51 protein-coding genes, 4 pseudogenes and 1 riboswitch (2 of these 56 cut by a window edge) are annotated in these 56,182 nt (G+C 71.5%); of the genes and pseudogenes, 31 read left to right on the forward strand and 24 right to left on the reverse strand.

The features are described 5' to 3' along the window. Both OHA17_RS03975 and ccrA read left to right on the forward strand, forming a co-directional pair. On the forward strand, nt 1-1,240 hold the 3' portion of the coding sequence (locus tag OHA17_RS03975; protein WP_406504075.1) for an ABC transporter ATP-binding protein. It extends 584 nt beyond the left edge of the window; 1,240 of the gene's 1,824 nt are visible here — the last part of the coding sequence; its start codon lies off the left edge, out of view; the stop codon is at nt 1,238-1,240. A gap of 53 nt (nt 1,241-1,293) precedes the next feature. Next, a complete protein-coding gene (gene ccrA / locus OHA17_RS03980) occupies nt 1,294-2,643 on the forward strand; it encodes a crotonyl-CoA carboxylase/reductase (RefSeq protein WP_406504077.1) in 1,350 nt (449 codons plus the stop codon). Between the two features lie 203 nt (nt 2,644-2,846). On the opposite strand, the gene OHA17_RS03985 is transcribed toward ccrA, so the two are convergent. Then, entirely contained in the window at nt 2,847-3,620 is a 774-nt protein-coding gene (locus OHA17_RS03985) for a thioesterase II family protein (protein WP_053730239.1), read from the reverse strand. A 600-nt stretch (nt 3,621-4,220) separates the two neighbouring features. Here OHA17_RS03985 and OHA17_RS03990 point away from each other — a divergent pair. Then, a complete protein-coding gene (locus OHA17_RS03990; RefSeq protein WP_406504080.1) occupies nt 4,221-5,069 on the forward strand; it encodes a metallophosphoesterase in 849 nt (282 codons plus the stop codon). Continuing rightward, nucleotides 5,066-5,782: a 4'-phosphopantetheinyl transferase gene (locus tag OHA17_RS03995; RefSeq protein ID WP_406504082.1), complete on the forward strand. Its 717-nt coding sequence runs from the start codon at nt 5,066-5,068 to the stop codon at nt 5,780-5,782. The genes OHA17_RS03990 and OHA17_RS03995 overlap by 4 nt, the downstream gene beginning before the upstream one ends. Before the next feature lie 84 nt (nt 5,783-5,866). Here the strand turns inward: OHA17_RS03995 and OHA17_RS04000 are convergent. After that, nucleotides 5,867-5,989 (reverse strand): annotated as a pseudogene (locus OHA17_RS04000) (VOC family protein); the annotation flags it as partial. On the opposite strand from OHA17_RS04000, the pseudogene OHA17_RS04005 reads away from it, so the two are divergent. Next, a pseudogene (locus tag OHA17_RS04005) lies at nt 5,988-6,131 on the forward strand (cytochrome P450); the annotation flags it as partial. The pseudogenes OHA17_RS04000 and OHA17_RS04005 overlap by 2 nt on opposite strands. Nucleotides 6,132-6,778: 647 nt before the next feature. Here OHA17_RS04005 and OHA17_RS04010 read toward each other — a convergent pair. The 6 genes and pseudogenes from OHA17_RS04010 to OHA17_RS04035 all read right to left on the reverse strand — a co-directional run bounded on the left by OHA17_RS04010 (nt 6,779) and on the right by OHA17_RS04035 (nt 11,724). Further along, nucleotides 6,779-7,207, reverse strand: coding sequence for a TlpA family protein disulfide reductase (locus tag OHA17_RS04010; protein ID WP_406504084.1), 429 nt, complete (start codon nt 7,205-7,207; stop codon nt 6,779-6,781). Nucleotides 7,208-7,214: 7 nt separating this feature from the next. Continuing rightward, nucleotides 7,215-7,664, reverse strand: coding sequence for a DUF4395 domain-containing protein (locus OHA17_RS04015; protein ID WP_406504086.1), 450 nt, complete (start codon nt 7,662-7,664; stop codon nt 7,215-7,217). Between the two features lie 449 nt (nt 7,665-8,113). Continuing rightward, nucleotides 8,114-8,404, reverse strand: a pseudogene (locus OHA17_RS04020) (LLM class flavin-dependent oxidoreductase); the annotation flags it as partial. Between the two features lie 261 nt (nt 8,405-8,665). Next, nucleotides 8,666-10,039: an NtaA/DmoA family FMN-dependent monooxygenase gene (locus OHA17_RS04025; protein WP_406504088.1), complete on the reverse strand. Its 1,374-nt coding sequence runs from the start codon at nt 10,037-10,039 to the stop codon at nt 8,666-8,668. Nucleotides 10,040-10,060: 21 nt separating this feature from the next. Next, on the reverse strand, nt 10,061-11,272 hold the full coding sequence (locus OHA17_RS04030) for an LLM class flavin-dependent oxidoreductase (protein WP_406504090.1): 1,212 nt from the start codon (nt 11,270-11,272) through the stop codon (nt 10,061-10,063). A gap of 71 nt (nt 11,273-11,343) precedes the next feature. After that, entirely contained in the window at nt 11,344-11,724 is a 381-nt protein-coding gene (locus tag OHA17_RS04035) for a putative leader peptide (protein WP_406504092.1), read from the reverse strand. A gap of 306 nt (nt 11,725-12,030) precedes the next feature. Further along, nucleotides 12,031-12,174, forward strand: a riboswitch (SAM riboswitch). Nucleotides 12,175-12,424: 250 nt separating this feature from the next. Here OHA17_RS04035 and OHA17_RS04040 point away from each other — a divergent pair. Next, the gene (locus OHA17_RS04040) at nt 12,425-13,207 is read left to right on the forward strand and encodes a glutathione S-transferase family protein (RefSeq protein ID WP_406504094.1); all 783 of its coding nucleotides are present in this window, start codon (nt 12,425-12,427) and stop codon (nt 13,205-13,207) included. Between the two features lie 75 nt (nt 13,208-13,282). Beyond that, a complete protein-coding gene (locus OHA17_RS04045; protein ID WP_406504096.1) occupies nt 13,283-13,636 on the forward strand; it encodes a hypothetical protein in 354 nt (117 codons plus the stop codon). 812 nt (nt 13,637-14,448) lie between these two features. Here OHA17_RS04045 and OHA17_RS04050 read toward each other — a convergent pair. Next, nucleotides 14,449-15,414 carry a pirin family protein gene (locus OHA17_RS04050; RefSeq protein ID WP_406504098.1) on the reverse strand — a complete coding sequence of 322 codons (966 nt, stop codon included), beginning with the start codon at nt 15,412-15,414 and terminating at the stop codon, nt 14,449-14,451. Nucleotides 15,415-15,776: 362 nt separating this feature from the next. Here OHA17_RS04050 and OHA17_RS04055 point away from each other — a divergent pair, with 362 nt between their 5' ends. Genes OHA17_RS04055 through OHA17_RS04070 form a run of 4 tightly spaced genes read left to right on the forward strand, consistent with a single transcriptional unit; the run spans nt 15,777 to nt 19,238 of the window. Then, the gene (locus OHA17_RS04055; RefSeq protein WP_406504100.1) at nt 15,777-17,102 is read left to right on the forward strand and encodes an MGDG synthase family glycosyltransferase; all 1,326 of its coding nucleotides are present in this window, start codon (nt 15,777-15,779) and stop codon (nt 17,100-17,102) included. Next, on the forward strand, nt 17,099-17,848 hold the full coding sequence (locus OHA17_RS04060; RefSeq protein WP_406504102.1) for a polysaccharide deacetylase family protein: 750 nt from the start codon (nt 17,099-17,101) through the stop codon (nt 17,846-17,848). The genes OHA17_RS04055 and OHA17_RS04060 overlap by 4 nt, the downstream gene beginning before the upstream one ends. Before the next feature lie 58 nt (nt 17,849-17,906). After that, nucleotides 17,907-18,290, forward strand: a complete 384-nt coding sequence (locus OHA17_RS04065; protein ID WP_406504104.1) for a BlaI/MecI/CopY family transcriptional regulator — start codon at nt 17,907-17,909, stop codon at nt 18,288-18,290. Nucleotides 18,291-18,293: 3 nt separating this feature from the next. Beyond that, the gene (locus OHA17_RS04070; RefSeq protein WP_406504106.1) at nt 18,294-19,238 is read left to right on the forward strand and encodes a M56 family metallopeptidase; all 945 of its coding nucleotides are present in this window, start codon (nt 18,294-18,296) and stop codon (nt 19,236-19,238) included. Nucleotides 19,239-19,241: 3 nt separating this feature from the next. On the opposite strand, the gene efeB is transcribed toward OHA17_RS04070, so the two are convergent. Further along, entirely contained in the window at nt 19,242-20,513 is a 1,272-nt protein-coding gene (gene efeB / locus OHA17_RS04075; RefSeq protein ID WP_406504108.1) for an iron uptake transporter deferrochelatase/peroxidase subunit, read from the reverse strand. Between the two features lie 44 nt (nt 20,514-20,557). After that, nucleotides 20,558-22,636 carry an iron uptake transporter permease EfeU gene (gene efeU, locus OHA17_RS04080; protein ID WP_406504110.1) on the reverse strand — a complete coding sequence of 693 codons (2,079 nt, stop codon included), beginning with the start codon at nt 22,634-22,636 and terminating at the stop codon, nt 20,558-20,560. A 344-nt stretch (nt 22,637-22,980) separates the two neighbouring features. Here efeU and OHA17_RS04085 point away from each other — a divergent pair, with 344 nt between their 5' ends. Next, complete coding sequence (locus tag OHA17_RS04085; RefSeq protein ID WP_406504112.1) at nt 22,981-23,808, forward strand: hypothetical protein; 828 nt, start codon at nt 22,981-22,983, stop codon at nt 23,806-23,808. 158 nt (nt 23,809-23,966) lie between these two features. After that, the gene (locus OHA17_RS04090; protein ID WP_406504114.1) at nt 23,967-25,013 is read left to right on the forward strand and encodes a M4 family metallopeptidase; all 1,047 of its coding nucleotides are present in this window, start codon (nt 23,967-23,969) and stop codon (nt 25,011-25,013) included. 22 nt (nt 25,014-25,035) lie between these two features. On the opposite strand, the pseudogene OHA17_RS04095 reads toward OHA17_RS04090, so the two are convergent. The 4 genes and pseudogenes from OHA17_RS04095 to OHA17_RS04110 all read right to left on the reverse strand — a co-directional run. Further along, nucleotides 25,036-25,533: pseudogene (locus OHA17_RS04095) on the reverse strand (MgtC/SapB family protein); the annotation flags it as partial. Between the two features lie 226 nt (nt 25,534-25,759). Next, nucleotides 25,760-27,016 (reverse strand): phosphodiester glycosidase family protein, encoded by a 1,257-nt coding sequence (locus tag OHA17_RS04100; protein ID WP_406504116.1) that lies wholly within the window; start codon nt 27,014-27,016, stop codon nt 25,760-25,762. A gap of 295 nt (nt 27,017-27,311) precedes the next feature. Continuing rightward, nucleotides 27,312-27,794, reverse strand: coding sequence for a GNAT family N-acetyltransferase (locus OHA17_RS04105; RefSeq protein ID WP_406504118.1), 483 nt, complete (start codon nt 27,792-27,794; stop codon nt 27,312-27,314). 31 nt (nt 27,795-27,825) lie between these two features. Continuing rightward, entirely contained in the window at nt 27,826-28,800 is a 975-nt protein-coding gene (locus OHA17_RS04110; protein ID WP_406504120.1) for a transcriptional regulator, read from the reverse strand. Nucleotides 28,801-28,860: 60 nt separating this feature from the next. Between OHA17_RS04110 and OHA17_RS04115 the strand changes: the two genes are divergently transcribed. From OHA17_RS04115 to OHA17_RS04125, 3 genes are all read left to right on the forward strand, one after another. Next, nucleotides 28,861-30,081: an MFS transporter gene (locus OHA17_RS04115; RefSeq protein WP_406504122.1), complete on the forward strand. Its 1,221-nt coding sequence runs from the start codon at nt 28,861-28,863 to the stop codon at nt 30,079-30,081. 64 nt (nt 30,082-30,145) lie between these two features. Continuing rightward, nucleotides 30,146-30,871 (forward strand): hypothetical protein, encoded by a 726-nt coding sequence (locus OHA17_RS04120; protein ID WP_406504124.1) that lies wholly within the window; start codon nt 30,146-30,148, stop codon nt 30,869-30,871. 65 nt (nt 30,872-30,936) lie between these two features. After that, nucleotides 30,937-31,947 (forward strand): SDR family NAD(P)-dependent oxidoreductase, encoded by a 1,011-nt coding sequence (locus tag OHA17_RS04125; RefSeq protein ID WP_406504125.1) that lies wholly within the window; start codon nt 30,937-30,939, stop codon nt 31,945-31,947. A gap of 7 nt (nt 31,948-31,954) precedes the next feature. Here the strand turns inward: OHA17_RS04125 and OHA17_RS04130 are convergent, their stop codons facing one another. Continuing rightward, complete coding sequence (locus tag OHA17_RS04130) at nt 31,955-33,394, reverse strand: dihydrolipoyl dehydrogenase family protein (RefSeq protein WP_406504127.1); 1,440 nt, start codon at nt 33,392-33,394, stop codon at nt 31,955-31,957. 125 nt (nt 33,395-33,519) lie between these two features. Here OHA17_RS04130 and trxA point away from each other — a divergent pair, with 125 nt between their 5' ends. From trxA to OHA17_RS04180, 10 genes are all read left to right on the forward strand, one after another. Further along, nucleotides 33,520-33,885 carry a thioredoxin gene (gene trxA / locus OHA17_RS04135; protein WP_053725340.1) on the forward strand — a complete coding sequence of 122 codons (366 nt, stop codon included), beginning with the start codon at nt 33,520-33,522 and terminating at the stop codon, nt 33,883-33,885. Between the two features lie 292 nt (nt 33,886-34,177). Continuing rightward, a complete protein-coding gene (locus tag OHA17_RS04140) occupies nt 34,178-34,711 on the forward strand; it encodes a hypothetical protein (RefSeq protein WP_406504129.1) in 534 nt (177 codons plus the stop codon). A gap of 565 nt (nt 34,712-35,276) precedes the next feature. Next, entirely contained in the window at nt 35,277-37,388 is a 2,112-nt protein-coding gene (locus OHA17_RS04145) for a hypothetical protein (protein ID WP_406510629.1), read from the forward strand. Between the two features lie 100 nt (nt 37,389-37,488). Then, nucleotides 37,489-39,024 carry a GT4 family glycosyltransferase PelF gene (pelF, locus tag OHA17_RS04150; RefSeq protein WP_406504131.1) on the forward strand — a complete coding sequence of 512 codons (1,536 nt, stop codon included), beginning with the start codon at nt 37,489-37,491 and terminating at the stop codon, nt 39,022-39,024. Then, a complete protein-coding gene (locus tag OHA17_RS04155) occupies nt 39,021-40,409 on the forward strand; it encodes a hypothetical protein (RefSeq protein WP_406504132.1) in 1,389 nt (462 codons plus the stop codon). Before pelF ends, OHA17_RS04155 begins: the two co-directional genes overlap by 4 nt. A gap of 100 nt (nt 40,410-40,509) precedes the next feature. Further along, nucleotides 40,510-41,511, forward strand: a complete 1,002-nt coding sequence (locus OHA17_RS04160) for an SDR family NAD(P)-dependent oxidoreductase (protein ID WP_406504133.1) — start codon at nt 40,510-40,512, stop codon at nt 41,509-41,511. 31 nt (nt 41,512-41,542) lie between these two features. Continuing rightward, nucleotides 41,543-42,256, forward strand: a complete 714-nt coding sequence (locus tag OHA17_RS04165) for an NDP-sugar synthase (RefSeq protein ID WP_406504135.1) — start codon at nt 41,543-41,545, stop codon at nt 42,254-42,256. A 7-nt stretch (nt 42,257-42,263) separates the two neighbouring features. Further along, a complete protein-coding gene (locus OHA17_RS04170) occupies nt 42,264-43,172 on the forward strand; it encodes an NAD-dependent epimerase/dehydratase family protein (RefSeq protein ID WP_406504137.1) in 909 nt (302 codons plus the stop codon). Continuing rightward, nucleotides 43,169-43,831, forward strand: a complete 663-nt coding sequence (locus tag OHA17_RS04175) for a spherulation-specific family 4 protein (protein ID WP_406510630.1) — start codon at nt 43,169-43,171, stop codon at nt 43,829-43,831. Before OHA17_RS04170 ends, OHA17_RS04175 begins: the two co-directional genes overlap by 4 nt. After that, a complete protein-coding gene (locus OHA17_RS04180) occupies nt 43,828-44,751 on the forward strand; it encodes an endo alpha-1,4 polygalactosaminidase (protein WP_406504139.1) in 924 nt (307 codons plus the stop codon). The genes OHA17_RS04175 and OHA17_RS04180 overlap by 4 nt, the downstream gene beginning before the upstream one ends. Before the next feature lie 4 nt (nt 44,752-44,755). Here the strand turns inward: OHA17_RS04180 and OHA17_RS04185 are convergent, their stop codons facing one another. Together OHA17_RS04185 and OHA17_RS04190 are read right to left on the reverse strand one after the other, a co-directional pair. Continuing rightward, nucleotides 44,756-45,679 (reverse strand): AEC family transporter, encoded by a 924-nt coding sequence (locus tag OHA17_RS04185; RefSeq protein ID WP_406504141.1) that lies wholly within the window; start codon nt 45,677-45,679, stop codon nt 44,756-44,758. 78 nt (nt 45,680-45,757) lie between these two features. Then, a complete protein-coding gene (locus tag OHA17_RS04190) occupies nt 45,758-46,675 on the reverse strand; it encodes a LysR family transcriptional regulator (RefSeq protein WP_406504142.1) in 918 nt (305 codons plus the stop codon). A gap of 200 nt (nt 46,676-46,875) precedes the next feature. On the opposite strand from OHA17_RS04190, the gene OHA17_RS04195 reads away from it, so the two are divergent. Further along, nucleotides 46,876-47,226 (forward strand): DoxX family protein, encoded by a 351-nt coding sequence (locus OHA17_RS04195; RefSeq protein WP_406504144.1) that lies wholly within the window; start codon nt 46,876-46,878, stop codon nt 47,224-47,226. Between the two features lie 51 nt (nt 47,227-47,277). On the opposite strand, the gene OHA17_RS04200 is transcribed toward OHA17_RS04195, so the two are convergent. The 3 genes from OHA17_RS04200 to OHA17_RS04210 all read right to left on the reverse strand — a co-directional run bounded on the left by OHA17_RS04200 (nt 47,278) and on the right by OHA17_RS04210 (nt 50,571). Beyond that, nucleotides 47,278-48,714: a benzaldehyde dehydrogenase gene (locus tag OHA17_RS04200; protein WP_406504146.1), complete on the reverse strand. Its 1,437-nt coding sequence runs from the start codon at nt 48,712-48,714 to the stop codon at nt 47,278-47,280. 231 nt (nt 48,715-48,945) lie between these two features. Continuing rightward, nucleotides 48,946-50,130: a thiolase family protein gene (locus OHA17_RS04205; RefSeq protein WP_406504147.1), complete on the reverse strand. Its 1,185-nt coding sequence runs from the start codon at nt 50,128-50,130 to the stop codon at nt 48,946-48,948. 147 nt (nt 50,131-50,277) lie between these two features. Continuing rightward, nucleotides 50,278-50,571 (reverse strand): hypothetical protein, encoded by a 294-nt coding sequence (locus tag OHA17_RS04210; protein WP_406504149.1) that lies wholly within the window; start codon nt 50,569-50,571, stop codon nt 50,278-50,280. Between the two features lie 162 nt (nt 50,572-50,733). Here OHA17_RS04210 and OHA17_RS04215 point away from each other — a divergent pair, with 162 nt between their 5' ends. Both OHA17_RS04215 and OHA17_RS04220 read left to right on the forward strand, forming a co-directional pair. Further along, complete coding sequence (locus OHA17_RS04215; RefSeq protein WP_406504151.1) at nt 50,734-50,985, forward strand: type II toxin-antitoxin system Phd/YefM family antitoxin; 252 nt, start codon at nt 50,734-50,736, stop codon at nt 50,983-50,985. Further along, complete coding sequence (locus tag OHA17_RS04220) at nt 50,982-51,233, forward strand: type II toxin-antitoxin system RelE/ParE family toxin (RefSeq protein ID WP_406504153.1); 252 nt, start codon at nt 50,982-50,984, stop codon at nt 51,231-51,233. The genes OHA17_RS04215 and OHA17_RS04220 overlap by 4 nt, the downstream gene beginning before the upstream one ends. Before the next feature lie 43 nt (nt 51,234-51,276). On the opposite strand, the gene OHA17_RS04225 is transcribed toward OHA17_RS04220, so the two are convergent. Beyond that, the gene (locus OHA17_RS04225; protein ID WP_406504155.1) at nt 51,277-52,299 is read right to left on the reverse strand and encodes a LacI family DNA-binding transcriptional regulator; all 1,023 of its coding nucleotides are present in this window, start codon (nt 52,297-52,299) and stop codon (nt 51,277-51,279) included. A gap of 247 nt (nt 52,300-52,546) precedes the next feature. On the opposite strand from OHA17_RS04225, the gene OHA17_RS04230 reads away from it, so the two are divergent. Further along, the gene (locus tag OHA17_RS04230) at nt 52,547-53,788 is read left to right on the forward strand and encodes an MFS transporter (protein WP_406504157.1); all 1,242 of its coding nucleotides are present in this window, start codon (nt 52,547-52,549) and stop codon (nt 53,786-53,788) included. A 157-nt stretch (nt 53,789-53,945) separates the two neighbouring features. Next, nucleotides 53,946-54,641, forward strand: a complete 696-nt coding sequence (locus tag OHA17_RS04235; RefSeq protein ID WP_406504159.1) for an alpha/beta fold hydrolase — start codon at nt 53,946-53,948, stop codon at nt 54,639-54,641. A 63-nt stretch (nt 54,642-54,704) separates the two neighbouring features. Here OHA17_RS04235 and OHA17_RS04240 read toward each other — a convergent pair whose 3' ends face one another. Together OHA17_RS04240 and OHA17_RS04245 are read right to left on the reverse strand one after the other, a co-directional pair. Continuing rightward, nucleotides 54,705-55,343 (reverse strand): isochorismatase family protein, encoded by a 639-nt coding sequence (locus OHA17_RS04240; RefSeq protein WP_406504161.1) that lies wholly within the window; start codon nt 55,341-55,343, stop codon nt 54,705-54,707. Between the two features lie 84 nt (nt 55,344-55,427). Beyond that, nucleotides 55,428-56,182 carry the 3' portion of a GlxA family transcriptional regulator gene (locus tag OHA17_RS04245; protein ID WP_406504163.1) on the reverse strand. The gene runs 238 nt beyond the window's last position, so only the last 755 of its 993 coding nucleotides appear in the window; the start codon falls outside the window, past its right edge; the stop codon is at nt 55,428-55,430.

The following is a 56,182-nucleotide window of genomic DNA, read 5'->3' on the forward strand; positions in this document are numbered from 1 at the left end:
GATCAGCAATCGGGCGCAACCGCGGTTCGCCCGTCAGTGGTCCGCCACCGGAGCGCTGAACGCCCACGTCGAGGAGGTCTACACCGGTCACGCGCTGGTCAAGGGCTTCGGACGGCGCGAGCAGGCCGAGCGCGCCTTCGACGAGCACAACGCAGCCCTCTACCGCGCCGGCGCACGGGCCGAGTTCGTCTCCGGTGCCATCGAGCCGTCGATGATGTTCGTCGCCAATCTCGGCTATGTCGTCGTGGCGGTCGTCGGCGCGCTGCGCGTGGTCGCCGGGGCTCTGTCCGTCGGCGACGTCCAGGCGTTCGTCCTCTACTCCCGGCAGTTCAGCCAGCCGACCGTCGAGGTCGCCGGCATCGCCGCCCGCCTGCAGTCCGCCCTCGCCTCCGCGGAGCGGATTCACGACCTCCTGGACGCGGACGAGCAAGGACCCGACCCAGACCGCCCCGCGCGACTCCAAAAGGCCGGACTCCAAAAGACTGTCGGAAAAGTCCAGTTCGAGAAGGTCTGCTTCCGCTACTCCCCCGGCACCCCCCTCATCGAGGACCTCTCCCTCACCGTCGAGCCCGGCCGGACCGTGGCGATCGTCGGTCCTACCGGCGCAGGCAAGACAACCCTTGGCAACCTCCTCATGCGCTTCTACGAGACCGACGCGGGACGCATCCTCCTCGACGGCACCGACATCACCACCCTGACCCGCGAGGACCTGCGCTCCCACATCGGCCTGGTGCTCCAGGACACCTGGCTCTTCTCCGGCACCATCGCCGAGAACATCGCCTACGGACGTCCCGACGCCACTCGCGAGGAGATCGTGACCGCCGCCCGCGCCATGTGCGCCGACCGCTTCATCCGCACCCTGCCGGACGGCTACGACACCGTCCTGGACGAGGAGTCGACCAACGTCAGCGCGGGCGAGAAGCAGCTCATCACCATCGCACGGGCCTTCCTCGCGCGGCCCTCGATCCTGCTCCTGGACGAGGCGACCAGCTCCGTCGACACCCGCACGGAGGCCCTCATCCAACGCGCGATGCACTCGCTGCGCGCGGGCCGCACCAGCTTCGTCATCGCCCACCGCCTCTCCACCATCCGCGACGCGGACCTGATCGTCGTCATGGAAGGCGGCCGCATCGTCGAGCAAGGCACCCACGACCAGCTCCTGGCCGCCGCGGGGGCCTACGCCCGTCTCCACTCGGCCGCGGAGCCCGGTGCCGGGCTGGAGGGTGCCTCACCACGCTGAACCGGCACTGCACCGTACGACCTGACGAATCGCTCGAAAGGAGCCGATCCACCATGCCCGACAGCCATGCCCTGAACGAGCTGCGCGCCGCGATCAGCGCGCCCGACCACACCCCCGAGGACATCGCCGCGCTTCCCCTACCAGAGTCCTTCAGGGCCGTGACCGTCCACAAGAAGGACACCGAGATGTTCCGCGGAATGGCCAGCGCGGACAAGGATCCGCGCAAGTCGCTGCGCGTCGACGAGGTGCCGATGCCCGAACTGGGACCCGGCGAGGCGCTGGTCGCGGTGATGGCCAGCTCGGTCAACTACAACACGGTCTGGTCGTCCCTCTTCGAGCCGCTGCCGACCTTCGGCTTCCTGGAGCGCTACGGGCGCACCTCGCCGCTCGCCAAGCGGCACGACCTGCCCTACCACATCCTCGGCTCCGACCTGGCCGGCGTGGTGCTGCGCACCGGCCCTGGGGTCAACGTCTGGAAACCCGGCGACGAGGTCGTGGCGCACTGCTTGTCGGTGGAGCTGGAGAGCCCGGACGGACACGACGACACCATGCTCGACCCGGCGCAGCGGATCTGGGGCTTCGAGACCAACTTCGGCGGCCTGGCCGAGATAGCCCTGGTCAAGGCCAACCAGCTCATGCCCAAGGCCGCCCACCTCACCTGGGAGGAGGCCGCCGCGCCGGGCCTGGTCAACTCCACCGCCTACCGTCAGCTGGTCTCCCGCAACGGCGCCGGTATGAAGCAGGGCGACAACGTGCTGATCTGGGGCGCCAGCGGCGGCCTGGGCTCGTACGCCACCCAGCTCGCCCTCGCCGGCGGCGCCAACCCCGTCTGCATGGTGTCCAGTCAGCGCAAGGCCGAGGTGTGCCGGGCCATGGGAGCGGAGGCGATCATCGACCGCTCGGCCGAGGACTACCGCTTCTGGACCGACGAGCACACCCAGAACCCGCGGGAGTGGAAGCGGCTGGGCGCCCGCATCCGGGAGTTGACCGGCGGCGAGGACGTGGACATCGTCTTCGAGCACCCCGGCCGGGAGACCTTCGGGGCGTCCGTCTACGTCACCCGCAGGGGAGGTGTCATCGTCACCTGTGCCTCCACCTCCGGCTACCACCACGAGTTCGACAACCGCTACCTGTGGATGCACCTCAAGCGCATCGTCGGCACCCACTTCGCCAACTATCGCGAGGCCTGGGAGGCGAACCGCCTCGTCGTCAAGGGCAAAATCCACCCCACCCTCTCCTGCACCTACCCGCTGGCCGACACCGCGCTCGCCGTCCACGACGTGCACCGGAACGTCCACCAGGGCAAGGTCGGCGTGCTGTGCCTGGCCCCGGCCGAGGGACTGGGCGTGCGCGACGAGGAAATGCGCGCGAAGCATCTCGACGCGATCAACCGGTTCCGCTGACCGCTGCGTCGGCCCCGCCCACCGGGCCGCGCGCTGTGCGCTACCCGGCTGCCGCCGGCACCGCCCGCTGTTCCGGCCCCGCGTACGAGGCGCGGGGCCGGAACAGCGTGTTGTGGGCGAGTTGTTCGCGGCACATAGCGGTCAACACCTCACTGAACGAGCAGGCGCGCCGCCCGCGCGGCGCCGGCCGGGCCGTCCTTGGTTTACCGGGCGCAGCCAGGCTGGCTCAGAGTGACGAGATGCTGCCTCAGGAGGGCGATGACAGCTGCGGCCTCGGCGGTGAGGTAGAAGTGTCCGCCGGGATAGACGCGCAGGTCGAAGGGGCCGGTGGTGTGGCCGCGCCAGGCTTCTGCCTCGTCGAGCGAGGTCTTTGGATCGCTGTCGCCGGTGAGCACCGTCAGCGGTGCCCGGACGGTGACATCGGGCGCGCAGCGGTAGGTCTCGATGGCTTGGTAGTCGCTCCGGATCGCCGGCAGGATCATCCGCAGGATCTCCTCGTCGCCGAGGAGCGCGGTGTCGGTTCCGGCGAGGAGTTTCAGTTCCCCTACGATGCCTTCGTCGGTCTTCCGGTGGACGTTCTCGTCGCGGATCCGGGAGGGTGCGCGACGGCCGGAGGCGAAGAGGTGGGCGAGTTCACCACCGTCTGCTTCGAGACGACGGGCCACCTCGAAGGCCAGTGTGGCGCCCATGCTGTGGCCGAAGAAGGTGGTGGGCCGGGCCGTCAAGGTGGGACGCAACGCGCCGTAGACCTGGTCGGCGAAATCAGCGATATCGCTGGGGCTGACTTCCTTGCGCCGGTCTTGCCGACCCGGGTACTGGACCGCGAACACCTCCGCCACGGAAGCCAGTTGGGCGGACACGGGGAAGTAGAAAGACGCCGAGCCACCCGCGTGAGGGAAGCAGAAGAGCTGGCTGGGGCTGGATGGCGCGGGGTGGAAGCGCCGCGCCCACAGGCCCCCTTCGGTGGACGTCGTCATGTGAGTGATCTCCTAGTAGGTGGAGCCGAGCGGGACGTATTGACAGGCGGGCGCGTGGGGGGCACTGCGACGGGGGGGACAGGCCCGTGGCACATGGCGAACGCCCATCAAGGGGCCGAGCGACCTCACTCCCTGAGCCACCAGGGCCCGCAAAGCCCTTTGTGAGCCCTGGTGCTCATTGGACATGCCCGCGCAGTGGGTGAATCCCTAGACTTCCACCCCGTCTCCCCATCAGTTCCGCGGCCCCATACTCGGCGTCAGCGCGGACACTAGGGATATCCGGGCGCTCCGTGCGCTCCAATAGACCGGGTCGGCGTGCTGGCCGGCTCCGTCCACCTGGCGGCCCGCGTGCCGCCGGCCAACAGGGGTGTCCTTTCGTGCTGTTGAGGCTGCCGCGTCCCCACGGCGGGGCGACCGGCGCACTCACACTCCACCAACTGCAGCTGATTCCGGGCACGTTGGCGTTGCCGACGCCCGGCGCGGCACCGACGGCGAACTCCTGCGCGTACCAGGCTTCTACGCCCGGCTCCACGCCTCCCACTCCCCCGCCACCGCCGCCGTCGAAGCGGCGGCAGGCTGATCAACGAGAGAGAGGGCACCGTGCCTGATGGAAACCTCCTGGCCGTCAGCGATCTGCATGTCGTCCACGCCGAGAACCGCACGCTGGTCGACTCGCTGCGGCCCGCTTCGGACGGCGACTGGCTGATCGTCGCGGGCGACATCGGCGAGAAGTTCGACGACGTCGCCTGGGCGCTGCGCCTGCTGGCGGGCCGGTTCGCCAAGGTGATCTGGACACCGGGCAACCACGAGCTGTGGACCCATCCCCAGGACCCTTGCACGCTGCGCGGCGAGGCCCGCTACGGGCACCTCGTCGCGCTCTGCCGCGACCTGGGCATCGCCACGCCGGAACTCCGGATGGCGCAGCACCTGCGTCGGCCTACGGACCAGGGGCCAGTGGTTGACCAGGACGGTCCGCAGCGTGGGGTCGAGCATCGTCAGACGCCGCTCGCTCTCCGCGACGCGCTGCCGGCACCATGCCGCGCGGCTGGGGTATGGGTCGGGGTGGAGGAAGTACTCGTCGGAGCAGACGATGCCCGCGTCGTGCGCGATGCGAAGCGACTCGGCCGTCGTGGTGGCACCGGGCGCGCGGAACGAGTAGTCGTAGAGGGTGAAGAGCGGGGCCACCGCCACCGGTCCGTCGGCGCTCTGCCAGATCGGGTAGGGATCCTCGCCCAGTGGTGCGGGACCGAACTGACCGCGGACTGGCACCTGCGCTTCCGCGCCGCGGCCGTCATCTACGGCCATCTGCACATCCCGCGCGTGACCCACTACGACGGGGTGTGCTTCAAAGAGGTCTCGGTCGGCTACCCGCGCGAGTGGCGGGTGCGGCCGCCGCGGATTCCCCTGCGCCGGGTGCTGCCGGCGCCGGTTGCCGGAGGCGTGCGGTGATCGAGGCGATCCTTCCCCGCACGGTCGTCACCGAGGCGGCGTACGACGACGAGGCGCGCCCCGGCGACCACTTTTTCAACGAGGAGCGGGAAAAGGTTGCGCAGGCGGTGGAGTCGCGGCAGCGGGAGTTCGCCACTGTGCGGTATCTGGCCCGCCGTGCGCTGGGACGGCTCGGCCGTCCCGCGGCGCCGATCCTGCCGAACCGACGCGGCGCTCCTCAGTGGCCGGACGGCATCGTCGGCAGCATGACGCATTGCGCGGGCTACCGGGCCGCCGCGGTCTCCCCCGCCGAGCTCACGGCTTCCGTAAGCATCGACGCCGAGCCGAACGGGCCACTCCCGGACGGTGTCCTGGAGGTGGTGACACTGCCGTCGGAGCGGGCGGCGATTGCGTCCCTGACGGAGCGTCGGCCGGACGTGCACTGGGACCGGTTGTTCTTCAGCGCGAAGGAGAGCGTCTTCAAGGCGTGGTACCCGCTGACGGCCCACGGACTCGACTTCTCCGAGGCGGAGATCGACGTGGACCCGCGCGACGGAACCTTCTCGGCCCGGCTGCTCGTGCCGGGGCCGCTCATCGACGGCCATCGCGTGCCGGTCTTCCCGGGCCGCTGGCACCAGGCTCGCGGTCTGCTCGCGACGGCCGTCCATCTGGCGAGGGAAAGCGAGCTCGACGACGTCCCCCGAGCACGCCGTGGCCTGGTCGCACCGTATTGACGTCACACTCAGGGGTCGTGGCGGCGATGCCCCCAGGCCGCAGGCCCAGGATCTGCCGGACCGGACGTCCCGATTTAAGGTCTGCTGCTCGCTGATGTCGACCATCCAGGTGATGCCGAACTTGTCCGTGCACATGCCGAAGGCGTCGGCCCACATCTGCTTCTCCAGCGGGACGGACACGCTGCCGCCGTCGGAAAGCTTGTCCCAGGTCGCCACCGGCGCGCTCACCCAACGCGCGCTCGCCACCATGGGCCGCACGCTCATGACGGCTGGGCACGAGACAACCGCGAACATGATCGCGCTCGGCACGCTCGCCCTACTCGAACACCCCGAGCAGCTTCGGGCTGTCGTCGTGCCCTTGGGGGATCCTCATGCCGCATCACCGTCTTGTGGCCACGACCGCTCTCGCCGTGGCAGCCCTGACCACCGCGTGCTCCGGCGGGACGCCGTCCCCGGACGCCAGCCGCCCGGCCTGAGAGGACGTTCCGCTTAAAGAAGCGATAATTCATGGTTTGTGCCAGGATATGGGTGTTTGCCTCAGGCACCCCACTGCCATGGTCACTATCCGTGACACGGCAGGATCGAGCTGACGCTACCCGGCCTCAAGCGGCAAGGATCCCGGACCAGTCACAGACCAGATTCAGTCGCGCGGTCACCCAAGATCCACGCAAAGACCAGATCCTGCGGTCGACACAGAGGTCTCCACCCGCTCGGCGGGCAAGAGCAGACGTCGCTCCAGGAAGCTCATGGTGCAACTCTGATCGCAGAGCAGCGCAAGCCGGTCAGCAGCCTCGTCATCGCGAGGTAGGCGGGGGCGGCTTCGAGTATCAGATCGCCCACGGCGTACGCGGCCGCCGCAGGTCGTCGACCACCCGCCGGACTTCGGCAACCAGCGGATCCGCCTCCGGAGCGGCCGACCCGGCGGCCGGCTCGCCCGTTCGTTGCAGACGAGAGGCCACACGACAGCCGCGGAATCCCGGGAAACGACATGGTCTCTCAATCCGCTATGGCCAGCTCCACCGCCGAAACCACGTCTGCTCTGGTCGGTGCCCCGGAGGCGCGGCACACAACGCGACCGGAGCGGTCGAGGACGAGCACGGTGGGCGTACGCATCACATCGACACGGCGGACCAGATCCAGCCGCGCCTCGGCGTCGATCTCCACATGGAGCACGCCGGGCGTCTGGGCGGCCACGCCGACCAGCAGGCGCCGGGTGCCGGGGCAGATTGCGCACAGGGTCGTCGAGAACTGCACCAGCGTCGCCCGCTCGCCGAGCGCCGCGCCCAGCTCACCGGAGGACAACCGCAGCGCGTCGCCCCGGCCTCCCGCGCGCAGCCTGCCGCCGCGGCGGCCACGAACCAGCCCGAAGACGGTCGCCGCCACCAGCACGACGGCGGCCACGATCAGCCCGGTGGCATCGCTCACGGCCGCCTCACCCGTGGCTCAGCCGGGCTCGGCCGCGGACGGCGAGCAGATAGAGCTCGCAGCCCAGGCAGTAGCCGAAGACGGCGTTCAGAAAGGCCGCCGCGAGCGCCGCCGCGCTCGCGGCGATACCGAGCCAGGTGGCGCCGGACAGGTATCCCGCCGCCCCGACAGCCGCGAAGCCCAGGCCGACCGCCTGCGCGAACCGCGGCGGCCGCTCGTCCTCAAGCCCCTGCGGCGGCCCGAGACGGGGACGCACGAGCCGACGGTAGAGCCAGCCGTACGGGGACCAGCGCAGTCCCAGAACCGCACCGAGGGCGAAGACGACAGCCTGGGCCGCGAGCAACACGCCGTTGCCGGTGGCCAGGACGACAAGCAGAACAAGGGTCGTGAGCAGCGCGGCGAAGCGCGGCCCACGTGGGTCGAGTCGGACGGGTACACGGGGGGTGCGGTCATGCATGGTGAACTCCGGGACGATACGAACGGATTCTGGCGAATCGAGCGCGCGGTCAGCGACACGCGGCCGACCACACCCGACCGAAGTCGATGTGAGCCCTGATGACCAGGAACGTCGCGGAGAACATGCCGTCATTGCAGCAGCCACCCCCACCGCGGTCAATCACCGCTCACCTGCCGGACACGCGCCCCGGCCACCCGGCAACGGCCGGCCCCGATCGCTCCCGCACCGCCGGCAGCCACCGCGATCCAGACCAACAGGCCCCGCACACACGGTGGTTGCCAGCCATCCCTCACGAACCACTCCGCCCGGCCCGGCCTCTGCGTGCCATGCCGCCCTCACCCCGGGGGGGCAACCAGCCCCCTGCCGGGGTTAGGGAACGCAGGTTTCCTCCCGCGTCAACGAGAAGCACGCCCGGGCGGAACCCCTCGCTGTTGAGGCAGGCGGTGACCTGCCCGCCGTGCGGCTCGCGTTCGAAACCTGGGGGCGGCTCGCGCAGGCCCGTTCCAACGCCGTGCTGCTAGTCCGTAACCGGTGGCGAGTTCGCGGGCGGCCGCCTCGTCCTCGGCGACGACGACATCGGCCGACACGCTGACGTAGGGCGCCTCCAGTACGTCGGACGGCTGGAACGCGGCGCGATACCCCTCGGCCGCCTCCAGCACCGTTCCCGGGCTGACGTGGCAGTTCGCCGCGAAACGAAGGCCGTTGCGGCCCGCGACGTCGGCGCTCTCCGCGCCGCTGCTGCATGGAGTTGCGCAGCGCCGCGGTGGCCGTGGAGCCGGACGATATCGGGACCAGGTCGAGGATCCCGAGGGGGATGTCGGACATGTGCGGAGGCTCCTCAGCGGTCGGCGGGTACGGCTACGGGATGCGGCGCGGGCGCCACGGAAACCGGGCCGCGGAGGAACAGCGCATCGTGAAGGGACGACGCCCGCGCCATGTGGACTCGTCTGCGTCCGTCACCGGGTCCGGGGCGCCGGCGATGGGGGCGATGGGCGGGAGTTTCATGACGCCCACCGTGTGTCGTGCCGGTCGCCGGGGTGGGCCAGGCCGAGATGGTCGCGCAGTGTGGTGCCCTCGTACTCCGTGCGGTACACGCCCTGCTCCTGGAGCAGCGGAACGACCTGGTCGGCGAAGGAGTCCAGACCGCCCGGGGTGATGTGCGGGACGAGGATGAAGCCGTCACTGGCATCCGCCTGCACGAAGTCGTTGATCGTCCGCGCCACGGTGGCGGGTGAGCCGACGAAGGTCTGCCGGTTGCCTGTCTCGATGACCAGGTCACGGATCGACCACTTGTTGGCCGCGGCGAGCTCGCGCCATTCGCGGGCCGTCGCCAACGGATCACGGTACATGCGGACTTGGGCGCGGCCCCGGGCGACGGTGTGCTCACCGAGGTCGGGATCGATGTCCGGGATCGGGCCCTCCGGGTCGTACGCGGACAGGTCCCGGTTCCACACGAATTCCAGGTGCTTGATCGCGGTGGCCCCGCTCACCTGCTGGCGGCGTACCTCGCGGGCGAGCTCCTCGGCCTGGGCGTCTGTGTCACCGAGTACGAAACTCGCGGCGGGAAGGATCAGCAGCTGGTCACGGTTGCGGCCGTGCCGGGCCAGGCGCCCCTTGACGTCGGCGTAGAAGGCCTGACCCTCGTTCAGCGTCGCGTACCGGCTGAAAATGGCGTCGGCGCTCGATGCGGCGAACTCGCGGCCCTCCTCGGAGTCCCCCGCCTGGAAGATCACCGGGCGGCCCTGCGGGGAGCGCGGCACGTTGAACTGGCCCTGAATGTCGAAGTGTTGACCCGTATGGACGAAGGAACCCGCCTTGGCGTCGCTCAGGAACGTGCCGGTGGACCGGTCGGCGAGTATCTCGTCGCCTCGCCAGGAGTCGAAGAGCTCGTGCGCGGTCTCCAGAAATTCCTTGGCCCGCGAGTAGCGCTCCTCCTGTGGCAGGAAGCCGCCGCGCCGGAAGTTCTCTCCGGTGAAGGCGTCCCAGGACGTGACCACGTTCCAGGCCGAGCGGCCGCCGGAGAGGTGGTCGAGGCTGGCGAACTGGCGGGCCACCTCGTAGGGCTCGTTGAAGGTGGAGTTGATCGTGCCGGTCAGACCGAGGCGGTCGGTGACGGCGGCCAGCGCGGCGAGAATGGTGAACGTGTCGGGGCGGCCCACTACGTCCAAGTCGTAGATCTCGCCGCCCTGTTCGCGCAGGCGCAGCCCTTCGGCGAGGAACAGGAAGTCGAACTTGGCGCGTTCCGCGGTGCGCGCGAAATGCGCGAACGAAGAGAACTCGATGTGGCTGCCGGCCGCCGGATCGCTCCACACGGTCGTGTTGTTGACACCGGGGAAGTGGGCGGCCAGATGGATCTGCTTCAGGGGCTTGCTCATGTCGTACGGTCTCCGTCCGGCTCAGGCGGTGATGGCGGCGTAGCGGTTGGCGGGACGGGCGAGCCCCAGCAGCCCGCGCAGGGTCTCGGCCTCGTAGGCGCTGCGGAAGACACCGCGGCGCTGGAGCTCGGGGACCAGGCCGCGGGTGATCGCGGGGAGGTCGTGGCCGACGACGGCCGGGCGCAGCCGGAAACCGGACAGTCCTGCCTCCTGCAACTCCTGGAGCAAATCGGCGAGTTGGGACGGTGTGCCGGTGAAGATGTGCGCGTCGCTTGTGTATGGCTGCCCCGCGAGGGCGTCCAGTCGCTCCCGGCGGGCGGCGGCCTCTGTGGGGGCCTCGTCGAGGAAGACCACCAGGTCGCCGAAGATGTGCACGGTGTCGTCCGTGCGTCCCGCCGCCGCCTGCTCGGCGCGGATCTCCGCCACGATCGCGCGCGCCTGGTCGGTGTCGTGCGGGGTGACGTACCCGATGTCGGCGGCCCTGGCCACCAGCCGGTACGGGACGGTCGCGTGGGCGAGCGCGCTGACGACCGGCTGCCCCTGCGGCGGGCGCGGGGTGATCGAGGGGCCCTTCACTTTGAAGTGCTCGCCCTCGAAGTCGATGTAGTGCAGTTTCTCGCGGTCGATGAAACGCCCGGTCGCCACGTCCCGGATCTCGGCGTCGTCCTCCCAGCTGTCCCAGAGCCTGCGCACTACCTCGACGTAGTCGGCCGCCTCGTCGAAGTGCGGGCGCACCGCGACCTGCCCGGCAGGGGTGTTGTAGCCTCCGGCAGGCAGCGGCGGGACGGTCCGGCGCCCGAAGTGCGCGGCCTCGTTGGGGCGCGCGTCGATCTGCACGCGTACGCCCGCGCGGCCCGCACTGACGTAGTCGAGCGTGGCGATCGCCTTCGAGATGTGGAACGGCTCGGTGTGCGTGGTCACCACGGTCGGCACCACTCCGATGTGCCGGGTCCGTGGCGCGATGCGGGCGGCGATGAGGACGGCGTCCAGGCGGCCGCGCACCTGGTCGGTACGGTCGTCGGGCTCGGTGAGCAGCGACGACTGCAATCCGAGACCGTCCTCGATGGTCACGAGGTCGAGCAGTCCGTGTTCGGCTTCCACGACGAGGTCGGCCCAGTACCCGGCGGTGAGCAGATCGCGGGGGCGGGCCACCGGCTCCCGCCAGGACGCCGGATGCCAGCCGGTGCCGTCGAGAGCGACAGCGAGGTGCAAAGGAGAGGGTGATGAGGTCACGGCAGTGACGCCTTCCTGAAGATCCGTACGAGAAAGCCCGCCCCGTGCGAGGGCGTGGCCGCGAGGGAACGTCAGGGGCGACAGAGCGCGCCGGCGACGCGCAGCAGGTCGATGTGATGCCGGGAGTACAAGTACAGACGGCGGGGCGGCACCGGCTTCGCGACACGGCGAGGGGACAACGCGAGCACCCAGCTCACCGCCCCTCCCGCCCGGTGTGCCCGGGATCCTTGCCGACGCGGCGCGGACGGCTCCCCGGCGGGGGGCCGCGCGCTCTTCAGCAAGTCCAACACCACAACTACTCCTTTCCTTCCCGGAGTTCGACCCCTTGTTTCGTCATGGCCGACGAGGTCTCTGCACGGGCTCGGCGCAAGCCTGCGGTGACGCGCGTGGGGGCCGTGAGCCGGGGGACTGTCGAGCGCAGGGGGTCGCAGCGACAGCGGTGGGCGCACCACAGGCCCAGGGAACTGTCAGCCTCGGCAGAGGGCGCTACTCATGGCCGTACACAGCGCGCTGCTGACACGCAGCAGGTCGACGGCCCGGTCCGTACACAGGAGGATGCGGCCGTGGTGCCGCCGAGCGGCCGTCCCGTCAGCTGCGCGCATCACTGTCACCGTCACTTCTCCGGGCCCGGGGGCCGCACGTCGTTCGCGGAACGTAGCCAGGCGCCGAGGGGAATGTCAACGCACCGGACCACCAGATGAGACCGCTCGCCCAGGCTTCTTGACGGCGCAACGAAGCCCGCTCAGACTGGCGTCGACGGTCACGATTGTCAGCGCCCACACCGCGGTTTGCCCGCTTCAGTGGTCATCGGCCCCGGCCCGCTGACAGGCAACCCTTCCGCCGCGACGGGGTGCCCCGGGTGACGACCGGGTTCCGTCGGCACGGCGGGGCAAGCGTGGTCTCGCGTCTCGCGAGCCCCGGGAGTGAGGCGGGTGGACATGCCCAGGAGCGGCTTGACCAGGCGCCTGCACATCGATCTCCAGCGCATCTCCAGCGCTTACTGATCCGCGTTTGATCTGCGTTTGATCTGCGATCGACCGGGTCTGATTCCGCACGATCCGGACGGTCGCCTGTCAGCGCAGCCGCCCCCGCATCCCATCCGGCCGCTCATGCCCGCAAAGCCGTAGTGGCATCTCATTCCCAGGGAGAGTCATGCCCGAGACAGTTTCCCGCAGTTCCCGCACAGCCGCCTCCACCGGCTGCCAGCCGCCGGCGCCCGCTCCGGGTCCGCGATCCAGGACGATCACGGCACCCCCTCAGCCCCGTCGTTTCCGCAGCCGGATCGGCGTCGGCGCGGCCAGCGGCTTCTATCCCGCGCCCCGGCGCTACGACCTGTTTCTGTGCGCGAGTTGTCCCCGCTCGCTGCGCATCTCGATCACCCTCGACCTGCTCGGCCTGCGCCAGTCGGTCGCCACGACGCTCCTGACCTCCCTTGCCGCGACCCCCGACGGCTACGCCGAACTGCACCGCGCGTACGAGACCACGGTCCACCACTTCGACGGACCCCTGGCGGCGCCCGCGCTGCGCGACCGCTGGAGCGGACGGATCGTCAGCAACCACACCCCCGACATCCTCCGCGACCTGGCGGGCTCCCTCGCCGGTGAGGAAGGCGCCCAGCACGCGCCTCTCCGGCCGCCGCGCCTCGTCGCGGACATCGAAGCCCTCAGCACCCTGCTGGACCGGGACGTCACTCCGGCCGCGCGACCCTCGGCGCGACAGGCGGCACTGGCCCTGCTGGACCGCGGCCTCGCCCGCCACCCCTACGCACTGGGAACGGAGTTGACTGCCGCGGACGTGGACGTGTGGGTGGCGCTCGTCCGCCTCGACCGGGACGAGCTGAGGTGTGCATCCCCTCGGCTCGGGGACTACGTGCGACGGCTCGGCGACCGTCCCGCTTTCCGGAGCGCGATCAAGACGATGTACGACGCGGCATAGAGCCCACGCGGACCGCCCGGGTCACCGCGTCGAGAGCGCACCTCGGCCTCGCCGCTCCACGACCAGTACTCGGCGGTGCCCTTGTACGGGCAGATGCACCTCGCCCAGATCTTCTCGACCCGGCACGACCTCGACATCTACCGGCTCTGCCTCGACGTCCACACTCGGCTTCGCGACTTCCTCACCCAGTACGCCGAAGACCGCCCACTGCTCGGGGAAACCCTAGAAAACTGGCTCTACCCGCTGGCGTCCATGTCGGCCTACACCCTGACCCGGCTACGCCAGCCGTCCCCTCGCGATCTGCTCAACATCGACCTGGGCCACCTCAACGAGCCGCTCATGACCCGCATGACCGGAACCTTGGAGCAGAACTTCAAGACCGCCCTGCGCCACAGCAAAGCCGACGGCGTCGACCGCATCGAAAGGTGATCCGCACCGGCCGGCGTGTAGGAGCGAGGGGAAAGCCCCTGCTCGCGGACACCACAGCAAGATCCGGACCATATACGGACCAACTCTGCTCCGCAGCGCGAGCTCCCACTCGTTTCCGCAGGCCAGAAGCAGGTCAGGCCGTATACCACCAGCAGACGAACAACCTGTTGAGCGCCTCACATGCGGCTGGGCACGCCTCTCTGACACCACAAGTTCTCACAGGACCCTGCCAAACCTTCACGGCCAGACCGCCTGACAAACGAGGACACAACGCGCCTGAACCCCATGCCAGTTCTACCCGTAGATGCCTAGACGAACTGACGCTCCGACAACAGCGCGCGCCACAGGAAGGACTTACAAGTTCTGGCGCCGCGCGGCGGCATCGGCAGTGCCGCAGCGTACCGACCGGTGCGACCAAGCCACGGAGTCACGCTCCGCTCGGGTTGTCGAGTACCTACAACGACCACTCGGCGACATGCCCGGCTACGACTCCCGGGGCCCGCTGCAACCCCTTGGCAGCCTCAGCCAACCCAGGGGTCAGTAATAGGGCAAGCGTGTTCTCATCGCGAGCGATCCCTAGACACGCTGGACGTGCAGCGACAGGCCTCGGTGTCGACATGACACACCGTCAGAAAGGTCAGCATTGGGTCAACATTAGGTTTACTGAACCCTCCCGCACAAGGTCACACACTGGACGGCAGATCCCCTCCCGCGCACCGGAAGACCGTGGTTCCGCACAACGTCGATCGGTCACCTCCAGGGCCGAGTTCTACGCTTCCCCGCAGGTCAGGCCGATCGCGCAAAAACGCAGATCAGCGCACCCGACCCCGCGCTTTCAGGGGCACTGCCGGCAGCTCCGGCGCCGGGATCGGCCCCCCGTCGTACCCCTTCACCTCACCGAAGCGCGACCCCGTCATCCAGTCCGAACGGGCCTGCTGGATGTCCTCGTTGGAGCGGCCGATGAAGTTCCACCACATCACGATCTCCTCCTCGAACGGCTCGCCGCCCAGCAGCATCACGGCCGCGTCGGAGGCGGCTCGGAGGGGGAGTTCGGTGCGGCCGCAGCCCAGGTAGAGCATGGAGCCGGGGAGGACCGGTACGTCGTCCACGTGGCCCTCGCCCGACATGGCGAGGACGGCGTACTCGAAGTCGGGGTTCAGGGGAAGTCGCGTTTCGGCGCCGGCCGCGAGGGCCAGATCCGCGCCGACAATCGGGGTGTACGTGCTGCCCGGTGACGCAGCGCCGTCGAGTTCGCCCAGGATGACCGTCGCGTCGATGCCCGGTGCGGTGGCGTGCGGCAGGTCGGCGTGGTGCTGGAAGTGCGGCTCGACGTGGCGGTGGGCATCGGGCAGGGCGACCCACAGCTGGGCTCCGTGCAGGAAGCGGCTGTGCGACTTGGGAGTTTCCTCCGAGTGGCTGATGGCCCGGCCCGAGGTCATCAGGCCGAGCTCCCGGGGGCGTACGGTCTGCAGGCTGCCGAGGCTGTCGCGGTGCAGCACCTCGCCCTGGTGCAGCCAGCTCACGGTCTGCAGGCCCATGTGGGGGTGGGGCGCCACCTGCATGCCGGGTTCGTCGGCGATGTCGTCGGGGCCGTAGTGGTCGACGAACGCCCAGGCGCCGACCATCCGGCGGCCGAGGTTCGGCAGCAGCCTGCGCACCTCGGTGGACTCGCCGAGTTGCACGGTGCGGGGCGAGAGAAGCTCGCGCACCGGCTCGGCCACGACGAAGCCGCGTCCGCCGCAGACGGAAAGCGCGGGCTGGCGATCGAGATTGCTCATGCGGTCAACCTATTCCCTCGCGGGGCACGGAGCCCCAGGATCCTGGCACAACCCTGCCAGGTCCCGCCGATGGCCCGCAGCTCTTCGTGTTTCGGCAGGTCAGCCGGGCGTCGAGAAGGAGCCGTTGGCGCCTCGTGGCCGACAAGCCCGCCCTGTCCCCGACAAGCCCGGCCAACCCCGCCCCGCCCCACTCGCGAGACGTCCGCCGTACGCCGTTCACCCCGCGCTCTCCTCATGCCTCACCACCCGCTCCCCAATGTTCTACATCGTGTAGTAGGTTCTTATGGCAGCCCCCGCCCGGCCCGCTGTCGCGGCGCCGCGGGAGGCGGAGTTCCGCATGCTCTTCAGGAGGCTGACCGGCCGTGCCCCGTCGCGACATCCCGGATGACGTCCGGTCCAAGTCCACCCACTCGCCTCACGGCAGCCCCGCCGGTGGCCGGATCACCATCGTCTCCGCGAGTGTGGGCGCGGGGCACGACGGTGCCGCCGACGCGCTCGCCCTGCGTTTGGAGGCGGCCGGGTTCGAGGTGGACCGGCACGACTTCCTGGATCTGCTGCCGTTCCGGCTCGGCCGGGGCCTGTCCGAGGCATACCACCGGCTGCTGACCAGTGCACCGTCCGGCTACCAGCGGATCTACGCGGCCACCGAACGCTCGGGCTCCCCCGGCCCCGCGATCCGCGCCCTGCTGCGCAGCGCCGAGAGACGTACGCTCCGGACGATCCGGCCACAGACGCGGGCGGTCGTGTCGACCTATCCGCTCGCCGGCCAGGTACTCGGCGCGCTGCGGCGCGGCGGGCGCCTCGCCGTCCCCGCTTTCACCTACCTCACCGACTTCTCCGTGCACCCCCTGTGGGTCGCCCCGGGCATCGACGCGCACCTCGCCGCGCATCCGGTACCAGCGGCGCAGGCGGCCGCGCTCGGCGCGGCCGGTGTGAGGGTGACCGGGCCGGTGACCGGGCCCCGTTTCACCGCGGCCGACGAGGCCGAACGCCGGGTTGCCCGGGACCGGTTCGGGCTCCCCCACGATGCCGCGCTCGCCCTCCTGGTGGCGGGGTCCTGGGGCGTCGGGCCGGTGCGGCAGTCCGCCGCGGAGATACGGGACAGTGCGGCTGCCGAGCCGGTCGTCGTGTGCGGGCGCAACGCGGCGCTGGCCGAGCAGTTGCGTGCGGACGGCTTCCGGTACGTCCACGAGTGGGTCGGGGACATGCCGCTGCTGATGCGTGCCTGCGACGTCCTCGTCCAGAACGCGGGTGGCCTCACCTCGCTCGAAGCGTTCGCCAGCGGGCTGCCCGTGGCCAGTTACCGGTGCATACCGGGACATGGGCAGACCAATGCGGCCGCCCTCGACGAGGCGGGTCTTGCCGCCTGGATACAGCAGCCGGAAGCCCTCACCTCCGTACTCTCCGATCTCGTCAAAGGGCCGCTCGGGGAGCGCCAGCGTGCGGCCGGGCTCGCTCTTTTCGCGACGGCGCCCGGTCCCGCTGACGTCATCGCCGACGCGGCTCTCCCCCGCGCGAACCCGACGGTGAAACCCCAACTCGCTTGGCACAGAGGGAAGTTGGCTGCTTCTGCCCTGACCGTCACCCTCTCGCTCGGAATCGGCGCGCCGCTCGCCCATGCCTATGAGAACGATCGCGGGCGGCTGCCTCACCTCGCCCACAGCTTCTTCGAAAGGTGCGAGATGTGAGCTCACGTACCACCAGGGCCGCGCTGATCGTGGCCGCCGGGGCGCTGCCCGCGCTCGCCGTCGCACACGCCGCGCCGGCCGTGTCCACCCTCGGCCCGCTGCGCAACCGCACCATGCCCCGGCTCGCCGGCCTCGGCCACCCCGACCACATCGCGCTGACCTTCGACGACGGACCCGATCACCTGTCGACCCCGCACTTCCTCCGCCTCCTCGAACGGGAGGGCGTGCGGGCGACGTTCTTCCTGCTCGGCTCGATGCTCGCCCGCTCGCCGGGTCTCGCCAAGGAGATGGCCGCGGCCGGGCACGAGATCGGCGTACACGGCTGGGCGCACCGCCCGCTGATCCTTCGCGGCCCGCGCGCCACCCATGACGACCTGGCGCGCGCCCGCGACCTGGTCGGCGAGGTCACCGGCGAGCGTCCCCGCCTCTTCCGGCCGCCGTACGGGGTGATGAGCACGGGTGCCCATCTCGCCTGCCGGGACCTCGGTCTCACGCCCGTGCTGTGGACGGCCTGGGGCGAGGACTGGCGCCGCCGGGCCACACCGGGCTCGGTGCACGACACGGTGATGGGCTCGCTGCGCGGCGGCGGCACGGTGCTGCTCCACGACTCCGACTGCACCTCCGCCACGGGCTCGTGGCGCACCACCCTGGCCGCGCTGCCCGCGCTCCTCGACACCTGGCGGGCCCGGGGCTGGCGGACCGGCCCGCTGCGCGACCACGGCTGCGACCGGCTCTACGCCACGTAGTAGCTTGGGCTCCACCCGGTGGCCACCGGGATCAGCGCGGCAACAAAGGGGTACGAACGTGGCGAACGACGGCGCCGGGACGGCCGGGCGGCGGGCGCCCGGTGAGCTGGAGAACGAGGTGCTCGCCGCGCTCTGGGCGGCCGGCGAACCAGCGGCGGCCGGCACGGTCCGCGAGCACGTCGCCGGTGATCCGGCGTACACGACCGTCCTGACCATTCTGTCCCGGCTGTACGAGAAGGGCCTGGTCACCCGGGAGCGGGCCGGCCGCGGCTACTTGTACTCCCCGGTACGGGACGAGGCCGGGCATGCCGCGGCCGGCATGCGGGCGCTCCTGGAGAAAGGCGGCGACCGGGCCGCGGTGCTCGCCCGGTTCGTGTCCGAACTCGGCACCGAGGACGAAGAGATCCTGGAGCAGTTGCTGCGCGGGCACAAGGAGGGCTGAGCGGTGCGCGTCGCCCTCTTCACTCCCCTCGCGGTCAGCGCGGTGCTCGCGCTCGCGGCGCCCTGGGCCGGCGGCCGGCTGCCGCCGCGCATGGCCGCCTGGCTTTTGACGCTGGCCTCGCTGGTCGCGGCGGTCGGCGCGGCGACCGCGCTCGGCATGATGGCCTTCACGCTCATCGCGCAGATCCCGGCCGTGGCCGCGGAGGGCGAATGGTCGCCCGGTCTGGTGGCCGCGCACACCCCGGTCAACTGGCTGGTGGCCGCGGTCTGCACCTTGGCCGTCGTCGGCTGTGCGGGTGCCCTCGCGGTCAGCGCCTGGCGGCAGGGCGCGGTCTGGCTGGCTGCCCGACGGGAGTGCGACGCGCTCCCAACCGGCAGTGATTTGGCGGTGGTTGACGATCCGGTACCGCATGCGTTCGCGCTGCCGGGTTCGCCCGGGCGGGTGGTCATCTCGTCCGGGATGCTGCGGGCCCTGTCCGCCGACGAACGCTCCGCGCTGCTCGCCCACGAGCGGGCCCATCTGCGCCACCGCCACCATCTGTTCCTGCTGGTGCTGCGTCTGGCGGCGGCGCTCAATCCGATGCTGCGGCCGGTGGCGCGGGCCGGGGGTTTCGCGGTGGAGCGCTGGGCGGACGAGGAGGCCGGGACGCTGGTCGGCGACCGGTCGCTGGTGGCGCGGGCGGTGGCCCGGGCAGCCCTCGCGGCCAAGCGGGCCCCGCGACGCTCGCTGGCCGCGACCGGCGGCCCGCTCCCGCAGCGCGTACGGGCGCTGCTCGCTCCGCCGCCGCCCCTGCGCCGCGATCTGGTCGTGGCACACGCGCTGCTGATGGTGATCTGCTGTTCCAGCCTGGCGCTGTCCGCCGACGACATGGACCAGCTCTTCGACACGGCCTCGCCCGGCCACGCGTACGCGGCCGGGCGTCTCCATCATCACCACCACGAGGGCTGAGCCTCAGGTCGCGAGCAGCCCCCGCCCCAGCCAGTCCGAGGAGTCCTTCACGCCCGGCAGCGCGAAGAAGTAGCCGCCGCCGGTCGGGGAGATGTAGTCGACGAGCGGCTCGTCGATGAGGCGTTCCTGGGTCGCCTCGAACTGCCGCTTGACGTCCTGCTGGTAGCTGCAGAAGACCAGGCCCATGTCGAGGTTGCCGACGTTGTCGATGCCCCGGTCGTAGTTGTAACCCCGGCGCAGGATGCGGGTGTTGTCGGTCTGGGGGGTCCTGGGGTTGGCGAGGCGGATGTGCGCGTCCATCGGGATCGCGTTGCCCTGCGGGTCCTTGGCGTAGTTGGGGCTGTCGGTCTCGACCGCGCCGTCCAGCGGGGCGCCGGTGTCCTTGCGGCGGCCGAACATCTTCTCCTGCTCGGTGAGCGAGACCCGGTCCCAGAACTCGACGAGCATGCGGATCACGCGGATGACCTGGTAGCTGCCGCCGACCGCCCAGGACGGCTCGCCCAGCGTGTCGCCGACCCAGATCAGCCGGTCGGTCTCGCGCGCGGACTTCACGTCCGGGTTGACGATGCCGTCCTTGAAGCCGAGCAGGTTGCGCTGGGCCCCGGTGGGGCGCGGCGCGTTCTGGAAGCCGTCGATGCGCCACTTGATCTGCATGGCGCCGCGGGTGTGCCGGGCGATGTCGCGCAGCGCGTGCAGGACCACGTCCTGGCGGGCGCCGCAGATCTGGAGCGAGAGGTCGCCGTGGCATTCGGCGGCCTTCAGGTTGTCGTTGGGGAAGGTCCGCATGGGCGTGAGACGGACCGGCTTGGCCTTGGCGAGTCCGTACCGGTCGTCGAAGAGCGAGGCGCCGACGCCGACCGTGACGGTCAGCGCGTCGGCGGGGACCTCCGGGCCGAGGATGCCGTTGTCGGACGGCGGGGCGCCGACGCCGAGGTCGGCGGGGGCGCCGCCCGCGGTCAGGAAGCGGGCCCGTTCGGTGATGGTGCGCAGCAGGTCGGCGAGGTCGCCCCGGCTGTCGGCGATGACGTCGAGGGAGGCGAAGGTGGCGGCCGCGGGCTGCGGCGTGACGATGCCGGCCTGGTGGGCGCCGTGGAAGGGCACCTTCCCCGAGTCGGCGGTGCCGGCCGCGTGTGCCTCGCCGGTACCGGCCTGGCTCAGCGCGAATCCCCCGCCGGCCAGGACGGCACCGGCCGCGCCCGCGCCCAGGGCCGTCTTGACGAACGAGCGCCGTCCGGCGGGGCAGCCGCCTTGCGGGGCAGGGGTTTCGGCGGGCATGTCGGGGTTCCCTTCGGGGCGTGCGGCAGGTCGTTCGGCGGGCATCAGGCGGACTTCCGGATCTCCAGGAGGTCCGGCACCGGGGCCAGGTCCTCAAGGAGCTGGCCGGTCGCGCCGTTCAGGCGGGCGCGGCCGGCGGCGTCCAGCTTGTCGACGGGCGTCCAGCTCTGGTCGTGGTGGGCCGAGTCGAGCAGTTTCTGTACGCGGTCGATGTCGGCGTCGACCCTGGGGAGCAGCTGAGCGTCCCGGGAGGCGAGCAGGGGGCGCAGCACGCCGAGGAGTTCGCGCGTTCCGGCGAGGTTGGCGTCGGCGGTGGCGAGCGTGGTTCCGCTGCCCTGGTCGGCGTCGCCGGTCAGCTCGAACTGGAGGGTGTTCTCCAGGATCTCGTGGGTGCGCAGCGGCAGGTCCGCCGGGTCGAAGTCCTGGGTGGGGAACGCCTTTTGGAGGCCCGTCACATCGTCGGCGAGGCGGGCGGCGGGCGCGGCGAGGTCGCTCGCCGACTGGCCGTGCCACAGGCCGTACTCGACCCGGTGGAAGCCCGTGAAGTCCTTGTCGTTCACCCCGTCCGGGAGTCCGGCCGTGCGCCCGTTGATCTTCTTGTCGAAGTCCTGGAAGGTGCCGTAGGCCGCGCCGAGCGAGGCGTACGTACGGTGCGCGGTGAGCCAGTCGGTGCGCGCGGTGTCGAGGTTGCCGCCCGCTATGTCGTCGCTGAGCTGGCTGGTCTGGGCGACCAGGGTGGCCAGGCCCTGGTTCACGTACTGCTTGTACGAGGTGAGGGGCGCGGCCAGGTCGGCCTCGGAGACCGGCACGACCGCCTTGCCCGCGGCGCCGCCACTGACGCGTACGGAGGCGGAGGTGACGGCCTTGCCGCCGGTGGGCACGCAGCGCCAGGCGTAGGAGCCGCCCGCGACGGTGGCGACCAGGTCGCGGGTGGTGCCGGGGGCCAGACCCTCGATCTCGCCGTACACCGCGTTGCTCGCGGGGTCGATGAGGTAGACCTCGGAGGCCTTGTCGCCGGTGTTGTGCATCTGGAAGGTCTGGCGGCCGGGCTTCGGCGCGGTGAAGCCCTTGCCGCAGTCCTTCTCGGACACGGCCACGGTCTGCGCGTCGGCCGGCTTGGAACCGCCGAGGGCGACGACCGCACCCGCGACGACCGCGGGGACGGCGACCACGGCGACCGGGATCACCCAGGCGGGGCGGCGGGACGCGGCCGCCCCGGGCTCGGCGGGCTTGCCGTCAGCGGCCGGTTCGGCGGACTCGGCCGACCCTGCCGATTTGGCAGGCTCCACGGGCTTGGCGGACTTCACCGCGACCGTCCGCACGCCCCGTACGAACAGGGTCATCACCACGGCGAGATAGCCGGCATAGGCGACGACCTGGAGCCACGTCATCGTCGGCGTCAGGTTGAACACGCCCTGGACGAGGGTGCTGTACCAGGAGCCCGGGTCGATGCTCTGACTCAGATCCACGGCGTACGCGGACTTGCCGGGCAGCACCCCGCCTTCCTGGAGGTCGCGCAGGCCGTAGCCGAGCACTCCGGCGGCTATGACGATGAGGACGGCGCCGGTGGCGGTGAAGAACTTCGTGAGGTTGATCTTCAGGACCCGGCGGTACAGGCCCCAGCAGAGCCCGGTGGCGATGACGATGCCGATGCCGGCGCCGATCATCGGGCCCGTGGACTCGCCGGCCGCGCGGGCCGTGGTCCACAGGAACAGGGCGGTCTCCAGGCCCTCGCGGCCCACCGCGAGGAACGAGGTGGCGACGAGCATGCCGGCGCCCATGGCGAGCGCCCCGGTGACCTTCTCCTTGATCTCGCCGGAGAGGCTGCGCGCGGAGCGGCGCATCCAGAACACCATCGCCGTGACGAACGCGACGGCGATCACGCTGAGCGTGCCGCCGAACGCCTCCTGGGCGGTTCCGGACATGCTGGCGGCGGTGAAGGTGAGCACCGCGCCGAAGCTCATCGCCAGGGCTACCGCCGCGAGCACTCCCGTCCACACCTGCGGCAGGCGGGACTTGGCCCCGGCGCGCACGAGCGTGGCGACCAGGATCGAGACGATCAGCCCTGCCTCAAGCCCCTCCCTCAATCCGATCAAGAAGCTTGGAAACGCGTCGTCCCACATGCCGTTCTCCCCAGCCCTGCAAAGGCGTGCCTCGCCTCAGTTAGCGAAGGCATACCTTAATCAAAGAGCCTGTGAGCCGTCTACACGGGTGTAGTCAAGGGGTCCCCAAGGCGCGAGGAGGCCCAGGTGGCCGACCGATCCGGACCTCCCGCTTCCATACCGTCGCACACGCCCCGCAAGCGGCGGACGACCCCTCCCCGCCGATCCCACAGGTCAATCGTCTACAGTCCCGTAGACATTCACTTGGCGGCAATCACCGCCAGGTCGGACTCATTGGCTCAACCATGCCTGAATCAGGGGCAGTTGGGGCTGGGCGCGGCCGCGCCGGGAGGGCAGGAACGACCATGGGGCAGCCGAGCAGCGAGGCGACGACGAGGCCCGTACCGGAGGAACACCCCCACTGGGCGACATCCCCGACCGGCTCCGGCCTGAGCAAGGTCCCCGCCGTCACGGCCGTCTTCTGGATCGTCAAGGTGCTGACGACCGGCATGGGCGAGACCGCCTCGGACTACCTGGGGCGCACACTGGGGCCCGTTCCCGCCGGAGCCCTCGGGCTCACGGGTCTGGTGGTCGCACTGGTGGCACAGTTCCGGAGCGACCGATACCGGCCCTGGACGTACTGGTCGGCGATCGTCATGGTCAGCGTGTTCGGCACGATGGCCGCCGACGTCGTCCACGTCGTGGCCGGCATCCCCTACACGGTCTCCGCGACGGCCTTCACCCTGGCGCTCGCCGCCGTTCTGACCGCCTGGTACGTCAGTGAGCGGACGCTGTCGATCCACAGCATCCGCACCCGCCGCCGCGAGGTCTTCTACTGGGCCACCGTGCTCGCCACCTTCGCCCTGGGCACCGCGGTCGGCGACCTCACGGCGGGCACGCTGAAGCTCGGGTACCTCGCGTCGGGCCTCCTCTTCACCGCCCTGATCGCCGTGCCCGCCCTGTCCGGCCGCTATCTCGGCCTCAACGCGGTGGCCGCGTTCTGGTGGGCGTACGTCCTGACCAGGCCTCTCGGTGCGTCCTTCGCCGACTGGATGGGCGTCCCGACCACCCGGGCGGGCCTGGGCTGGGGCACGGGCCCGGTGACCCTGGCCCTGGTCATCCCGATCGCAGCCCTGGTCGGCTATCTGGCAGCGACCCACAAGGACACCCCGCAGGACGATCCGACCCCCTGACCGAGCCGACCGAGCACCCGGCCACGCGAGCGCCCCACCCGGCGGAGCCGGTAACACGGCCCCGCCCCATAGACCAGAGGCACCCGCCGGACGGCACATTCCAGCCAACTCGACTGCGCCGGGTGACAGTTCAATCACTCCGTGCCACATTGCTGCCCATGAACAAACCCGCCATCTGCCACGTCGTACCTCCCCACGTCCTCGACCGGCTCGCCCAGGCCGAGGACCCCGCCGTGTACGGGCCCGCGCGCCGCACCCTGGAGCACGACGCCCAGCTGCGTACCCAGCGCCGGATCACCACCGTTCGCGGCGCCGCCGCACCCACCGGCACCCCGTCCGACAAGCCCGAGCGCACCATCTACGACGCCGGGCACCAGGAGACGCTGCCCGGCACGAAGGTGCACGTCGAGAGCGACCAGCCCTCGGCCGACGCCACCGTCAACCGGGCGCACGCCGGCCTCGGTGCCACGTTCGAGTTGTATCTGAAGGCGTACGGGCGCCACTCCATCGACGACTCCGGACTGCCGCTGATCGCGAGCGTGCACTACGGCGACAAGTACGACAACGCCTTCTGGAACGGCGAGCAGATGGTGTTCGGCGACGGCGACGGGGAGCTCTTCCTCGACTTCACGCTGCCGGTCGACGTCATCGGCCACGAACTGACCCACGGGGTCACGCAGTACACCGCGAACCTGGACTACTTCGGCCAGTCGGGCGCGCTCAACGAATCCGTCTCCGACGTGTTCGGCTCGCTCATCAAGCAGTACGCCCTGAGCCAGAGCGCCGACCAGGCGGACTGGCTGATCGGCGCCGGGCTGCTCGGCCCGCGCATCCACGGCGAGGCGCTGCGCTCGATGAAGGCCCCCGGCACGGCGTACGACGACCCGCAGCTCGGCAAGGACCCGCAGCCGGCCACCATGGACGACTACGTGCGCACGAGCCGCGACAACGGCGGGGTGCACATCAACTCGGGCATCCCCAACCACGCCTTCTACCTGCTGGCCACGGCGTTGGGCGGCAACGCCTGGGAGCGGGCCGGGAAGATCTGGTACGCCACGCTCACCGGCGGCGAGCTCGGCGCGAACGCCCAGTTCGCCGACTTCGCGCGGCTGACCGCGGCGTCCGCGCGCAGCCTGTTCGGCGACGGCGACGAGATTCAGGCGGTGCTCAAGGCCTGGTCCCAGGTCGGCGTGCCGGCAACCTGACGGACGGCCTGTCGGCGACCGGCCGGTCGCACGGAATCGTCGCGCGCACCTCGTCGCGTACGTCCTCGACCTCGGAGGTTTCGGGGTCGTGCCGGGGCGCGGGCGCGCGGTCGATCAGCCGCCCGGCCGGTCGCAGCAGCAGGTGTACGGCGAGCACGGTGGCGGTGCCGAGCAGCGCGAGGTCGATCCGGCCCGAGGCGGCGAGCACCCCGAGTGCGGCCGAACACCACAGCGTGGCCGCGGTGTTGAGGCCGTGCACGGAGGCTCCGTCGCGCAGGATGACGCCGCCGCCGAGGAACCCGATGCCGGAGACGACGTAGGAGGCGACCCGGGTGGGGCTGCTCTCGTCGCCGACCGCCTCGCTGTAGAGGACGAACAGGGTGGCCCCGGCGACGACGAGGGCGTTGGTGCGCAGCCCCGCGGTGCGGGCGCGCCATTGGCGCTCGATGCCTATCAGGGCGCCGCAGCCGACGCCGACGGCGAGCCGCAGAGCGAAGTCGAAGGTGGTGAGGGTGGACATGGGAGCTCCTCTCACCCGGCCGGGATCCGGCCGGACGCACCGGCCCCGCGGCGCGCCGAGGAAGGCGCTACCGCGGGCCGGAGGGGTGTGGGGACAGGGGGTCGCGCGGCCGATGCCGGCCCGCACTGCTGCGACTTCGCTCCATGCCCTCACCCCCTTCCCGTGCTCCTCGTGGCTACCGGACGACCGTACGCCTATTTGCACATCCGCGCAAATAGCGCCCCGGTCACTTCGCGTATACGGCGACGAAGTCCCTGGTCGCCTGGTTGTAGTACCGCTCCGGCGGGTTCTCGAAGTCGAGGATGTTGGTGGGCTTCGGGTCGGCCGGGTTCTGTGTGGGGTCGTAGCTCATGAAGGAGGGCCAGGCGCGGTTCATGTCGAGCGGCATCGCGCGCACCGCGCCCGCCTGATGCATGAGTTCGGCCAGCGTGCGGGCGGTGAGGGCCTGGCCGACGACCATGATGACGTCACCCTGCGCGGTCACCCCGACCCCCGAGCGCTCGACGAACATCCGGCTCTGGTCGGTGGCGCCCCACTTGGAGTCGATGTCGATCTCCGGCACGACCCTGCCGTTGTCGACCATGAGCTCCAGGCACTGCCGCACGCCGACCACGTCGCGCGTCATCCGCATGTCGCGGCCCCACTTGCCGATCCCGATCGAGCCGTCCTTGTAGAAGACCTCCGACGCCGCGCCGTCGCGCAGGTCCCCCGCCGTCTCGCCCTTGAGGTAGAAGCCGCCGCGCGAGCCGCCGTCGGTGACCTTGAAGCCGCCGTTCCAGGTGGCGAGGAGACCGGTGCGCTTGCCCTCCGGAATGTTGGGCGGCACGGAGAAGGCGCCGCCCGGCTCGCGCACTCCGGGGTGCAGTTCGAAGCGCGCCTTCTTGCCGCTGATCCAGGCGACGGCCGCCTGGTAGGAGGTGTGGTCGCTGTCGGGCCGTACGTAGGTGCCCTGCACCACGGGTTCGCCGTGCGCCGTGCTCAGCACCCGCCACACGCCCTCGCCCGGCAGGGCCGGGGTGACCAGCGGCGGCATCGAGGCACGCAGCGGCACTTCCTGATGGTGGACCGGCACCGCCGGGGCCGTCGCCTTCATGCGGGCCAGCGCCTCGCTCGGCAGGGACCCGCCGACCTGGGGCGGGTCGAGTTCGTACTGCAGGTTCTCCAGCTTGTCGACGACCGCGCCCAGCTCGTGCTCGCGGGCCCAGCCGGCCAGGCGGGCCGCCGTGCTGTCGTCGCCGGGGTAGGTCAGCGCCTCCCCCACCGAGTAGCCGACCGCGCCGACGCACAGCAGGCCCACCGCGAGTGCGCCGCGCGTGGCGAGCTTGCGGCGTTTGAGCGGATGTGACGTCAGGGCACCCCGGGGCCTCCCCGGCCCCCGGCGTCGTCGGCCGGCCGCTGCCGCGCCGGGGGGAGCCGCCGCGTCCGGTCCGTTCCCCTCGCCCTGAACGCCGCTGCCCTCCGGCCGTCCCGCCCTGTGCGCCATGTCGCCCTCATCTCGGCCTTCTCGGGACCTCGCGGCCCCATCGCACGGAGGTATCGCTCCTCCGCGGGCGGCAGCCGTGAGCGGTCTGCCATGCCGATTCACAACCTAAGCGGGCTTATCTCACATATCGACCGGGGTCAGGCGACCGGATTACCTTCCGGCCGCTCCGGACTCGCGCTCACCGAGCGAAGTGATGGGGTTTCATCCGGCCCGGATGGCGGGCGGCCGCCGGACAGCGACGCCGCGGACACCTCGCCGGCATCGCACGCGACGCAGCCCCAACGCACAACTACCGTCAGGAGATGGGGAGTTCGAGCTCCGGACGGTCCCACATCACGGCGGGCGGGTTGGCCGTCACGGTGCCGGTCCGCCTCGCCCCCACGCCGAGGTAGAAGCCCTCGGCGGGCGGATGCGAGACGATCCGTACGCTGTCGAGCCCGGCCTCGTGAGCCTCGCGCTTCATGTGGGCCATGAGGAGGCGGCCGATGCCGAGGCCCTGGGCGTCGTCCGCGACGAACATCAGGTCCAGCTCGGGCGGGCTCAGGATCAGCGCGTAGAAGCCGAGCACCCGGCCGTCCGGCCCGACGGCGACGTGGACCTCATGGGTCTCGATGTAGTCCGGGCCCACCCGGTACCCGGCGATCATCGGCGCGTACGGGCCCTCGTAGGCGCTGGAGGTGCGCACCAGGCGGGTCAGTCGCTTGGCGTCGCGCGCGGTCGCCCGCCGGACGCTCACCCCGCTCTCCCCGCTCTCCCGATCCGTAACACGTGAATTCATGGGGAGAGTATTACTCACGAGCCCGTCCACCTCATCCCCGGCCGCCCGGAGCCGAGACCAGGACGTCCCCGGCCGGGGTCCGGTAGTAGAGGACCGACCGGCCCGAGCGGCGCCGCCCCACCAGGCCGGCGTCGAGCAGGACCTTGAGGTGCCGGCCCACCGAGCCGAGGCCCTGGCCGGTCAGCGCCACCAGGTGGCTCGTGCTCTTCGGGGCGTCGAGCATCACGAGCACCCCCGCGCGGGCCGGTCCGAGCAGCACGCCCAGGGCCCGGGGCGCCGCCGTCCGGCCCGCTTCGGCGAGCGCGCCCGTGCAGGAGTACACGACGGCGTAGTGACCCCGGTCGTCCCAGGTCACCCAGCACGGGCGTGGGGTGACCGGCAGGAACAGGAGCCGGGCCGCCGAGATGTCCTGGGGCGGATGGTCGTACACGTTGATCTGGAGGCGGCTCTCGCCGAGCCAGCGCATCCCGGGCCGCATGTCGTCGAGCACCGCGGCCCAGCCGCCCCGGCCCAGCTGCCCGGTGCGCGCGATGATGTCGGCCTCCATGACCCGGCGCCGGCGCGGCCAGTCCGGGAGCACCACGTTCGTCCACAGCCACTCCAGGAGGTCCGCCGTACGGTGCGCCAGATCCGCGCGGCGCAGCATCGCAGGGAGCGGGCCGCCGATCGTCTCGGCCAGATCGGCGTGCACGGTCGCGGCCGGGGTTTCGCGGATCTCCGCCAGTTCCTCGGAGAAGGACCGCTCGCCGTCGCCGGTCGGCGTGGGCACGAGGTAGTCCGCGGTCCAGCGGGCGCTGCGCACGGCACGTACGAGCTGGGCCGTGACCGGGTCGGACGCCAACAAGGCCTGGAACGCGGGCAGTTGGGCATCGAGCCAGGCCCGCTCGCCCGGGTGGCGGGCCGTCGGGGCGAGCAGCGCGAAGAGGGTCGCCGTGGTCTCGGCCAGCGGCGAGACGACGAACCGGCTGCCCGCGAGCGTGTCCGCGCCGACCTGCCACCACCCCATGGTTTCGCCTCCCCGCGAAACAGTAACGCCCGCGCCGCGCGGCCCCGGAGACTCCCCGCCATGCCCACCACCTACCGGGAGCTCCTGCGCACACCGGAGTTCACCCCCTTCTTCCTCGTCTCCTGCGCCCAGGTCGCCGCGGCGACGGTGAGCGGCCTGGCGCTCGCCACCCTCGTCTACGCGGCGACCGCCTCCCCGCTCCTGTCCGCGCTCAGCATGTTCGGCGCCTCGTTCACCCAGGTGATCGGCGCGAGCCTGTTGATGTCGGCGGCCGACCGGCTGCCGCCGCGCGCCGCGACGACCGCGATCGCGCTGGCCTTCGCCGCGAGCACCGCCCTGCTCGCCGTCCCGGGCCTGCCCGTCGGCGCCGTCTTCGCGGTCCTGCTCTGTCAGGGCCTGGTCGCCTCGGTCGGCGGCGGGGTGCGCTACGGGCTGCTCGACGAGATCCTGCCGAGGGAGCGCTATCTCCTGGGCCGCTCGGTGCTCAACATGAGCGCGGGCGCCCTGCAGATCTGCGGGTTCGCCGTCGGCGGCGTGCTGGTGACCGCGCTCTCCCCGCGCGGCGCCCTGCTCGCGGGTGCGGTCCTGTACGTGATCGCCGCGGCCGTGGCCCGCCTGCGGCTCGCCCGTCGGCCGCCCCGGGCCTCGGGGCGCCCGTCGGCAGCCGAGACCTGGCGCGTCAACTCCCGCCTGTGGGCGTCGAGTTCGCGCCGCCTCCTCTATCTGGGCCTGTGGGTGCCGAACGGCCTGATCGTCGGCTGCGAGTCCCTCTTCGTGCCCTACGCGCCCGATCACGCGGGCCTGCTGTTCGCCGCGGCGGCCGTCGGCATGCTGGCCGGAGACACCGTCACCGGCCGGTTCCTGAGGGCGAGTTGGCGCCGCCGGCTTCCCGTTCCCCTTCTGCTGCTGCTCGCCGCCCCTTACCCGGCACTCGCCGTGCACCCGCCCCTGCCGCTCGCCGTCGCGGCCGTGTCGCTGGCCTCCGTCGGATACGCGGCGAGCCTGCTTCAGCAGGAACGGCTCGTGGCGCTGGCCCCGGAGGGCATGACGGGCCAGGCTCTCGGGCTGCATTCCTGCGGGATGCTCGCCTTCCAGGGCGTCGGCGCGGCCCTCGCGGGCGCGGTCGCCCAGCGCACCTCGCCCGGGACGGCCATGGCGGTGTCGGCCGCGGCATCGATCACCGTCACGCTCGCCCTCGCGGCGGGATCAGGCCGAATTCGCGGGCCCCGCAGCCCCGTTGAGGGCGGACGCCCCGCACCGCAGCGGGTGTCCGAGGCGTGAGGGAGGCGTGGCCGATACCGCGTGGTGTCGGGAGGACAGGGGGGACACGGGGTAGATAAGGGTCATGACCGACCATTTTCTGTCGCCCGCTCTGTACGTCTTAATGATCGTCCTGGTCATGAAGGTCATGGACGGGCTGCCGCAGCGGACGTTCAGCCTGCGCAGGCCGCCGAAGGTGGCCATCGGGCTCTGGCTGCTGGTGGCGATCCCCTCCCTGCTCCAGTTCGCGTTCCCGGGGATCTACGACAACCTGCACCGCGACTCCGACCTGATCATCGACCACGGCCAGTGGTGGCGGGTGTACACCTCGTTCATGGTGCAGGACGGCGGGGTCGGCGGAACCGCCTTCAACCTCTTCGTGCTCGCCCTCATCGGCTTCGCCGCCGAGCGCGTGTGGGGCACCCGCATGCTGCTCGCGTTCGTCCCGGCCCTCATGCTGGTATTCAGCGTCGACACCTTCCTGGTCCACGGGCCTCCCGGCGGCGGAAACTCTGGCCTGACCTTCCGGCTCGCCACCAGCATCGCCGGGCTCGCCCTGCTCATCCGCCCCGGCGGGCGCCACTACCTGCTGGCCGCCGCGATCGTCGTCGACGGCGCGGTCCTGCTGCTGCTCGGCGACGGCCACGGCGAGCCCATGATCACCGGCATCGTCGCCGGCCTGATCGCGGCCCTCGTCCAGCGCCGCTGGCCGCTCGTGTGGCAGCCGGTCGCGGCCGACCCGGCCGCTCGGGGGATCGCGCCCGAGCCCAAGGAGGCGCCGGAGCCGGAGAGCGACTTGGAGGGCCACTGACGCCAAGCACCGTACGGAGCAATGGAGTTGACTGAGAGTGCACTTCAACTCCTAAGTTCGTCACCATGACGACTTCAGAACAGCACACCCCTCAGCACAAGATCGGATCGGGCTTCGGGGCTCGGAGCACCACCGCGGACGTACTGGCCGGGACCGACCTCACCGGGAAGCTCGCGGTCGTCACGGGCGGCTACTCGGGGATCGGCCTGGCGACGACCCGCGCGCTCGCCGGGGCGGGCGCCCGCGTCGTGGTCCCCGCCCGGCGGCTCGACGTAGCCGAGGCGGCCATGGCCGGGATCGCCGGTGTCGAGGTCGACACGCTGGACCTCGCCGACCTCGACAGCGTGCGCGCCTTCGCCGACCGGTTCCTGGACTCCGGGCGCTCCATCGACATCCTGATCAACAGCGCAGGCGTCATGGCCTGCCCGGAGACCCGGGTCGGGCCGGGCTGGGAGTCCCAGTTCGCGACCAACCACCTCGGGCACTACGCGCTGGTCAACCGGCTGTGGCCAGCTCTCGCCGCGGGCGGCGGCGCCCGCGTCGTGGCGGTCTCCTCGCGGGGCCACCAGCTCTCCGCCATCCGCTGGGACGACCCGCACTTCGACCGCGGCTACGACAAGTGGCAGGCGTACGGGCAGGCGAAGACCGGCAACACGCTGTTCGCCGTGCACCTCGACGCGCTGGGCCGGGACGCGGGCGTGCGGGCGTTCTCGGTGCACCCCGGCGAGATCCACACCCCGCTGGTGCGCCATGTCTCGGCCGAGGAGCGGATCGCCGCGGGCTGGGTGGACGCGCAGGGCAACTGGTCGTTCGACTTCAAGACCCCGGAGCAGGGCGCGGCCACCCAGGTCTGGGCGGCGACCTCCGCGCAGCTCGCGGGCCTGGGCGGCGTCTACTGCGAGGACTGCGACATCGCGGAGCACGCGGCGCCGGGCGCGGTCGGCGCCGTCGACGGCGAGCTCGACCACGACGCGCTCACCAGCGGCGTCCGCCCCCACGCGACCGACCGCGAGCAGGCGGCCCGGCTGTGGGCGCTGTCGGCCGAGCTCACCGGCGTCGACGCGTTCGCCGGGTAAGCGTGCTTCAGCCCCGGTACGTCTCCAGGAGGCGCAGCCACACCTCGCTGATCGTCGGGTACGACGGGACCGCGTGCCACAGCCGCTCCACGGGGACCTCGCCCGCGATGGCTACCGTCGCCGAGTGGATCAGCTCGCCGACGCCGGGCCCGACGAAGGTGACGCCGAGCAGGACGCCCCGGTCCTCGTCGACGATCATGCGGGCCCGGCCCGTGTAGCCGTCGCCGTAGAGGCCGGCGCCCGCGACGCCGCTCATGTCGTAGTCGACGCAGCGCACCCGGCGGCCCGTGGCCTCCGCCTCGGCCAGAGTCAGCCCGGCCGAAGCGGCCTCCGGGTCGGTGAAGACGACCTGGGGGACGGCCACGTGGTCGGCGGTCGCATTGTGGGCGCCCCAGCGGTCGCTCTCCAGGACCGGCGTCCCGGCGGCGCGCACGGCGATGGCCGCCCCGGCGATCCTGGCCTGGTACTTGCCCTGGTGGGTGAGGAGCGCACGGTGGTTCACGTCGCCGACCCCGTACAGCCAGTCGCTGCCCTCGACGCGGCACGAGTCGTCGACGGGCAGCCAGGCGCCGGGGTCGAGGCCGATGGTCTCCAGGCCGATGTCGTCGGTGCGGGGTGCGCGGCCGGTGGCGAAGAGGATCTCGTCGGCCTCCAGGCGTTCGTCTCCCTGGGGGCCGCGCACCGACACGGTCACCGCGCCGGTCGCCACATTGCGTACGACGTCGGTGACCGAGGTGTGGGTGCGCAGCTCGGCGCCCGCCTCGCGCAGCGCGTCGGCGACCAGCTCGCCCGCGAAGGGCTCCATCCTCGGCAGCAGCCCCTCGCCCCGCACCAGCACGGTGACCTGGGCGCCGAGCGCCTGCCAGGCGGTGGCCATCTCGGCGGCCACCACTCCCCCGCCGACGACCACGAGCCGGCCCGGCACCTCCTGGGCGCTGGTGGCCTCGCGGCTGGTCCACGGGTTCACGTCGGCCAGGCCGGGCAGGTCCGGCAGCTGGGCGCGGCTGCCGGTGCACACGGCGACGGCGTGCCGGGCCGTGAGGACGTGGTGCTCGCCCTCGGGGCTGGTGACGCTGACCTTGCGGGTGCCGTACAGGCGGCCGTGGCCTCGGTAGAGGTGGGCGCCGATGCCGTCGAGCCAGGCGACCTGGCCGTCGTCCTTCCAGTGGGAGGTGTACTCGTCGCGGTGGGCGAGCACCGCCCGGGCGTCGAGCGGGCCCTGCACCGACTGGCGCAGTCCCGGCACCCGGCGCGCCTCGGCGCGGGCGACGACCGGGCGGAGCAGCGCCTTGCTGGGCATGCAGGCCCAGTACGAGCACTCGCCGCCGACCAGCTCGCTCTCCACCACCGCGCAGCTCAGGCCGGCCGCCCGCACCCGGTCGGCGACGTTCTCGCCGACCGGTCCCGCACCCAGCACCACCACGTCGTATTCCTCGGCTTCGGTCATAGGCACAGTCTGGTGTGCGGTGTACTCCGTGGCCACAGGGGCACACGCCAAGGACGGAATACCGCGGCGGCGCACGCGGTTGTGCGAGGCGGTCCCACCCCCGGGGCCGGGAAGAGGTGTGTGTGATGGCGACTGTCGAGCTGACCAAAGAGAACTTCGACTCGGTCGTGTCCGAGAACGGATTCGTACTGATCGACTTCTGGGCCTCCTGGTGCGGCCCGTGCCGTCAGTTCGCCCCGGTGTACGAGGCCGCGTCCGAGCGCCACGACGACCTGGTCTTCGCGAAGGTGGACACGGAGGCCCAGCAGGAGCTGGCGCAGGCCTTCGACATCCGGTCGATCCCGACGCTGATGATCGTCCGCGACAACGTGGCGGTCTTCGCCCAGCCCGGCGCGCTGCCCGAGGCGGCCCTGGAGGACGTCATCGGCCAGGCCCGCGGCCTGGACATGGACGAGGTCCGCAAGTCGGTCGAGGCGGCGCAGCAGAAGTAACCCCGGTTCTCCCACTCATCACGGCCCCCACCCCGCCCAAGGGGAGGGGGCCGCGCCGTTGTCCGGGGCGGAATGCGCCATTGCTGGGTCCGACCGGGGGTGTCGGTTACCGGTCAGCCGCCTGTCCCCGCACACCTGTCGCGGCTCTCCACGCTGTGTGTCATGTGCGGTCAAGACGCCAACTGGCGCCAATTCACGGCCAGTTCACGCCCGCAGGGTTCGAGCCAGGGGGTGCTCCACAATGTGGTGATCCGGCGGACGTTGCGTGTGCTTCCTCCTACTCTCCGTCCTCATGCGAATCACACACCTGAGGCGTTTCGGCCTCGCAGCGGCCCTCGCCTCCTCCCTCGCCCTCTTCGGCGTGAGCCAGTCCGCCAGCGCCGACGTCCCCGCCGATGTCAGCTTCAGCGCCGACCAGACGGCGGCGAGCCCCGGCGGCACGGTCAACCTGAAGATGACCTTCACGAACAACCAGACCACCGACGTGTGGTTCGTCTACCAGTCGGTCCAGCCGACCTGGCAGACCACCCAGCGCACCGACCTCAAGTACGCGCTCGCCTCGTGTTCCGGCACCGGTGTCACCTGCACCGGTGCCGGCACCACCACGCTCGGCGTGAACTACTCGGTCCCGGTCGCGCCGGGCACCAGCCGCACCGTCACCATCCCGGTGCAGATAGCCGCGGCCTCCGGCTGCAACGGCGACATCGCGTTCTACTCGTACGTCTACTACGAGTACAACAACAGCCAGAGCCACAAGGACGGCGTCTTCAACTCCCCGACGATGCACGTCAACTGCGCCACGCCCGCCCCCGCCGGCGCTCACTGACCAACCCTCGGCCGCGCCTGTCCGCGGCCCACGGATGCCGGTCGGCCCAGCCCCCCGGGTCGGCCGGTTTCGTGTGTCCGGGATCGAACGTCCACGGCCCTTATTCGAGTGAATGTTTCGCTCACGTGGCCGAAAACCGGATACGTCCCGGAAAGCCGAGTTGTCTGGACCATTGACGGTTCGCGCCGTCGTGCGCCCCCTGCCCCGAAAGCGGTTACTCCGCCGGGCCGCTCCGATTTTCCCGCCCCGGCACACCCCGCCAAGAGCATCCGGAAACCCGCAAATCTCCCTGTGCACCGGTCTGCGCCCCATCACAGCGGCCACGGTTTTTCGTCATGTTTCACAGTAGCCACTCGAAAACTCCTCGAAGAGCCGCACTATGTGACGCGTCAGAGCGGAACGGCGGGCCCTTCGAACAAGGGCAGGCCCGTTCCGTCGTGGGCGGGGTCCGCGCCGGCAGGGGAGCCGAACGGACCTCCAGGGGAGGGGACTTCACCGCGTGAAGCGGAACACACACCGCAGCAGACACATCACCGGCCTGGCGGTCGGCGGGGTTCTGCTCGCCATGGGCTTACCGGCGGCGCCGGCGTACTCGGCGACGCCCGCGCCGCGCATCGACCTGAAGGTCCTCGTCGTCTCGGACGGCGGCCCCGCCACCGAGGCCATCACCGCGGAACTGGACGGCGAAGGCACTCCGTACACCGTGGTCGACCTGGAGCAGTCCGGGCGGCCCGTGATCGACCAGGCCTTCCTCTCCGACACCGTGAACGGTCTGCCCCGCGCCAAGTTCCAGGCCGTGGTGCTGCCGAACGACAACCCCTTCCCGACCGGCTCGGCGGAAATGGCCGCGCTCGCCGCGTACGAGAAGTCGTATGCGATCCCGCAGGTCGACGCGTACACCTACGCGCGTCCACAGGTGGGTCTGCAGCCCGCCGCCACCAGCGGCTACAGCGGCTCGGTGGACGGCCTCAAGGCCCAGGTGACGGCGGCCGGCCGCAGCTCCGGGCCGTTCGGCTACCTCAACGGGAGCGTGCCGTTCGAGGACAACTCCCCTTCAGTGAGCGAGAGTTACGCCTTCCTCGCGCAGCCGGCGGCGGGCGCGGACTTCACGAGCTACGTCGAGGCGCCGATCCCGGGCAAGACGGGCAACGGTACGCTCGTCGGCGAATACCGCCACGACGGGCGCCGGGAGCTGGTCGTCACCTTCGCGTACAACCAGTACCAGGAGCAGTTCAAGCTGCTCGCCCGCGGCATCGTCGACTGGATGACGCAGAACGTGCGCCTCGGCGCCTCGCGGAACTACTTCGCGGTCCACGTGGACGACGTGTTCGCCGGTGACGACCGCTGGGACTCCAACCTCAACTGCACGCCGGGCGATGTGGACTGCCCGCCCGGGCAGGGCGTCGAGGACTCGATCCGGATGACCCCGGACGATGTGAAGAACGCGGTCGCCTGGGAGAAGTCCCGGGGCTTCACGCTCGACCTCGCCTACAACGGCGGCGGCAGCGTCGAGTACCGCGAGAACCACAACGGGGCCGACCAGCTCGCCGACCAACTGGCCCTGAACAAGGGCGACTTCCGCTGGATCAACCACACCTACGACCACGCCTTCCTCGGCTGCGAGCAGAACGTGTCGGTGGTCCCGTGGAAGTGCGCGACCAACCCGGACGGCTCGACGAAGTACGTGAGCCAGGCCGAGATATCCAAGGAGATATCCGACAACCAGCAGTGGGCGCAGAGCGTCGGACTGCCCGTCGAATCCGATGAGTTGATCACCGGGGAGCACTCCGGGATGAAGCTCCTGCCGCAGCAGCCGCAGGACAACCCGTATCTGGCCCCGGCGCTCGCCGCCAACAAGATCGACTGGCTCGGCGCCGACATGTCGCGCGACCCCGAGCAGCGCCAGGTGGGCCCCGCGCTCACCGTCGCCCGCTACCCGATCAACATCTTCTACAACGCGGGCCACGTCTCCGAGCAGGTCGACGAGTACAACTGGCTCTACACCAGCCGCGCCCAGGGCGGCAGCGGCCTGTGCGACGACCTGCCGAACACCACGTGCCTGCCGGCTCCGCTCAACCCGGCCACCGGATACACCGGATACATCGTGCCCCTGGAGACGCAGGTCGCCCTCGGCCACGTCCTCGGCAACGACCCGCGGCCGCACTTCATCCACCAGTCCAACCTCGCCGAGGACCGGATCGGCTATCCCGTACTGAACGGGGTGCTCGACCAGTACAAGGCGCTGTACGCGGCCAGTGCCCCGCTGGTGAACCTGCGGATGAAGGACATCGGCGCCGAGCTGCGCAACCGGGGCGCCTGGAACACCGCCGTGAAGGCGGGCCAGGTCACCGCGTACCGGATCGGCGACAGCGTGACGGTGCAGGCCCCGGCGGGCGTGGCCGTCACCGCGACGATGCCGAACGGCACCAACCAGGTTCTGGGGAGCGGCACTTCGGCGTTCGGCCAGGCCTACGCCGGGAGCGTGTCCGGCTGGGTGTCGCCGCAGTCCGGACAGAGCAGTGTCTCGCTGGCGCTCGCGCCGGCCCCCGCCAGAACCCTGGCACCGCAGTCCCGCCCCGCGCCGTCCCCCGAGCACGCGACGCCGCAGAGCGCACCGCGCACGCCGGTCCCCGCCGGTGTCACCAAGCCGGTTCCGTACAGCGCCGAGCGGCGCTGACACCGGTCCACCGAGGTTCCGGACGCCCGCCGCCGCCGCGGCGGCGGGCCGCCGGGCCGCCCTCACCACCCACCGCTCTCTTCAGCCGCGGAGCGCATGCATGCACGTACCACACCGCGCGCCGCGCTCCGGCGCGGCGCGGGTCACCCTGCTCACCGAGGGCACCTATCCGCACAGCCACGGCGGGGTGAGCGTCTGGTGCGACCAGCTCGTCACCGGAATGCCCGACATCGACTTCGACATCATTGCGGTGACCGGCACGGGCCGCGAACCCACCGTGTGGGAGCTCCCGCCGCACGCGTCCGAGGCCGTCTCGGTCCCCATGTGGGGCCCCGCGCCCGCCGGTTCGGCCCCGCGCGGCCGACAGGAACGGCGCCTGATGACGGCGTACGAACGCTTCCTGACCGCACTGCTCGACCCCTCGGCGGAGAGCGGGTTCGGTCCGGCGCTGTACGAGATGGCCCGGGCCGCCCGCGACGGCTCGCTCAGCCCCGCGCTGCGCGGCGACCGGGCGATCCGGGTCATGACCGAGGTGTGGAACCGGCCGGGGCTCGCGGTGTGCGAGGCACGGCCGACCCTGCACGACGCGGTCACCGCGACCGGGCTCCTGGAGCACGCGCTGCGGCCGCTCGCCGCGACCCCGCCGAGCCAGGGCGTCTCGCACGCGGTCAGCGGCGGAGTGGCCGTGCTTCCCGGGCTCGTCGGGGCCGAACTCCACGGCGTACCCCTGCTGTTGACCGAGCACGGCGTCTATCTGCGCGAGCGCTATCTGGGCTACCGGACCGCCCCGTACCGCTGGCCGGTCAAGGCGGTGCTGCTCGGGTTCTTCCGGCTGCTCGCCGAGGAGACGTACCGGCGGGCCGCGCTGATCACGCCGGGCAACCAGTACAACCGGCTGTGGGAGGAGCAGGGCGGGGCCGATCCGCAGCTGATCCGCACCGTCTACAACGGGGTCGACCCGGCGGCGTTCCCGCCCGCCGGACCCGAACCCGAGACCCCAACTCTCAGCTGGGCAGGGCGAGTTGACCCCATCAAGGACCTGGAGACGCTCATCCGCGCCTTCGCCAAGGTGCGCAGTGAACTCCCCGAGGCCACCCTGCGCCTGTTCGGCGGCACGCCCCGGGGCGGCGAGGCCTACCGGGAGCGGTGCGAGGCGCTTGCCGACTCGCTCGACCAGGGCGGCGCGGTCACCTTCGAGGGCCGCGTCGAGGACATCCGGGACGCCTACGCCGCGGGCAACGTGGTCATGCTGTCCAGCATCAGCGAAGGCTTCCCCTTCACACTGATCGAGGCCATGTCGTGCGGCCGGGCCACGGTCTCCACGGATGTGGGCGGGGTGCGCGAGGCGGTCGGCCCGGCCGGTCTCGTGGTGCCGCCGCGCGATCCGGACGCGATGGCCGCGGCCGCCCTGGAACTCCTCGGCGACCCGGTGCGCCGGGCGGCCATGGGGGAAGCGGCCCGGCTGCGCGTCGTCGAGCAGTTCACGCTGCGCCAGACCGTCGACACCTTCCGGGCCATCTATCTCGAACTCTCCGTACGCGGCGGGGCCGTCCCGGTCGGGCGGGGAGAACACGGCGAGGACACCACGATGTCCTTGCGCCTGGTCCCCGCCGAGCTGAGCCGGGTGGCCGGATGAGCGGGCCCATCCGTCTGGAGCCGCCCGACGGCCGCGACGACACGCTGACGCTCCGGCTCGCCACGGAGTCCACGATGACGCTGCGCCTGCCGGGCCGGGCGCCCGCGCGGTCGGGCAGGGACGCGGCGGTGGACCGGCTCGCCGCCGAGCTCGCCGAGCAGATCGGGCCCGCGGTCCACGCCTACGAGGTCGCGGCGCTCCTTGAGTCGGAGGGCCTGACGGCCCAGCAGATCGCGGACGAGTACGGCCACGGCAACCTGTTCTCGCTCGCCGAGGACCTGTACCGGCGGGTGCCGCGCAGCTTCCCCGAGCCGCCCCCGGCCGCCGACCCGTGGAAGCCCGACCCGGTGCGGTGCGCGCTGCGCGGCGCCCTGTTCGCGCTGCCCGGGCTCGCCTATCCGCTGACCGCCCGGCTGTGGCAGAGCGACCGTGCGGTTCTCGCCCTGGTCGTGGCGGGCCTCGTCTCCTGGGCCTGGGGGCAGGGCCTCGGCCACCGCGCCTATCTGCGGATGGCGTCGGGCCGGGCCGAGGCGGCCCGCACGCTGATGACGGGCGCGCCGCTCGGCGCGGTGCTGGCCTGCGCCACGGGCTTCGCGATCGTGGGGCCGAGCAAAGCGGCGTTCTTCGTGGCCGGCCAGTCCTGCTATCTCGCAGCCGCCGGGATCCTCCTGGTCCTGGCGCGCGAGCGGCTCCTGCTCGGCGCGCTCAGCCCGCTCATCGCGGGGGCCGCGGTCCTGCCGTTCCGGGAGCCGGGCGCAATGGTGCGGGTGGGTCTGTGCGCCCTCACCCTGGTCCTGGTGGTCGCGGCCGTCGGCCACTGTCTGCGGGAGGCGCTGAAGGAACCCGCCGCGACCTCCTCGGCCGCGCCCCGGCTCGTCGCCTCACTGCCGTACGGGCTCTTCGGACTGGCCGCCGGTGTGCTCGTGGCGTTCGCCGGGCGGCTCCATCCGCTCGCGGTGATCGCGCTGACGCTCAGCATGGGCCCGGCCGAATGGCTGCTCTACCGCTACCGGGGCCTGTCGGTCGCGGCGCTGCGGGCGACGGCCACCCCGGCCGCGTTCCGGTGGCGCTCGGCCGCCGTCCTCGGGGGTTGCCTCCTCGTCTACCTGCTCCCGCTGTTCCCCGCGGCGCTGCTCACCGGGGCGGAGCCCGCGCCCCTGCTCGCGCTCGCCGCGCTGCTGTGGACGGCGCTGCTGCTCCAGGCGTTCGGCATCGCCTGGCCGCCGGCCGCCGTCAGCCTGGCCGCCGCGGCCGGGGTCGCCTCGGCCGGGCTGCTCGCGCCGCCCCCGGGCCCGCTCACCGAACTGCTCTGTTGTGCGGCCGCCGCCGTCGTCCTCACCGGCACCACCCTGCACCTGCTCGGGCGGCCGACCGCGCACGCCTGACCCGTACCGCGCCCCACCCGGCACAAGGCGGGGCACCAGTCTCACGCACCGCACCCGAATGATCACCAAATGTTCTGAACAGCGTTGAAAGGAGCGGCAGTTGACTTCCGCACCGCTTGTCGCCGTCACCGGAGCCGAAGGCTTCATCGGCTCTCACCTCACCGAGGCCCTCGTCGCCGCGGGCCACCGGGTCCGCGCGATGGCCCAGTACAACTCGTTCTCGTCCTACGGCTGGCTGGAGACCCTGTCCCCCGAGGTGCTGGACCAGGTGGACATCGTGCTCGGCGACGTCCGCGACCCCGGCTCGGTACGCGGTCTGGTCGAAGGGGCCGAAGCCGTCTACCACTTGGCGGCACTGATCGCGATCCCGTACTCCTACCAGGCCCCGCACAGTTACGTGGACACCAACGTCACGGGCACGCTCAACGTGCTTGAGGCGGTCCGCGCCCTTGAGACGCCGCGCCTGGTGCACACCTCGACCAGCGAGACGTACGGCACCGCGCAGACCGTGCCCATCACCGAGGACCACCCGATCAACACCCAGTCCCCGTACGCCGCTTCGAAGGCCGGCGGGGACCGGCTCGCGGACAGCTACTACGCGAGCTTCGGCACGCCCGTGGTGACGCTGCGCCCGTTCAACACCTACGGGCCGCGCCAGTCGATGCGGGCCGTGATCCCCACCGTCATCGGCCAGGTCGCGGCCGGCTCGCGCACCATCACGCTGGGCGATCTGCGGCCGACCCGGGACTTCACGTTCGCCGCCGACACCGCGCGGGCCTTCCTCGCCGTGGGGACCGCCCCCGCCGAGCGGGTCGTGGGGCGCACGTTCAACGCCGGTACCGGCACCGAGATCTCGGTCGGGGACCTGGTGCGGCTCATCGGCAAGGTCATGGGCGCCGAGCTCGACGTCCGCGAGGACGAGCAGCGCATCAGACCCGCCAACTCCGAAGTGATGCGTCTGGTCGCGGACACGAGCCGGCTCACCGAAGCCACCGGCTGGCAGCCGGGGTTCGGCCTGGAGCCGGGCCTGGAGCGGACCGCGGAGTTCTTCCGCGACCCGGGCAACCTCGCCCGCTACAAGACCGGCATCTACAACATCTGATCCCGCAAGGCCCATCCTCAGGGAGGCTCCCATGCACGCAGTGATACTCGCCGGAGGCAAGGGCGTCCGGCTGCGGCCGTACACCACGGCGCTGCCCAAGCCGCTGGTCCCGATCGGCGACCAGCACGCGATCCTGGAGATCGTGCTGCGCCAACTCGCGGCCGCCGGGTTCACCGGATGCACCATCGCGATCGGCCACCTGGGCCAGATCATCCGTGCCTATGTGGGCGACGGCGAACGCTGGGGTCTCGACATCGACTACAGCACCGAGGAGAGCCCGCTCGGCACGATCGGCCCGCTGCTCACCATGCGGGACCGACTGCCGGAGTCCTTCCTCGTCATGAACGGGGACATCCTCACCGACCTCGACTACGCGGACGTGCTCACCCGGCACCGCGCCAGCGGCGCCCCGCTCACGATCGCCACGTACGCCCGCAAGGTGCTCATCGACTTCGGGGTGCTGACCACCGACGACAACAAGGTGGTGGCGTTCACCGAGAAGCCGAGCATGGACTACCGGGTCTCGATGGGCGTGTACGGCCTGTCCCTCGACACACTGGCCGGCTATACGCCGGGCCTGCCGCTGGGCTTCGACGAGCTGGTGCTCGACCTCCTCAAGGCCGAAACCCCGCCGCACGCCTACGCGTTCGACGGGTACTGGCTCGACATCGGGCGCCCGGACGACTACGACCGGGCGAACGCCGAGTTCACCACCCACCGTTCCCTCCTGCTCAAGGGGGCCTGACCCGCCCATGCGCATTCTCGTACTGGGCCACAGCGGCTACCTGGGCGGCCATGTCGCCCGGGAGCTGCGCGCCCTGCCCGGCGTGCGGTTCTTCGGCGCGGGCCGGGGCCCGACGGCGGACCTCGCCGTGGACCTCGCCACCGTCGGCCCCGGCCCGCTCGCCGAACGGCTCTTCACGTACGCCCCCGATGCCGTCATCAACTGCGCCGGGGCGGTGGGACCGCAGTCGGTGGCGCTGGCCGAGGTCAATGTCCGGGGCCCGGCCGTGCTGTGCGCGGCGCTGCGCGAGGCCGCCCCGACCGCCCGGCTCGTCCACTTCGGCTCGGCCGCCGAGTACGGGCCGAGCGGGATCGGGGAGCACGTCACCGAGCAGTCCGCGGCTCGCCCGAGCACGCTGTACGGAGCCACCAAGCTGGCGGGCACCCTGGCCGTCACCTCCTCCGGTCTGGACGCCGTGGTGCTGCGAATCACCAACCCGGTCGGTCCCGGCGCGCCCGCCGCCGGGCTGCCGGGCCGCCTCGCCCGGCAGTTGCGCGATCTGGGGCCCCGTTCCTCGGTGCGGCTCGGCGACCTCTCCGCGCACCGCGATTTCGTGGACGCGCGGGACGTCGCCCACGCCGCGGTCCTGGCGGCCACCGAGGGCGGCCCGCTGCCCCCGGTCCTGAACATCGCGCGCGGACAGGCCGTCCCGGTAAGGGAGTTGGTGTACGAACTGGTCCGCGCCGCGGGGTTCAAGGGCCACATCGAGGAGAACGCCGAGGGCTCGGCGCGCTCGGCGGACGTGCCCTGGCAGTGCTCCGACCCGAGCGCGGCCCGCACCACCCTGGGCTGGTCTCCCCAGTACGCCCTCGCCGATTCGGTGTCCGCGCTGTGGGCGGCCGTGCGCGCCGAGCCGGACCGGGAACCGGTGCACTGATGCTGCTCGTTCCGCTCTACGTCCACCCCGCCGAGGACCCGGCGGCCTGGCGGCGGCTCGCCGAGGCGGCGGCCGGCCTCTACGGGGTGGTGCTCAACGCGGCGGACGGTCCGGGCGCCGCCCCGGACCCGGCGTTCATCGAGCCGGTCGAGGCGCTGCGCTCGGCCGGCGTCCGGGTGCTCGGCTATGTCGACCTGGACTACGGCGCCCGGCCGCCCGCCGACGTAGTGCGGGACGTCGAGCGGCATCGCGCCTGGTACGGGGCCGACGGCTGCTTCCTGGACCGGGCGCCCGCCGACCGGACCGGGCTGCCGTTCGTGCGGCAGGTCGCCCGGGCCGCGCGGCGGGCGGGCGCGGCCACCGTGGTGCTCAACCCGGGGGTGCATCCCGCCCCCGGGTATCTCCGGATCGCCGATCTCCTCGTCACCTTCGAAGGACACTGGGACACGTACGTGTCCGCCTTCACCCGCCCCGGCTGGGCCGACCGCCAGCCGCCGGAGCGCCTGTGCCACCTGGTGTACGGCGTGCCCGGGGCGCTCCTCGCGCTCGCCCTGCGAACGACCGGGGACCGCGGCGCGGGTGTGTGCTGCGTGGTCGAACGCGAGCTACCCAATCCGTGGGCGGCGCTGCCGCCCGTGCTTCCCGGAAAGACGCCATGAACCGCACCCTGGCCCGCAACCCGATGGCGCTGCTCTGCACCGCCGTCGCCCTGCTCCTGCTCGCCACCGCCTGTTCGTCCGACCCCTCGGACGACGACGCGGACGGCCCGGACACCCCGCGGCCGACGGCCACACCCTCCCCTTCCCACTCCTCCACCACAACGCCCAAGCCGAGCACGCCCGCCACTCCATCCCCCTCCCCGAGCGGTTCGGCCCCGGCGAAGCCGTGGCAGCCGAGGCCCGGCACCGCCTGGCAGTGGCAGCTCAACGGCCGGGTGCAGGACGGCCCCGATGTCCCGGTGTACGACATCGACGGCTTCGAGAACACCGCGGCCGACGTCGCCAAGCTGCACGGCCAGGGCCGCAAGGCGATCTGCTACATCAACGCGGGCGCCTGGGAGAACTTCCGGCCCGACAAGGGGGACTTCCCGGCCGCGGTACAGGGCGAGAACAACGGCTGGGAGGGCGAGCGCTGGCTCGACATCCGGCAGATCGACGTGCTGCGTCCGCTGATGGAGCGCCGCTTCGACATGTGCAAGCAGAAGGGCTTCGACGCGGTGGAGCCCGACCTGATGGACGGCTACGCCAACAAGACGGGCTTCCCGCTCACGGCCGCGGACCAGCTGGCGTACAACCGCATGCTCTCCGGGATCGCGCACGCGCGGGGTCTCGCGGTGGGGCTCAAGAACGATCTCCAGCAGATCCCCGAGCTGGTGCCGGACTTCGAGTTCGCGGTCAACGAGCAGTGCGCGCAGTACGACGAGTGCGCCAAGCTCACGCCGTTCGTGAAGGCGGACAAGGCGGTGTTCCACGTCGAGTACGAGCTGCCCAACAAGGACTTCTGCGCCGAGTCCGACAAGCTCGGGCTCTCCTCGATGCGCAAGAACCTCAAGCTGGACGTCTGGCGCCAGCCCTGCTGAGCGGTCAGCCGAGGAGTACGGCGATCAGGGAGAGGGACGCCATCGACAGGAGGGTCGAGAACAGCACGGTGTCCCTGGGGAGCGACGTGTCGAGCCGGTATTCGGAGGCGAAGATGAAGGCGTTCTGCGCCGTGGGCAGTCCGGCGCAGAGCACCACCGCGAACAGCTCGTGCCCGCCGAGCCCGAAGGCCCACCTGCCCAACCCGTAGGCGAGCAGCGGCTGTACGGCGATCTTGAGGGCGGCGAGCAGGCCGCGCTCGGCCCGCTCCCCCGGGTCGGCCGCGGCCCGTGCGGTGAGCGACATGCCGAGCGCGAACAGGGCTGCGGGTACGGCACCGCCGCCGAGGATGGTGAGCGGCGAGGTCACCTCGTCGGGCAGGCGCAGCCCGAGCGCGGCGACGGCCACGCCCGCGGCCGATGCCCCAACTACCGGGTTGCGTATGGGCAGTTGGAGCATCCGCAGCCAGCGCCTGCCCGCGTCCCGGCGCACGTCGAGTTCTATGAGCACCAGGATCAGCGGCGTGATGAACAGCATCTGGAACAGGGCCGCCGCCACGATGAACGACGTGTCGTGCAGGACGTGCACGGCGACCGGGATGCCGAGGTTCGCCGAGTTCACATAGGACGCGGCCATCGCGCCGATCGCCTGCTCGGCCTTCTTGCGCCTGAAGAGCCGCCTGCTCGCGACCAGCCCCGCGGCGAACACGGCGAGCAGGCTGAGGGCGAACACCGCGACGCCGGGCTGCGCCAGCTCGCCGGGCCGCGACTTCGCCATCGTGAGGAACAGCAGCGAGGGCATGGCGAAGGTGAACGCGAAGCGCCCGAGGACCTGTTGGGCCTGGTCACCGAGCAGGTTGAACCGCCCGGCGGCCCAGCCGAACGCCGTGATGGTCCAGATGGGCAGGAAGCCGGAGAGAACCGAGTGCACCGGCCAAGGATGCCCGAGCGGTGTCCGATGGCGGCGGCCGGGGTCGCGATATCCGAACGGCCGTCCGTGTCCGGCCCGTCACGTACCGCGCACGTCGTCCTGCCGGGGTGGCCCGCTCTCCAGGCAGCAGCGGACGAAGTCCTGGACGACCGGGTTGCCGTCGTCGCCGGGTGCCCAGGCGACGCCGACCTGGCTGGGGCTGACGCCGCTGACGGGCCGGTAGGTGACGCCGGGGCGGGCGTAGAAACGGGCGGCGGATTCCGGAGCGAGCGCGATCCCGTAGCCGTTGGCGATGGCGCTGAGCCAGTCGTCCGGTTGGTCGGTGACGGCGCCGACGCGGGGTGGGTGGCCCTCGCGCTCGTCGGTGGCCAGCCAGTACTCCCGCCACCGGCCGGACTCGGGCGGGGCCGCCACGAACGGCTCGTCCCAAAGGTCGTGGAAGGGGATGAGGTCGCGTGCGGCGAAGGGGTGGGCGGCGGGCAGGGCGACCCAGCGGGGTTCGGTAAGGAGCACCTCCACCCGCAGGTCCTCCTGGCCGGGAAAGGGCAGCCGTAGCAGGGCGACGTCGACGTCCCCGTCGGCCAGCCCGGCGGTCGGGTTCGACCAGGCGGCCTGGCGCATCTCGACCCTCCAGCCCGGCCGGCGACGGGCGAACGCCGCGACGATGTGCTGGGTCGCCTCGTTGGCGGCGCTGGCCATGAAGCCGACCCGCAGCACGCGCTCCGCCCGGCCGGCCGCGCTTCTGGTCTCCCGTAGCGTCCGGTCCCACTCGGCCAGCAGCGCGGGTACCCGCTCCGCCAGGGACCGACCCGGTTCGGTGAGGACCGTACCCGCGCGGGACCGCGTGAAGAGCCGCACGCCGAGCCGGCTCTCCAGTTGCTTGATCTGCTTGGTCAGCGCCGGTTGGGACACGAACAACCGCTCCGCCGCGCGGGTCAGGTTCCCTTCCTCCGCCACCGCGACGAAGTAGCGCAGCAACCGGGTGTCGACGTCCATGCCCTCAGGTTATAGACGCGGGTATTGGACGCCCGACGCCGGGCTTGGTGAGGCTTGTCGTAACGGGCGGGTACGCAGCAGCTACCCGTCAAGGCTCACGATCCCCTGGGAGAAGCCATGCCTGTCTTGATGATCCGCCACCAAGTGGCCGACGAAGGTGCCACGGCTCCTACCGGCTGCTCGGCTGAAGGGGGACGCGCGTGTTCATCGGCTACGTGATCGTCACCGTCATCACCATCGTGGCCAACGCCGCCATCGCGGGGGCCGACTTCGCGAAGGCCAGGTTCGTCCTCGACAACATGGCCGAGGTCGGTCTCCCGCCATCATCGCTCCCCGCCTTCGCCGTGCTCAAGGCCGCCGGAGCCGTCGGGCTGGCACTCGGGCTCCTGGGAGTTCGGCTCCTCGGCATCGCCGCCGCGGTCGGTCTTGTGCTGTTCTTCCTCGGTGCCGTCGTCAGACACGTACAGACCCGCGTGTATCACAACATGGCGTTTCCCGGGACCTTTCTGGCGTTGTCCGTGGCCTCCCTCGCCCTCGCCCTGGCACGGTGAACACCGACCCGCACGCCCTGGTCGGCAGGGCGAACGTCGCCGGATGCGGCACTAGAACGGATGGCCCGCCGGTTCGCGGCGCACCGTGGTCCAGCGCAGTTCGGTGAAGGCGTCCAGGTTGGCCGAGCCGCCGAACCGGGCGCCGGTCCCTGAGGCCGCGATCCCGCCGAAGGGCGCGACCGCCTCGTCGTTGACCGTCTGGTCGTTGATGTGGGCGATCCCGGTCGGGATGCGGTCGGCGAGTTCCAGGCCGAGCGCGGTGTCCCGGGTGACGATGCCGAGCGAGAGACCGTACGGTCCTGCCGCCGCCAGGGCCGCCGCCTCGTCCGGGGTGGCGAACGGGCGGACCGGCGCGACCGGGCCGAAGACCTCCTCGGCATAGGCGGGGGTGTGGTCGTCGACGTCGGCGAGCACGGTGGGGCGGTAGAAGAGGTCCCGGTGGGTGCCGCCCGCGACGAGCCGGGCGCCGCGCGCGGTGCTGGACTCCACCAGGCCGTGGACCTTGGCGAGTTGGGCCCGGTCGATGACGGGGCCCAGGTGGACCTGCTCGCGGTACGGGTCGCCGACGGCCAGCGCGTCGGCCTTGGCGGCGAGCCGCTCGACGTACTCCTCGTACAACGAGGCGTGCACGAGGTGCCGGCCGGTGGTCATGCAGATCTGGCCCTGGTGGAAGAAGGACCCCCAGGTGGCTTGGGCGATCGCGCCCTCGATGTCGGCGTCGGCGAGCACGACGAGTGCCGAGTTGCCGCCCAACTCCAGGTGGGCGCGCTTGAGTTGACGGCCCGCCGCCTCGCCGACCCGGCGTCCGGCGGCGGTCGATCCGGTGAACGAGATGACGGGGATCCGCGGGTCGGCGACGAGCGCCTGACCGGTCTCGGCGCCGCCGGGCAGGATGTGCAGCAGTCCCTCGGGCAGTCCGGCCTCTGCGAACACCGCCCCGAGCGCGAGCCCGCCGCAGACGGCGGTACGGGGGTCGGGCTTGAGCAGCACCGCGTTGCCGAGCGCGAGGGCGGGGGCCACCGAGCGGATGGAGAGGATGAGCGGGGCATTGAACGGGGCGATCACGCCGGTCACGCCGACAGGGACCCGCCGGGTGTACGAGAGCCGGGGCTGCTCGCTCGGCAGCACCTCGCCGAGCGGCCGGGAGGCGAGAGCGGCCGCCTCGTAGCACTCCTGCGCGGCGACGTGCAGCTCGAAGTCCGCCTTGCCGGGCACCGATCCGGACTCGCGGACCAGCCATTCCCGCAGCTCGTCGGCGTGGTGCGCGAACAGGTCGCCCGCCCGGCGCAGGACGGCCGCACGCGCGAAGTGCGGGGTCCGCGCCCAGGCGCCCTGCGCCGCCGCGGCGGCTTCGGCGGCCACCTCGACGTCCTCGCCGACGGCGAGGGTGACGACACCGAGCGACTCCCCCGTGGCGGGCTCGACGACCTCGTACTCACCCCCGGCAAGCGTTCTGGGCTGCCACGTCTTGGGGTCGAGCAGGGTCATGAAGCCTCTCCAGTCACTCTGTCGTCCGTGGGGAGTCCCGTAGGTGTCGCGCCGGGCACACCCTCCCTCAACTGCCGTACAGGGAACACCAGTTGAGCAGGGCATGCGGATGTATCCGGTAAGGGACACGGCCAGCCGGGTGCGCGAGCGGCCATCGTAAGGTGATTCACCGCTCAACGAAACCCGGAGCGGCCGCCTCGGGATTCACAACTCCGTTGCATACCAGGGCTGTTAGCGCTCCAGCACGAGGGCGAGACCCTGGCCCACTCCGATGCAGAGGGCCGCGAGGCCCGTGCCGGAGCCGGCGGCGGCCAGCTGGTGTGCGACGGCTCCGGCGAGCCGGGCGCCGGAGGCGCCGAGCGGGTGGCCGATGGCGATGGCGCCGCCGCGGGGGTTGACCACGGCGGGGTCGAGGCCGGGCCATTCGGCGAGGCAGCCGAGCGACTGGGCGGCGAACGCCTCGTTCAGCTCGAAGGTGGTGAGGTCGCCGAAGTCCCTGCCCGCCTTGGCGAGCGCCTTGCGGACGGCTTCGACCGGGCCGAGCCCGAAGAGCTGAGGCTCGATGCCGGTCACGGCGGAGCTGCGGATGCGGGCGAGCGGCTCACGGCCGGTGGCGCGCAGCCCCTCCTCGTCGACGAGGAGCAGGGCCGCGGCGCCGTCGTTGAGCGGCGAGGCGTTGCCCGCGGTCACCGAACCGTCCGTGCGGAAGGCCGGCTTGAGCCGGGCGAGCGCCTCCAGGGTGGAGGACTCCCGGATGCATTCGTCGCGGACCAGGTCGACACCGTCGTACGGGACGACCTCGCCGTCGTACAGACTCTTGGCCCATGCCTCGGCGGCCTTGCGGTGGCTGTCGAGGGCGAAGGCGTCCTGCTGTTCGCGGGTGATGCCGTGCTTGTCGGCGATGAGTTCGGCGCCCTCGCCGAGGGCGACCGTCCACTCGGCGGGCATCTTCGGGTTGGTCATGCGCCAGCCGAGGGTGGTCGAGTACATCTGCTGGTGGCCGGCGGGGAAGGCGCGCTCGGGCTTCTGGACGACCCAGGGGGCGCGGGACATCGACTCGACGCCGCCCGCGACGGCGATCGAGGCGTCGCCGACGGCGATGGCGCGGGCCGCCTGGATCACGGCTTCGAGGCCGGAGCCGCAGAGGCGGTTGACGGTGACGCCCGGGACCGAGACGGGCAGCCCGGCGAGCAGCACGGCCATGCGGGCCACATCGCGGTTGTCCTCCCCCGCGCCGTTGGCGTCACCGAAGTACACGTCGTCGATGCGGGCCGGGTCGAGCTCCGGGGTGCGCTCCACCAGCGACCTGACCACGTGCGCGGCGAGGTCGTCGGGCCGCACCAGGGCGAGCGCACCCCCGAACTTGCCGATCGGGGTGCGGACGGCGTCGACGATGTACACGTCGCGGATGCTCATCGGGTCTCTCCCACGGATCTCCTCACCGGTTCGGGGCCGCCACGGCGGCTTGTTCGCCCAGTGAAGTGATGTTCATGAATGGCTGCGCCCGAGTCTCTGCCCACCACCGTCCGCTGTCAACGGGCCCCGGCCACAACGCGATCACCGTCACGGCCGGGCCGGGACCTCCCTGAGCACCACGCCGAGCCCGATGTCGAGTTCGGACCCGTCGACGAGCACCGCCTCGACGGCTCTGGTGGCGGAGTCGATCTCGGCCTCGATGCCGTGCCCGGCGTACCGCGGATAGCCCGAGACCCCCCACTCACCGGTGGCCTCGACGACGGCGGACCGCACGGCGCTGTCCACCACCGAGGCACCGCCCCGGTCCTCGACGTGCTCGGGAACGAGCAGGATCTCGAAACGCTGGGGGTGGCGACGGGCGCGCTGCGGTTGGTTGCTCATGCTCCGACGCTAAACACCCGGGGGCCCGACCGCACGCCGTCTCTCGGCGCCGGTCCAACCGTCGGAAGCGATCCGGCGGGGCAGCCCCGAAGGTCCGGAAGCGTCGGCCAGACCAAGTTCAATCCGGTGTGCACTAGATTAACCTTGTGGCATCATGTGGGCATGACTGAGATTGCGATCAGCAAGGCCCGCTCCGAACTGGGCGACCTCGTGCGGCGCGCCGCACACGGCCACGAGACCATCGCGCTCACCGACCACGGCCACGTCGCGGCGCTCCTGGTGTCACCCCAGGTGATAGAGGATCTTGAGGACTCCCTGGCGATCTCCGAACGCGAGCGACGCAAGGCGCAGGGCACCCTCGGCGAGGGCGTCAGTCACGAAGAGGTCGGCCGCATGCTGGGGCTGCGTACGTGACGTACAGCATCATCTGGGAGCCCGAGGCCACCAGCGCCGCAGTGCGGTTCCTCAAGGACGATCCGCAGGGGCTTGCCGCGCTGTACGAAGCCGTTGACGCCCTGGCCGAGGATCCCCTGCCCGCCACCTCAGCACCGTACGGAAGCGAGTACCGGCGCCTGAGAGTCGGCTCCTACCGGGCGCTGTACATCATTGATGACGAAGTCATCCGCATCCTCGTCACCCACGTCGGGCGCATGTCCAGCTAGCGCGCTTCATCCCCGTCGGCACCCTCCGGGCCGTCCCGTCCACTCAGCTCGATTCGCGCGGCAGCGCCCTGGCGCCCATCAGGTCGTGCCGCTCCGGGGTGCCGTCCGGGTCGCGCACCACGCGGTCGACCAGCTCGGCCAGGTGGCGGCCGGTCACCATCTCCACGTGGACCGTGCTCAGGCGGGGGCGGAGCAGTCGGCCGAGCAGGAGGTCGTCCGCGCCGATCACCGCGGTCTCACCGGGGACATCGATGTCAGCGTCCTGGAGGGCGCTCATCAGGAGCATCGCGTACTCGTCGTTGTAGGCGAACACCGCGTCGAGGCCCAACTCGCGCCAGCGGCCCGCCAGTTCGGCCGCCGACTCCTCCGTGTACGCCATCGTCACCGGCTCGATCACCGCGTCGGTGCCGTGCGCGGCCTTGCGGGCGCCGGCCAGGCGGGGCTTGGAGAAGAGTTCGAGGCCGGACTCCTCGGGGATCAGCACGCCGATGCGGCGGCGGCCCCGCTCGCGGAGGTGGGCCACCGCGCTCTCGCCGATCTCGCGCTGGTCCATCACGAGCGCGTGGGCGCCCTCGACGCGCTGCGGGCCGAGCGTTATGACCGCCCGGGCCCCGGAGCGCTTGAGGAGTTGGACGCCCTGCGGGGTGAGTTCGATCTCGCCGAGCGAGACCACGGCGACCGGCCGCAGTTCGGCCCACGCGCGGGCCGCCTCGTCCGCGCCGAGCCCGAGGCTGCCGTACTGGACGACCGTGTAGTCCAGTCGACGCAGCTCCCACTGGAGCTCGTTGAAGAACCGGCTGTAGAGGGGGCCGACCGGGATGTGGGCCGTGGGCAGCAGCACGATCCGGGTGTGGCCGGCGCGCAGGCTGCGGGCCGCGGCGTGCGGGACATAGCCCAGTTCCTCGGCGGCGGCGCGGACGCGGACCCGGGTGGGTTCGCTGATCCGCACGGCCGAGGTGTTGTTGAGCACGTAGCTCACGGTCGCCCGCGAGACCCCGGCCAGGCGGGCCACATCGGCGCTGGTCGGGACGGGACGGTCGGCAGGCTGCTTGGGTGTCTGGCTCATCGCGATCGGCATCTTTCCAGACGCATCCCGCTCGGGGTCTAGCGGATGGCCTGAATTCGATGCTACACAGTGCTTACACGAGCAATTGACACGTGTCACCAAACCCATCGGATGGCCTCGCCCCTTGCGGTCACCGGTGTCACGCAGGCGACCTTCCAGCCCGGGACCCCTCAATTCCGGCCGGTCAGGACGCACCCCTCGCCGCTCGTGCACCCCTCATCCGCCTCCTCACTCCTCGGAGGGCAGCGTGGCCCTTTCCTCCCCCGGCACAGGCATCCCGGTGGCCGTCACCGCCCCGGCTCCCCGGCCCGCACGCGGGCTGCTTCCGCTGCTCCTGCTCGGCAACACCGCCATGTACGCCCTCTACATCGGCGTGCCCGGCGTGCTGCTCGCGCTCCAGATCGAGCACATCGACGCGGCGCACAAGGTCGCCGACTTCGGTCTCGTCTCGGGTGTCTCGGCAATCTTCGCGACCGTGTTCAACCCGGTGGCGGGCGCGCTCTCCGACCGCTCGGGGCGCCGCAATCCCTGGATCCTCGGCGGCGGCCTGCTCGCGCTGCCGGTGATGTTCCTGCTCGGCACGGTCCACACGATCCTGCTGGTCACCATCGTGTGGTGTCTGGGCCAGGCCGTCCTCAACGTCTACCAGGCCGCCCTCACCTCGGTCGTCCCCGACCGGGTGCCGATGGCCGCGCGCGGCAAGGCGTCGGCCGCGGTCGGGCTCGGGCTGCCGTTCGGCTCGACCATCGGCGCGCTGCTCGGCGCGGCCTTCTCCGATCACTACCGCACCGGCTACCTGCTCTTCGGCGCGCTCGTCGCGGCCGCCGCGGTGATCTTCACCGCCGGCACGCGCGAGGAGCGGCGGCCCGCCAAGGCGCCGCTGCCCGTCGCACGACAGCTCGCCGCGTTCACCGAGGCGCTGCGCGACCATGACTTCCGTTGGGCGTTCATCGGCCGCGCGCTGCTCGTGCTCGGCTACTTCGCGGTGGCTGGATATCAGCTCTACATCCTCCAGGACCACACCCAGCTGCCCGCCGGGCTGGAGCCCGAGCAGGCCGTGGCGATCCTGATGCCTGTCAACGCGCTCGCCATGGTCGTCTCGACGGTCCTCGGAGGTTGGCTGTCCGACCGGCACGACCGCCGCAAGCTGTTCGTCGGCGCTTCGGCCGCGCTGTCCGCGGCGGCCCTCGTCATCCCGGCCGTTTCGCCGGGCTGGCCCGCCATGATCGCATTCTCGGTCGTCAACGGCTTCGGCTGCTACATGGCGGTCGACACCGCGCTGGTCACCCTGGTCCTGCCGAAGGCCGAGGACGCCGCCCGCGACATGGGCGTCCTGAACGTCGCCAACGCGGGCCCGCAGATCGTCGCCCCCTTCGCGGCCTCGCTGATCGTCACGGTCAGCGGCGGCTACACCGCACTCTTCCTGGCCGGAGCGGCGCTCTCGGTCCTGGGCGCGCTCGCGGTGCGCCCGATCAGGTCCGTGCGCTGAGAGACGTACGGTTCCGGGCCGGCGCACACCTGACGGTCGTGCCGGTCCGGGATCCGTATCCGTACGGTTTTGGGGCGGGCCCGCGCCTGACCGCCGCCCGCCCCGGCTCCGTACACCGACCGCCCGACAGCAACCATCCGCACCGAAAGGCACCACCGTGCAGCTCAACACCCGCACCTGGGGAGAGGGCGACCGCGTCGCGCTCCTGATCCACGGGATCATGGCGGACCACCGCACCTGGCGGAAGGTCGGTCCCGCGCTCGCCGAGCGGGGCTACCGCGCCATCGCGGTGGACCTGCGCGGCCACGGGGCGAGCGGGCGTGGCGAGTACACCGCCGAGCTCTTCGCCGACGACCTCGTCGAAACCCTCCCGGCCGGCGCCGAGTTGGCGATCGGCCACTCCCTCGGCGGGCTCTCCCTGTCGCTCGCCGCCGAGCGGCTGCGGCCGGCCCGGGCGGTCTACTCGGACCCCGCCTGGCACGTCAACTCCCGCCAGGAGACGGCCAGTCCGGAAGTCTTCGCCCTGTTCAAGACGGCGACCCGGGCCATGGTCGCGGGGCTCAACCCGCGCTGGGAGGCCGAGGACGTCGACATCGAGCTGGAGACACTGAGGGTCTGGGACGAGAACACCGCGCTCGGCCTCGCCCCGATGTTCGGCACGGACCAGGCCCCCGCGAGGGCCGTCGTCCCCTCGCTCGTCCAGTTCGCCGACGCGAGCTTCCTGTACGACGCGGGCGAGGTGGCCCGCCTCGAAGCCCGCGGTTTCGAGGTGCGTACGGTCAAGGGCGCCGGGCACACCATCCACCGCGACGACTTCGAGGGGTTCATGGCGTCGCTGGACGGGTGGATCTGACGATTCGTCAAACACGCCGGGCGGCAGGGCACCCCCGTGGCCCTGCCGCCCGGCGCCGGGTCGTCACTCGGGCAGGTCGTCGACCTTGGCGACGACGATGCCGAACAGGTCCGTGATCGCGGTGAGCGCGGCGGCCTGGAGGGCGGCCGCGGGCAGCACCGTGCCGTCGGGGGCGGCGAGGGCCCGGGTGGCCGTGGTCTCGGCGACGACCGTGGGCCGGTACCCGAGATTGAAGGCGCCCTGGGCGGTGTAGTTGACGCACATGTGGGTCATGAAACCGCCGATGACCAGGTCCTTCCCACTGCCCGGGGCGGCGCCGAGCTCGCTCAGGGTCTTCTCCAGGTCGGTGAGGTGGAAGGCGTTGGGGACCTGCTTGACCACGACCGGCTCGCCGCCCCTCGGGGCGACCTCGTCGCTGATGGCGCCGATGTGGGCACGGATGTCGTACGGACCGCCCTCTCCCCCGTCGTTGATGACGTGCACGACCGGGGCGCAGGCGGCGCGGGCCCGTGCCAGCAGGCGCGCCCCGGCCGTGAGGGCCTCCTCTGCGCCTTCCAGGGCCATCACTCCGGTGCGGTAGGTGTTCTGGAAGTCGATCATGATCAGAACGGACTCGCTCAGCTTCGGCGGCTGGTTGTCCAGGCCGATCACGTCACGGAGGGTCGTGGAGGGGTGCTTCGTGGAGGACTGCTGCTGGCTCATCTCGGGCCTTTCATAAGGGAGTTGGGCATAGGGAGTTGGGCATGGCGAAGCCGTCCGGCTCGCGCGTGGTCAGGATGAGAAGGGTCAGGCGGGCTGGGTGCGGAAGCGCCGGCGGTACGCGGCCGGGGTGGTGGCGAGCTGCCGCTTGAACGCCCGGTGCAGGGTTTCGACCGAGCCGAGTCCGGCCGCTTCCGCGACCTCGTCGAGCGGGCAGTCGGTGGTCTCCAGGAGGCGCCGGGCCGCCTCGACCCGGGCGGCCTCGACGTAGGCGGCGGGGCTGGCGCCGGTCTCCTGTTTGAAGACGCGGGCGAAATGCCGCTCACTCAGGCACATGCGTGCCGCCAGAGCCTCCGCCGAGAGGTCGTCGCCGAGGTGATCGGCGATCCACAGCCGCAGCTCGTCGATGTCGCGCCGGGAGGTGGCGGGCCGGCTGAGCGGCACGGAGAACTGGCTCTGGCCGCCCTGCCGCCTGAGGTACATCACCAGTTGCCGGGCCACCGCGAGGGCCACGTCCTCGCCCTGGTCCTCGGCCACCAGCGCCAGCGCGAGGTCCAAGCAGGCGCTGATCCCCGCCCCGGTCCACAGCCGCCCCCGGTCGGTGCGCACGAAGATCGGGTCCGGGTCGACCGTGACCGCGGGGTGGTCGGCGGCGAGTTGGGCGGCGGTCGACCAGTGCGTGGTCGCCGTCCTCCCGTCGAGCAGGCCGGCCGCCGCCAGGACGTGGGCGCCGACGCACACCGAGGCCACCCGCCGAGCCTGCGGAGCGGTGTCCCTCACCCAGGCCACGACGTCCTTGTCGATGCGGGCGACCGGGCCTTCGTCGGTCATGTCCACCGCGC

This window comes from Streptomyces sp. NBC_00212, from assembly GCF_045206365.1.
GTDB lineage: Bacteria > Actinomycetota > Actinomycetes > Streptomycetales > Streptomycetaceae > Streptomyces.

What these genes read in the sequence shown, in the direction of transcription:
- ccrA (WP_406504077.1), top strand. Translation starts at nt 1,294, where the DNA reads ATGCCCGACAGCCATGCCCTGAACGAGCTGCGCGCCGCGATCAGCGCG.
- OHA17_RS03985 (WP_053730239.1), bottom strand. Translation starts at nt 3,620, where the DNA reads ATGACGACGTCCACCGAAGGGGGCCTGTGGGCGCGGCGCTTCCACCCC.
- OHA17_RS04015 (WP_406504086.1), bottom strand. Translation starts at nt 7,664, where the DNA reads ATGCATGACCGCACCCCCCGTGTACCCGTCCGACTCGACCCACGTGGG.
- OHA17_RS04025 (WP_406504088.1), bottom strand. Translation starts at nt 10,039, where the DNA reads ATGAGCAAGCCCCTGAAGCAGATCCATCTGGCCGCCCACTTCCCCGGT.
- OHA17_RS04040 (WP_406504094.1), top strand. Translation starts at nt 12,425, where the DNA reads ATGCCCGAGACAGTTTCCCGCAGTTCCCGCACAGCCGCCTCCACCGGC.
- OHA17_RS04050 (WP_406504098.1), bottom strand. Translation starts at nt 15,414, where the DNA reads ATGAGCAATCTCGATCGCCAGCCCGCGCTTTCCGTCTGCGGCGGACGC.
- efeB (WP_406504108.1), bottom strand. Translation starts at nt 20,513, where the DNA reads ATGCCCGCCGAAACCCCTGCCCCGCAAGGCGGCTGCCCCGCCGGACGG.
- efeU (WP_406504110.1), bottom strand. Translation starts at nt 22,636, where the DNA reads ATGTGGGACGACGCGTTTCCAAGCTTCTTGATCGGATTGAGGGAGGGG.
- OHA17_RS04085 (WP_406504112.1), top strand. Translation starts at nt 22,981, where the DNA reads ATGGGGCAGCCGAGCAGCGAGGCGACGACGAGGCCCGTACCGGAGGAA.
- OHA17_RS04090 (WP_406504114.1), top strand. Translation starts at nt 23,967, where the DNA reads ATGAACAAACCCGCCATCTGCCACGTCGTACCTCCCCACGTCCTCGAC.
- OHA17_RS04100 (WP_406504116.1), bottom strand. Translation starts at nt 27,016, where the DNA reads ATGGCGCACAGGGCGGGACGGCCGGAGGGCAGCGGCGTTCAGGGCGAG.
- OHA17_RS04105 (WP_406504118.1), bottom strand. Translation starts at nt 27,794, where the DNA reads ATGAATTCACGTGTTACGGATCGGGAGAGCGGGGAGAGCGGGGTGAGC.
- OHA17_RS04110 (WP_406504120.1), bottom strand. Translation starts at nt 28,800, where the DNA reads ATGGGGTGGTGGCAGGTCGGCGCGGACACGCTCGCGGGCAGCCGGTTC.
- OHA17_RS04115 (WP_406504122.1), top strand. Translation starts at nt 28,861, where the DNA reads ATGCCCACCACCTACCGGGAGCTCCTGCGCACACCGGAGTTCACCCCC.
- OHA17_RS04120 (WP_406504124.1), top strand. Translation starts at nt 30,146, where the DNA reads ATGACCGACCATTTTCTGTCGCCCGCTCTGTACGTCTTAATGATCGTC.
- OHA17_RS04125 (WP_406504125.1), top strand. Translation starts at nt 30,937, where the DNA reads ATGACGACTTCAGAACAGCACACCCCTCAGCACAAGATCGGATCGGGC.
- OHA17_RS04130 (WP_406504127.1), bottom strand. Translation starts at nt 33,394, where the DNA reads ATGACCGAAGCCGAGGAATACGACGTGGTGGTGCTGGGTGCGGGACCG.
- trxA (WP_053725340.1), top strand. Translation starts at nt 33,520, where the DNA reads ATGGCGACTGTCGAGCTGACCAAAGAGAACTTCGACTCGGTCGTGTCC.
- OHA17_RS04140 (WP_406504129.1), top strand. Translation starts at nt 34,178, where the DNA reads ATGCGAATCACACACCTGAGGCGTTTCGGCCTCGCAGCGGCCCTCGCC.
- OHA17_RS04145 (WP_406510629.1), top strand. Translation starts at nt 35,277, where the DNA reads ATGGGCTTACCGGCGGCGCCGGCGTACTCGGCGACGCCCGCGCCGCGC.
- pelF (WP_406504131.1), top strand. Translation starts at nt 37,489, where the DNA reads ATGCACGTACCACACCGCGCGCCGCGCTCCGGCGCGGCGCGGGTCACC.
- OHA17_RS04155 (WP_406504132.1), top strand. Translation starts at nt 39,021, where the DNA reads ATGAGCGGGCCCATCCGTCTGGAGCCGCCCGACGGCCGCGACGACACG.
- OHA17_RS04165 (WP_406504135.1), top strand. Translation starts at nt 41,543, where the DNA reads ATGCACGCAGTGATACTCGCCGGAGGCAAGGGCGTCCGGCTGCGGCCG.
- OHA17_RS04170 (WP_406504137.1), top strand. Translation starts at nt 42,264, where the DNA reads ATGCGCATTCTCGTACTGGGCCACAGCGGCTACCTGGGCGGCCATGTC.
- OHA17_RS04180 (WP_406504139.1), top strand. Translation starts at nt 43,828, where the DNA reads ATGAACCGCACCCTGGCCCGCAACCCGATGGCGCTGCTCTGCACCGCC.
- OHA17_RS04190 (WP_406504142.1), bottom strand. Translation starts at nt 46,675, where the DNA reads ATGGACGTCGACACCCGGTTGCTGCGCTACTTCGTCGCGGTGGCGGAG.
- OHA17_RS04200 (WP_406504146.1), bottom strand. Translation starts at nt 48,714, where the DNA reads ATGACCCTGCTCGACCCCAAGACGTGGCAGCCCAGAACGCTTGCCGGG.
- OHA17_RS04205 (WP_406504147.1), bottom strand. Translation starts at nt 50,130, where the DNA reads ATGAGCATCCGCGACGTGTACATCGTCGACGCCGTCCGCACCCCGATC.
- OHA17_RS04210 (WP_406504149.1), bottom strand. Translation starts at nt 50,571, where the DNA reads ATGAGCAACCAACCGCAGCGCGCCCGTCGCCACCCCCAGCGTTTCGAG.
- OHA17_RS04215 (WP_406504151.1), top strand. Translation starts at nt 50,734, where the DNA reads ATGACTGAGATTGCGATCAGCAAGGCCCGCTCCGAACTGGGCGACCTC.
- OHA17_RS04225 (WP_406504155.1), bottom strand. Translation starts at nt 52,299, where the DNA reads ATGAGCCAGACACCCAAGCAGCCTGCCGACCGTCCCGTCCCGACCAGC.
- OHA17_RS04240 (WP_406504161.1), bottom strand. Translation starts at nt 55,343, where the DNA reads ATGAGCCAGCAGCAGTCCTCCACGAAGCACCCCTCCACGACCCTCCGT.